This is a genomic window from Streptomyces sp. NPDC058877, assembly GCF_042742855.1.
In the GTDB taxonomy this organism is placed as follows: Bacteria; Actinomycetota; Actinomycetes; order Streptomycetales; family Streptomycetaceae; genus Streptomyces.
The window spans coordinates 1-56,879 of sequence record NZ_JBHYMF010000016.1 but is presented as its reverse complement, the minus strand read 5'-3'; the positions used below and the strand labels follow the sequence as shown (position 1 = coordinate 56,879).

Annotated in this window: 51 protein-coding genes (1 of these 51 running past the window's edge); 35 read left to right on the top strand and 16 right to left on the bottom strand. The window is 71.1% G+C overall.

Features of this window, described 5'->3' with window-relative positions; genetic code table 11:
- Positions 1-642: the 5' end (the start) of an AAA family ATPase gene (locus ACFW2Y_RS06390; protein ID WP_384874360.1), read on the bottom strand. The gene continues 1,833 nt to the left of window position 1, outside the view; only the first 642 of its 2,475 coding nucleotides appear in the window; the start codon lies at positions 640-642; the stop codon falls past the left edge of the window.
- A gap of 303 nt (positions 643-945) precedes the next feature.
- Here ACFW2Y_RS06390 and ACFW2Y_RS06385 point away from each other — a divergent pair, with 303 nt between their 5' ends.
- From ACFW2Y_RS06385 to ACFW2Y_RS06300, 18 genes are all read left to right on the top strand, one after another.
- A complete protein-coding gene (locus ACFW2Y_RS06385) occupies positions 946-1,374 on the top strand; it encodes a hypothetical protein (RefSeq protein ID WP_384874357.1) in 429 nt (142 codons plus the stop codon).
- 146 nt (positions 1,375-1,520) lie between these two features.
- Positions 1,521-2,051 carry a PadR family transcriptional regulator gene (locus ACFW2Y_RS06380; RefSeq protein WP_384874354.1) on the top strand — a complete coding sequence of 177 codons (531 nt, stop codon included), beginning with the start codon at positions 1,521-1,523 and terminating at the stop codon, positions 2,049-2,051.
- Positions 2,052-2,101: 50 nt separating this feature from the next.
- Positions 2,102-3,076, top strand: a complete 975-nt coding sequence (locus tag ACFW2Y_RS06375) for an ATP-binding cassette domain-containing protein (protein ID WP_384874351.1) — start codon at positions 2,102-2,104, stop codon at positions 3,074-3,076.
- 73 nt (positions 3,077-3,149) lie between these two features.
- Positions 3,150-3,881 (top strand): ABC transporter permease, encoded by a 732-nt coding sequence (locus tag ACFW2Y_RS06370; RefSeq protein WP_384874348.1) that lies wholly within the window; start codon positions 3,150-3,152, stop codon positions 3,879-3,881.
- Between the two features lie 57 nt (positions 3,882-3,938).
- Positions 3,939-4,751, top strand: coding sequence for a HEAT repeat domain-containing protein (locus tag ACFW2Y_RS06365; RefSeq protein ID WP_384874345.1), 813 nt, complete (start codon positions 3,939-3,941; stop codon positions 4,749-4,751).
- Between the two features lie 195 nt (positions 4,752-4,946).
- A complete protein-coding gene (locus tag ACFW2Y_RS06360; protein ID WP_258787084.1) occupies positions 4,947-5,117 on the top strand; it encodes a thiomuracin/GE37468 family thiazolyl RiPP peptide in 171 nt (56 codons plus the stop codon).
- A 460-nt stretch (positions 5,118-5,577) separates the two neighbouring features.
- A complete protein-coding gene (locus ACFW2Y_RS06355; RefSeq protein WP_384874342.1) occupies positions 5,578-6,537 on the top strand; it encodes a hypothetical protein in 960 nt (319 codons plus the stop codon).
- Positions 6,519-8,030, top strand: a complete 1,512-nt coding sequence (locus ACFW2Y_RS06350; RefSeq protein WP_384874339.1) for a hypothetical protein — start codon at positions 6,519-6,521, stop codon at positions 8,028-8,030. Before ACFW2Y_RS06355 ends, ACFW2Y_RS06350 begins: the two co-directional genes overlap by 19 nt.
- Positions 8,024-8,914, top strand: a complete 891-nt coding sequence (locus ACFW2Y_RS06345) for a lantibiotic dehydratase C-terminal domain-containing protein (RefSeq protein WP_384874336.1) — start codon at positions 8,024-8,026, stop codon at positions 8,912-8,914. Before ACFW2Y_RS06350 ends, ACFW2Y_RS06345 begins: the two co-directional genes overlap by 7 nt.
- Complete coding sequence (locus ACFW2Y_RS06340) at positions 8,911-9,993, top strand: lantibiotic dehydratase C-terminal domain-containing protein (RefSeq protein WP_384874333.1); 1,083 nt, start codon at positions 8,911-8,913, stop codon at positions 9,991-9,993. Before ACFW2Y_RS06345 ends, ACFW2Y_RS06340 begins: the two co-directional genes overlap by 4 nt.
- Positions 9,990-11,354 carry a SagB family peptide dehydrogenase gene (locus ACFW2Y_RS06335; RefSeq protein ID WP_384874330.1) on the top strand — a complete coding sequence of 455 codons (1,365 nt, stop codon included), beginning with the start codon at positions 9,990-9,992 and terminating at the stop codon, positions 11,352-11,354. Before ACFW2Y_RS06340 ends, ACFW2Y_RS06335 begins: the two co-directional genes overlap by 4 nt.
- Complete coding sequence (locus ACFW2Y_RS06330) at positions 11,351-12,997, top strand: hypothetical protein (RefSeq protein WP_384874327.1); 1,647 nt, start codon at positions 11,351-11,353, stop codon at positions 12,995-12,997. Before ACFW2Y_RS06335 ends, ACFW2Y_RS06330 begins: the two co-directional genes overlap by 4 nt.
- On the top strand, positions 12,997-14,889 hold the full coding sequence (locus ACFW2Y_RS06325; RefSeq protein WP_384874324.1) for a TOMM precursor leader peptide-binding protein: 1,893 nt from the start codon (positions 12,997-12,999) through the stop codon (positions 14,887-14,889). The genes ACFW2Y_RS06330 and ACFW2Y_RS06325 overlap by 1 nt, the downstream gene beginning before the upstream one ends.
- 119 nt (positions 14,890-15,008) lie before the next feature.
- Positions 15,009-16,037: a cytochrome P450 gene (locus ACFW2Y_RS06320; RefSeq protein WP_384874321.1), complete on the top strand. Its 1,029-nt coding sequence runs from the start codon at positions 15,009-15,011 to the stop codon at positions 16,035-16,037.
- Positions 16,027-17,919, top strand: coding sequence for a hypothetical protein (locus tag ACFW2Y_RS06315; RefSeq protein ID WP_384874318.1), 1,893 nt, complete (start codon positions 16,027-16,029; stop codon positions 17,917-17,919). Before ACFW2Y_RS06320 ends, ACFW2Y_RS06315 begins: the two co-directional genes overlap by 11 nt.
- A gap of 75 nt (positions 17,920-17,994) precedes the next feature.
- On the top strand, positions 17,995-18,780 hold the full coding sequence (locus ACFW2Y_RS06310) for a TetR/AcrR family transcriptional regulator (RefSeq protein ID WP_384874315.1): 786 nt from the start codon (positions 17,995-17,997) through the stop codon (positions 18,778-18,780).
- Positions 18,777-19,976 (top strand): amidohydrolase, encoded by a 1,200-nt coding sequence (locus ACFW2Y_RS06305; RefSeq protein WP_384874312.1) that lies wholly within the window; start codon positions 18,777-18,779, stop codon positions 19,974-19,976. Before ACFW2Y_RS06310 ends, ACFW2Y_RS06305 begins: the two co-directional genes overlap by 4 nt.
- Positions 19,977-20,467: 491 nt before the next feature.
- The gene (locus tag ACFW2Y_RS06300; protein ID WP_384874309.1) at positions 20,468-21,388 is read left to right on the top strand and encodes a hypothetical protein; all 921 of its coding nucleotides are present in this window, start codon (positions 20,468-20,470) and stop codon (positions 21,386-21,388) included.
- Positions 21,389-21,767: 379 nt separating this feature from the next.
- On the opposite strand, the gene ACFW2Y_RS06295 is transcribed toward ACFW2Y_RS06300, so the two are convergent.
- Entirely contained in the window at positions 21,768-22,235 is a 468-nt protein-coding gene (locus ACFW2Y_RS06295) for a MarR family winged helix-turn-helix transcriptional regulator (protein ID WP_384874306.1), read from the bottom strand.
- 120 nt (positions 22,236-22,355) lie between these two features.
- Here ACFW2Y_RS06295 and ACFW2Y_RS06290 point away from each other — a divergent pair, with 120 nt between their 5' ends.
- The 4 genes from ACFW2Y_RS06290 to ACFW2Y_RS06275 all read left to right on the top strand — a co-directional run bounded on the left by ACFW2Y_RS06290 (position 22,356) and on the right by ACFW2Y_RS06275 (position 26,412).
- Positions 22,356-23,402 (top strand): hypothetical protein, encoded by a 1,047-nt coding sequence (locus ACFW2Y_RS06290; RefSeq protein ID WP_384874304.1) that lies wholly within the window; start codon positions 22,356-22,358, stop codon positions 23,400-23,402.
- Positions 23,403-23,560: 158 nt separating this feature from the next.
- Entirely contained in the window at positions 23,561-25,021 is a 1,461-nt protein-coding gene (locus ACFW2Y_RS06285) for a DUF2252 domain-containing protein (RefSeq protein WP_384874301.1), read from the top strand.
- Positions 25,022-25,198: 177 nt separating this feature from the next.
- Positions 25,199-26,014, top strand: a complete 816-nt coding sequence (locus ACFW2Y_RS06280; RefSeq protein WP_384874379.1) for a hypothetical protein — start codon at positions 25,199-25,201, stop codon at positions 26,012-26,014.
- 53 nt (positions 26,015-26,067) lie between these two features.
- Complete coding sequence (locus tag ACFW2Y_RS06275; RefSeq protein WP_384874298.1) at positions 26,068-26,412, top strand: rhodanese-like domain-containing protein; 345 nt, start codon at positions 26,068-26,070, stop codon at positions 26,410-26,412.
- Positions 26,413-26,428: 16 nt separating this feature from the next.
- On the opposite strand, the gene ACFW2Y_RS06270 is transcribed toward ACFW2Y_RS06275, so the two are convergent.
- The 6 genes from ACFW2Y_RS06270 to paaA all read right to left on the bottom strand — a co-directional run bounded on the left by ACFW2Y_RS06270 (position 26,429) and on the right by paaA (position 31,331).
- Positions 26,429-27,562, bottom strand: a complete 1,134-nt coding sequence (locus ACFW2Y_RS06270) for an acyl-CoA dehydrogenase family protein (RefSeq protein ID WP_384874295.1) — start codon at positions 27,560-27,562, stop codon at positions 26,429-26,431.
- 157 nt (positions 27,563-27,719) lie between these two features.
- Positions 27,720-28,808 carry a 2Fe-2S iron-sulfur cluster-binding protein gene (locus tag ACFW2Y_RS06265; protein ID WP_384874293.1) on the bottom strand — a complete coding sequence of 363 codons (1,089 nt, stop codon included), beginning with the start codon at positions 28,806-28,808 and terminating at the stop codon, positions 27,720-27,722.
- On the bottom strand, positions 28,809-29,306 hold the full coding sequence (gene paaD, locus ACFW2Y_RS06260; protein WP_384874290.1) for a 1,2-phenylacetyl-CoA epoxidase subunit PaaD: 498 nt from the start codon (positions 29,304-29,306) through the stop codon (positions 28,809-28,811).
- Entirely contained in the window at positions 29,300-30,034 is a 735-nt protein-coding gene (gene paaC, locus ACFW2Y_RS06255) for a 1,2-phenylacetyl-CoA epoxidase subunit PaaC (RefSeq protein WP_384874287.1), read from the bottom strand. Before paaC ends, paaD begins: the two co-directional genes overlap by 7 nt.
- A complete protein-coding gene (gene paaB / locus ACFW2Y_RS06250; RefSeq protein ID WP_017240349.1) occupies positions 30,031-30,318 on the bottom strand; it encodes a 1,2-phenylacetyl-CoA epoxidase subunit PaaB in 288 nt (95 codons plus the stop codon). The genes paaC and paaB overlap by 4 nt, the downstream gene beginning before the upstream one ends.
- A complete protein-coding gene (gene paaA, locus ACFW2Y_RS06245; protein WP_384874284.1) occupies positions 30,315-31,331 on the bottom strand; it encodes a 1,2-phenylacetyl-CoA epoxidase subunit PaaA in 1,017 nt (338 codons plus the stop codon). Before paaA ends, paaB begins: the two co-directional genes overlap by 4 nt.
- Positions 31,332-31,443: 112 nt before the next feature.
- Between paaA and ACFW2Y_RS06240 the strand changes: the two genes are divergently transcribed.
- From ACFW2Y_RS06240 to ACFW2Y_RS06230, 3 genes are read left to right on the top strand one after another with little or no spacing between them, the layout of a single operon-like run.
- Positions 31,444-32,277, top strand: a complete 834-nt coding sequence (locus ACFW2Y_RS06240; RefSeq protein ID WP_384874282.1) for a DUF5819 family protein — start codon at positions 31,444-31,446, stop codon at positions 32,275-32,277.
- Positions 32,274-33,527, top strand: a complete 1,254-nt coding sequence (locus ACFW2Y_RS06235) for an HTTM domain-containing protein (RefSeq protein WP_384874279.1) — start codon at positions 32,274-32,276, stop codon at positions 33,525-33,527. The genes ACFW2Y_RS06240 and ACFW2Y_RS06235 overlap by 4 nt, the downstream gene beginning before the upstream one ends.
- Positions 33,524-34,186, top strand: coding sequence for a TrmH family RNA methyltransferase (locus tag ACFW2Y_RS06230; RefSeq protein ID WP_384874276.1), 663 nt, complete (start codon positions 33,524-33,526; stop codon positions 34,184-34,186). The genes ACFW2Y_RS06235 and ACFW2Y_RS06230 overlap by 4 nt, the downstream gene beginning before the upstream one ends.
- Positions 34,187-34,226: 40 nt before the next feature.
- Here the strand turns inward: ACFW2Y_RS06230 and paaN are convergent, their stop codons facing one another.
- Positions 34,227-35,924, bottom strand: a complete 1,698-nt coding sequence (paaN, locus tag ACFW2Y_RS06225) for a phenylacetic acid degradation protein PaaN (RefSeq protein WP_384874273.1) — start codon at positions 35,922-35,924, stop codon at positions 34,227-34,229.
- Positions 35,925-36,048: 124 nt separating this feature from the next.
- Between paaN and ACFW2Y_RS06220 the strand changes: the two genes are divergently transcribed.
- Positions 36,049-37,632 (top strand): 3-hydroxyacyl-CoA dehydrogenase, encoded by a 1,584-nt coding sequence (locus ACFW2Y_RS06220; RefSeq protein ID WP_384874271.1) that lies wholly within the window; start codon positions 36,049-36,051, stop codon positions 37,630-37,632.
- Entirely contained in the window at positions 37,632-38,225 is a 594-nt protein-coding gene (locus ACFW2Y_RS06215) for a TetR/AcrR family transcriptional regulator (protein WP_384874269.1), read from the top strand. The genes ACFW2Y_RS06220 and ACFW2Y_RS06215 overlap by 1 nt, the downstream gene beginning before the upstream one ends.
- Before the next feature lie 192 nt (positions 38,226-38,417).
- Here ACFW2Y_RS06215 and ACFW2Y_RS06210 read toward each other — a convergent pair whose 3' ends face one another.
- Positions 38,418-38,954 carry an Lrp/AsnC family transcriptional regulator gene (locus ACFW2Y_RS06210; protein WP_384874266.1) on the bottom strand — a complete coding sequence of 179 codons (537 nt, stop codon included), beginning with the start codon at positions 38,952-38,954 and terminating at the stop codon, positions 38,418-38,420.
- Between the two features lie 177 nt (positions 38,955-39,131).
- On the opposite strand from ACFW2Y_RS06210, the gene pdhA reads away from it, so the two are divergent.
- From pdhA to ACFW2Y_RS06175, 7 genes are all read left to right on the top strand, one after another.
- The gene (gene pdhA, locus ACFW2Y_RS06205; RefSeq protein ID WP_384874376.1) at positions 39,132-40,292 is read left to right on the top strand and encodes a pyruvate dehydrogenase (acetyl-transferring) E1 component subunit alpha; all 1,161 of its coding nucleotides are present in this window, start codon (positions 39,132-39,134) and stop codon (positions 40,290-40,292) included.
- A complete protein-coding gene (locus ACFW2Y_RS06200) occupies positions 40,292-41,338 on the top strand; it encodes an alpha-ketoacid dehydrogenase subunit beta (RefSeq protein WP_384874263.1) in 1,047 nt (348 codons plus the stop codon). The genes pdhA and ACFW2Y_RS06200 overlap by 1 nt, the downstream gene beginning before the upstream one ends.
- Complete coding sequence (locus ACFW2Y_RS06195) at positions 41,338-42,714, top strand: dihydrolipoamide acetyltransferase family protein (RefSeq protein ID WP_384874260.1); 1,377 nt, start codon at positions 41,338-41,340, stop codon at positions 42,712-42,714. Before ACFW2Y_RS06200 ends, ACFW2Y_RS06195 begins: the two co-directional genes overlap by 1 nt.
- A gap of 233 nt (positions 42,715-42,947) precedes the next feature.
- On the top strand, positions 42,948-43,802 hold the full coding sequence (locus tag ACFW2Y_RS06190) for an NTP transferase domain-containing protein (protein WP_384874257.1): 855 nt from the start codon (positions 42,948-42,950) through the stop codon (positions 43,800-43,802).
- Entirely contained in the window at positions 43,799-45,169 is a 1,371-nt protein-coding gene (locus tag ACFW2Y_RS06185) for a molybdopterin molybdotransferase MoeA (RefSeq protein ID WP_384874255.1), read from the top strand. The genes ACFW2Y_RS06190 and ACFW2Y_RS06185 overlap by 4 nt, the downstream gene beginning before the upstream one ends.
- A gap of 20 nt (positions 45,170-45,189) precedes the next feature.
- On the top strand, positions 45,190-46,251 hold the full coding sequence (locus tag ACFW2Y_RS06180) for a potassium channel family protein (protein WP_384874374.1): 1,062 nt from the start codon (positions 45,190-45,192) through the stop codon (positions 46,249-46,251).
- A gap of 47 nt (positions 46,252-46,298) precedes the next feature.
- Positions 46,299-47,285, top strand: a complete 987-nt coding sequence (locus ACFW2Y_RS06175; RefSeq protein WP_384874252.1) for an NAD(P)H-quinone oxidoreductase — start codon at positions 46,299-46,301, stop codon at positions 47,283-47,285.
- A 131-nt stretch (positions 47,286-47,416) separates the two neighbouring features.
- Here ACFW2Y_RS06175 and ACFW2Y_RS06170 read toward each other — a convergent pair whose 3' ends face one another.
- From ACFW2Y_RS06170 to ACFW2Y_RS06145, 6 genes are all read right to left on the bottom strand, one after another.
- A complete protein-coding gene (locus ACFW2Y_RS06170) occupies positions 47,417-47,962 on the bottom strand; it encodes a bacterial proteasome activator family protein (RefSeq protein WP_384874250.1) in 546 nt (181 codons plus the stop codon).
- Between the two features lie 97 nt (positions 47,963-48,059).
- Positions 48,060-50,924, bottom strand: a complete 2,865-nt coding sequence (locus tag ACFW2Y_RS06165) for an FtsX-like permease family protein (protein ID WP_384874248.1) — start codon at positions 50,922-50,924, stop codon at positions 48,060-48,062.
- Positions 50,921-51,655, bottom strand: a complete 735-nt coding sequence (locus ACFW2Y_RS06160; protein ID WP_384874245.1) for an ABC transporter ATP-binding protein — start codon at positions 51,653-51,655, stop codon at positions 50,921-50,923. The genes ACFW2Y_RS06165 and ACFW2Y_RS06160 overlap by 4 nt, the downstream gene beginning before the upstream one ends.
- 97 nt (positions 51,656-51,752) lie before the next feature.
- The gene (locus tag ACFW2Y_RS06155) at positions 51,753-52,382 is read right to left on the bottom strand and encodes a PadR family transcriptional regulator (protein ID WP_384874242.1); all 630 of its coding nucleotides are present in this window, start codon (positions 52,380-52,382) and stop codon (positions 51,753-51,755) included.
- 86 nt (positions 52,383-52,468) lie between these two features.
- A complete protein-coding gene (locus ACFW2Y_RS06150; protein ID WP_384874240.1) occupies positions 52,469-53,365 on the bottom strand; it encodes a hypothetical protein in 897 nt (298 codons plus the stop codon).
- Positions 53,366-53,475: 110 nt separating this feature from the next.
- Complete coding sequence (locus ACFW2Y_RS06145) at positions 53,476-55,101, bottom strand: protein kinase (protein ID WP_384874237.1); 1,626 nt, start codon at positions 55,099-55,101, stop codon at positions 53,476-53,478.
- A 263-nt stretch (positions 55,102-55,364) separates the two neighbouring features.
- Here ACFW2Y_RS06145 and ACFW2Y_RS06140 point away from each other — a divergent pair.
- Positions 55,365-56,879, top strand: a 1,515-nt coding sequence (locus tag ACFW2Y_RS06140) for a protein kinase (RefSeq protein ID WP_384874234.1), incomplete at its 3' end; no start/stop codon positions are given.

Sequence of the window (56,879 nt, the reverse complement as noted above, 5' to 3'; positions counted from 1 at the left end):
TGCGTACAGGCGATGAAAGGTTGTCCGCGACGGCAGTACCAGTGTCCCCGCACGGACCTCCGCCTCCAGACTCCGCTCGACCTGGCGGCGTACCGACTCCACTGCCGGCCGGTTTTCGGATGACTCGGCCATCACATGGCGCACAGTGTCCAGGAGCCTTGGATCCCACCGGGATCCGGGCTCCTCGCGACGTCCGGACCGGCCGTCCGCCAGCCCAGCCGGCCCCTCCGCCTCGTATCGTTGCCGTTTGCGCCGGACGGTACGGGCAGAGGTCCCTCGCATTCCGGCCCGCCGCAACTCCTCGGACTTGGCCTCCTCCCGCTCACCCAACGTGGTCGACGCCGGATCGAAGCCAGGACGTGGCCGTGTGCCCGGCGGAGCCCCAGGCGGCAGTCCGGTCAGCACCTCGACGATGTGCGGAACCCACCAGCTCGCCCGCCCGTCGGCGTTCCCCGCAGGCCGCGACGGGCCCGCGCCGGACGCGCGCGGCACCTGGTCCACAACCGAGAACCCCGGGTCGCGTACCAGCGGCACCACGTCCAGGCGCTCCTCGCCACCGACCGTGTCGGCCAGTGTCAGGCACCTCCCGTGCACGCCGGCCACCGTGTACGTCCGTCCATCGAATCGGATCCGGTCACCCACGCCCAACCGGTCCGGCCATGCCCCGTCCATACAACCTCGGTCCGGATACGGGGCCGATCCGAGCCGCACCGAGCAGCGCCCTGGTGCGTTCACACCGCACGCGAGCGATCCTCGGCACGGCTCGGACCGACCAACCGTGGTGTCCAGCGGACTAGATGCCGAGGCAGCCCGGATTGCTTCCTCCGCATCTAGTCCGCTGGACATTCTGACGGGAAGATCCTGCCCTGCCGCACCCGAATGGAACACCTCGGGATGATATTTCTATATCAAAGAGCGAGTGTGGCGGGTATGACGCCTCCAGACGTGGTCACGCAGAAAGTACGTCGCACCCTGCTGGTCGTCCTGCTTTCACACGACAGCAGGACGATTCTCCTGGAGCGCCAGCCAGGCCGGTCGGTGTGGTGGCCGCTGCGCGTCGACGTACCGCCACACCGTTCGTACGCGCGCACCGCGCATCGGTGGCAGAGGCGCCACGGGCGGCGCGCGGGAATGCGCCGGGGCTCCGTGACGGGCGTGCTCACCGTCCGAACTTCGACAGGGTGTTTCGAATACCGGTTGATCATCATCAAGCTGGCCCGTTCGGAGGCGGCGGAAGTCTTCTCGCCTTCCGCGCGGTGGTGGCCCATCGCGGACGTCGTCGCCGCAGACCTGTTCCCGCGGGAGCTCGGCATCCTGATGACCGGCTATGTCGAAGGGTGGATCCCGGACGGCTCCATCACGCTGGAGGCTTGAACCGTGATGGCTTCCAGCGCTGTTGATTGATTCCGCAGGCCACAAGGTGCGGGGCCGCCCGGCGGAACCTCCAGCAGGGCCACGTCGAGCTCCCCGCCTCTGTCCGCGCTTGACGGTGCTACTCAAACTTGTATAAAAATTGGAGCATGTCATCGACGAGAGTGCTGATCCTCGGCGCACTGCTCGCTGGGCCGCACCACGGCTATGAGGTCCGCAAGAAGCTCCAGCTCTGGGGCGTTGAGCACTGGGCCAATGTCGCCTTCGGTTCGATCTACCACGCTTTGACGAAGCTGTCCCAGGAGGGACTGGTCGAGGTCGTGGAAGGCGGCAAGGGCAGCAAGACCGTCTACGCGATCACGGACGAGGGGCAGGCTGAGTTTCGGCGGCAACTCGACGGCTACTGGCGGCAGATCATGCCGATCGTGGACCCGTTCCTGGTCGCGATCACCTTCATGGACCAGCTTCCCAAGGCCGAGCTGCTGGCCGCGATCCGGGAACGCCGGGAGATCCTGCAGGCAGGCTTCGCCATGGCCGAGCGGGCACTGGCCACCGAGCACCAGAAGGGTGCCCCCCGCCATATCGACGAGGCACTGCGCCTCACCTCGGCCCAGTTCCGCGCGCAGTTCGAGTGGCTGGAAGACGTGGCGGGCCGAGTAGAGCGGGACGAGATTCCCTAGCCGGTCCACCTTCGCGTGCCGGCCGACCTCACTCAGGAAGAGGCGAAACGTTGATCATTGAGGTGCAAGGCCTGAGGAAGACGTTCCGCACGCGGGCGCGTCCACAGCAGCCGCCGATGGTCGTCGAAGCCGTGAAAGGTCTCGACATCACGGTTGCGCGGGGCGAGATCTTCGGAGTCCTCGGGCCGAACGGCGCCGGGAAGACCACGACGATTCGCATGCTGGCCACACTGGTTCAGCCCGATGGCGGTTCCGGCAAGGTCGCCGGCCAGGACCTGTTCTCGACCCCTGAGAAAGTCCGTCCGTACATCGGCTACGTCAGCCAGGCGGGCGGCGTGGACGAGAACAACGGGGCGAGGGCCAACATCATGCTCGCAGCCCGGATCAACGGGCTGCCCACGACCGAAGCGGCGGCGCGCACCGGGGAGATGCTCGCGGCATTCGACCTGACCGCGATGGCGGACCGCCCGGTGCGGACTCTGTCCGGCGGCCAGAAGCGACGGGTGGCTCTGGCGATCGGGCTGGTCCACCAGCCGTCCCTGGTCTTCCTCGATGAGCCCACCACCGGACTCGACCCGCAGAACCGGGCCAACCTGTGGGACCAGATCCGGACGCTCCGGGACACGGGCACGAGCGTGCTGCTCAGTACGCACTACCTCGATGAAGCCGAGGCCCTGTGCGACCGACTCATGATCGTCGATCACGGTGAGGTCGTCGTAGAGGGCGCTCCCACTGCGTTGACCCGCGAGACGGCGGACGACGTCGTGACCCTCCGCTTCGCGGAGGAGCTCACCGCCGACGACAAGGTCAGCGGGATCGTCGACGCGCTGCCGTATGTACGCGAGACGCGGATCGACGGTTCGCTGCTGCGGATCTACCTCGATGACGGCGAGCAGGCCCTCCCGCACCTGCTGCGCGCCTTCGGCGACCACGAGGTGGCCGTCGGGGCGATCTCGCTGGACCGAGCCACCCTCGACGACGTCTTCCTCCGCAAGACAGGCCGTTCACTTCGAGACGCCGGCTGACGGGACAGTCGGCCCTGCGGAACTCCCGCCACAGCCTCACAGTCAGGAAGTACCCGTGTTAAAGCACACACTGATGTTCCTCGGCTATGAACTGGGGAAGTCGGCTCGCAATCCGGTGTGGCCACTCTTCGGCATCCTGCAGCCCGTCCTCTACCTGTTGCTCTTCGAGCCCTTGCTGGCCAACACCACGGTCGGCGATTCTCAGTCGCACACACTCCTGCAGTTCACTCCCGGCGTGATGGTCATGGTCGCTCTGTTCGGGTCTCTCTTCGTGGGATTCGGGATGATCGCCGAGATCCGCTCGGGGGTTCTGGAGCGGCTCGCCGCCAGTGCGGCGAACCGGTCGGCCATCGTGCTCGGCCGGGTTCTTCGGGATGTGGTCATCCTGGTCGTCCAGGCACTCCTGGTGGTGCTGGTCGCGGTGGCCATGGGAATGCGTCCCGACCCGGGTGGCCTGGTACTCATGCTGTTCCTCATGGCGGTCACCGGAGTGTTCGCCTCCGGTGTCTCGTACGGACTCGCCCTTGCGGTCCGCCAGGAGACCTCCATGTCGCAGATCCTCCAGTTCTTCTCGCTTCCGCTGATCCTGCTGACCGGAATCCTGCTTCCGATGTCGCTCGCTCCACACTGGATGCAGGTGGTCGCGAAGGTTAATCCGCTCTATTACACCGTCCAGGCCGGTCGTGCGTTGTTCAGCGGGGACTTCTCCGATCCTTCCGTTCCAGTGGCCTTCGCGTTGATCGCGGTACTGGCCGTCCTGACGCTGAATTGGTCGGTCCGGTCCATGAGGAAGATCGCCGGTTAGCGGCAGCGGGCCGAGCTCATCAGAAACGCAGCGATCACCAGAATAGGAATCCTTGGTATGTCGACTTCACCACCTCAGAACGGCACGATGTCCGCCGCCGAGCTGCTTGAGAAGCTGTCGGACCCGGACCGTAGCGTCCGCAACACTGCGGCCCTCGACATCGGGTCGCAGGCCGAGACGGAATGTGCCGATGCGCTCGTCGACGCTCTGTGGGCGGAACAGGACTTCTTCGTACGGGAGACCATGACCTGGGCGGTGACCCGGATGGAGGAGGCCACCCGGCCGGCGGTGCTCTCCGCGGTCGGGGCGGACCAGCCGCCGGAAGTACGGGTCCAGGCCCTGCACGTGGTCAGCAAGTTCGCCAACCCGGAGACGGTGGACGTCGTTCTGCCTCATGTCACGGACCCGGACGAAGCGGTGGCCCGCAAGGCCCGATGGGCATTGGGCCGTATCAAGGAGCCCCGGGCGGTACCGCATCTGATCGCCCTGCTGGGCGAGCAGGACACCGAGGAGCGCAACGCCCTGACCGACGACGTGGCAGCGTTCGGATCCGCCGCGGTGCCGGCCCTGGTCGCGGCGCTCGGGGCGGACGACCACGCGGTGCGGCAGCACGCGGCGGACATCCTGTGCTACATCGGGCACCCGGACGCGGAGGACGCGGCGGAGGCCTTGGGCGCGACGGTCGCGGACTCCGAGTCGCGGGTGGCCATGGCTGCGCTGATGGCCCTCGGTGAGCTGCGCGGAACTGCGGCCCGGCAGCAGATCGAGGCCGCGCGCGAGGCCGGGGATCCTCAGGTCAGGGGGGCCGCCGAGCGGCTGGCCGCACGCAAGCCGCGGCGTGCCTCCGTCCGGGCCCGTTCAGCCGGCTGAGCGGAAGCCTCGCGACGGCTGCGACACCGTCCCGGCATCGGTCCCGTGACCCGCCGTGATTTCTGGTCATCGGTTTTGAAAGCGTGACCTTGCCCCCGGGGCCAGCCATGATGAAGGCCGCTCCTCGAATTCCGAGTACGAATTCTGGTCCATCCGGAGCGATCCCGTATTCATCATCAGCGGAAGGAAGTCGCCATGAACAACGAGGACTACTTCGTCGACGTCAACGACCTTTCCATCGACGTGTTCGAGGTCGTCGAGCAGGGTGGCGCGGTGACCGCGCTGACCGCTGACCACGGCATGCCGGAGGTCGGTTCGTCGACCAACTGCTTCTGCTACATCTGCTGCTCCTGCAGCTCCAACTGACCTCAGGTCGGGTCCAGGGCGGAGGCGCTTCGGCAAATCCTCCCGACAACTGAATGAACACAGTCCCGCGGCGCCCAGGGTGTGCCGCGGGACTGTGGCGTGCTCTCGCACGCCTGGTTTCAGCCATCAGCTTGTTGGATTGCGTTCGACCTTGCGCTACGGATGGACGGCTACTAGGGTCGAAGACGGCTGTCAAATTGAGAATTTGACGTTCAATCACATGCCGCTCACGGGGGTGGGTGCGGAATTATGTCGCACGAGATTTGTCGGGAGAAGTGTCTGAGCTCGTGGCCGTTGGGGCCGAGAGCCTGGTGGGCTTCGATCTCCTGATTCGACGAATCTTTCTTTTTCGGTGGCGCGCTGTACGGCGCTCGAATTTTTTCGGCTGTGTCTTCACGCCAGCCGGTCAAACATGTTCCGAAATGCCTGATCCGCAGGCGAACCACGGGGGTTGTCACAGGTGAACCCTGTCCGGAATCTGCCGATCTCCTCAGGTCGGGCCGCGGTAGACGAGGTGCTCCTCGTCCGGGTGGCCGGTCTGAGCCGAGACGCGCTCAGAGGCTTTCACCACAGCGGCATCGACCAGGTGCTGGCCGAGGAGACCGAGGCCCTCCGGTTACTGGACGAGTCCGCCGAGCAGGCCGGCACGGCCCTGTTCCAGGACATCGGCGCGCACACCGGACACGAGCGGGCCGTGCTGGTCGCCGCACGCAGAGGAGTACACCATGGCGACCTGCCACGGCGGGTCGCACAGGAAGCCGTGCCGCTGATGTCCGAGCGAGCGACCGCCGCATTCGGCTCATGGACGGCTGCGCGGGACCGAGTGCACTCCCTGGGTGTGCAACTGGAAGCCGGGTGGGCTGCGGCCGAGGCGGACGACCTGCGTCACCTGCGCGGCCTCTGTCTCGACCGGCGGTTCCGGACCGGTCTTGAGGCCACCAGCCGGGAGTTGGCCGACATCGCACAGCGGTGGGCCATGGGGACGACAGGCGCACCGCAGCGCAAGAGACTCCTCCGGCTCGCCCGGATGGCGGCCCGCGCGGCCGCGAAGACCAGCCCGTTCAGCTCCTGGATGGTGACGATTCCGGCCCGCTGGGGCCGGGCCGGCGGCAAGGCGGCTCTGGAACGGCTGCTGATCGAGCTGGACGGCGCGGTGATCGACGCGTTGACCCAGGCCCTGCACGTCGCGCTGCCGGTGCCCGCCGAGCTCGAGGTACGGGTCAACCCGAGTCTGGTGCGGGTCGACGGCGGCTGGCTGTTCCTCAGGTCCGGACAACGGGAGCAGACGGTCCGGGTTACGGAGCATCCGGCGATCGACGCGGTGCTGCGCACCCTGCGTCCCGGGGAGACTGAGGCAGAGCTGGCCGCCCGGGTAGCTGGCGGAGCGGCTCTGGTGAGCAAGTGCCTGGTGCCGGACTGATCGAACACCAGCTGCCCGTTGCCGACCACCACCCCCGGCCCTGGGCAGCCTGGTCCGCGTTCGCCGACCGGCGCGGCGCTGCGGACCTGTCCGCCGAGCTGGCCGCGCTGGGCACCGCGCTGGACGACTCCGCCGCGACCGCGGAGGCCGCCGCCGAGCGGGTGGGGCGCCAACTCGGGATCGAGCTTCCCGCCGTCAAGGCGCACGAGATGTCCGTCGCCGCCGACTGGCCCTACGAACTCCCCGACCGTCCCGACGGCGCGGTGCTCGACGAACTCGACTGTGCCCGCAGGCTCCTGGCGCGGTACGACCACAAGCTGCCGGCGAAGGTGGCGGCCGGCGAGTACCTGGCCGAGCGGTTCGGTGCCGACTACGACGTGCCGCTGACCGTCGCCCTGGACAGCCTCGGCCGGGCGCGTCTCGACCCGGCCGGTGATCTCGGGCGCATCATCGGGCCGGCGGCGCCCCCGTGGGGAGCCGACCTGGCGACGTGCTCGGGCAGCATGGTGAGGGAACTCGGTCGTGCCCTGTCCGGTCTCACCGATGAGGTGCTCGGCCGGGCGGTGCACGGCCCACTCGCCGTGGCGGACCTGGACCGGCTGCTCGACGACTTCCCCTTCGCGCACCCGAACCGCTCGGCCACCTTCTACCTGCAACAGGCCACAGAAGCCGGAATCCACCGAGTGGTGAACGTGGTGCACGGCGGGCACGGCCGCGGCCGGGGGCGGCTCGCCGCACAGGCAGGGCTCGCGATCGCGGACCTGGTCCCCACCGTCGACGAGGACGTCGTCGAGGTCAGCGGGTTGCTGGGCTCGGCACTCAACGCGCGGACGGCCACGGCGCCGCGCGAACTGCAGTATCCCGGGACCACATCCGGCCGGCCGGACGGCGAGCGTCTGCCGATGTCGTCGGTGCGGGTCGTACCCGGGGCGGACGGCCTGCCCGCACTCCGGGACATGGACGGTCGGGGCGTGCGTCTGGTGCACCTCGGCATGGCCGCCGACCTCGCACTGCCGCCGTTCGTCCGGCTGCTGGAGCAGGTCTTCGGCAGCGCCTACCTGATCCACCCGAGCATCGCGGTGTTCACCCCCGCGGCACCCGGTCGGGCCGGTGCGGCGCGGTCGACCGCCACTCCGCGAGTGGTGCTCGGGGCCACTGCGCTGCAGCGGACCCGTCGGCTGCTGCGCCGGGAGGAGTTCCCGGGTGGGCGGGGGCCGCGTGAATCGCTGCGGGCCTGGCACCGGTGGCTCGCAGCGCACGGTCTGGGCAGCCGGTTCTACCTGCGGGCATGGAGTTCCGCCGATCACGGCGGGGGCCAGAGCAAGGCGCGCAAGCCGGTGTTCGTCGACGTCACCAGCCCGCTGCTGTTCGCGGATGCCGAGAAGATGCTCCGCCAGGCCGAGTACGCGATCGTCGAGGAATGCCTGCCCGACCCGCTGGCCGGATCGGGACACGTGGCCGAGTTCGCGGTCCAGGTGGGTGTGCGATGTTGACGACCTGGACTTCCTGGCACGTGCACCAGCACCAGGGTCAGGACCGGCTGTTGACCGAGTCGGTCACACCATTGATCAGAGCCTTGCGGGCCGAAGGACTCGTCGACCTGGCGTTCGTTCTGCGGTACTGGGACGGTGGCCCGCACGTGCGGCTGAGGCTCAGCGCCCCGTCGGACACGGCGCTGGCGGAACTGGATCACCGGGTACCGGCCGAGCTGGGGCGCTGGTGCCGCGAGCATCCGTCCGAGCGCAGCATGAGCGCCGAGGAGTACACGCTGCTACGCGGCCGGATCGGCGGATCGGATGCGGCGACCGAGCTGGTCCCGGACGGCACGGTCGTACCGGCCACCTACTCACCGGAGCACGAACGGTACGGCCACGGCGCCGCCTTGGCGGCATGCGAGGAGCACTTCGACGAGAGCACCCGGATCGCCCTGGACGTGCTCGCGGCAAACCCGTCAGTGGCGGCCCGGGACTCCCTGATCGTCCTGGTTCTGGCCGGCTTCTTCGCGGCGCGTGGGCCTACGACCAGTGCCGACTGGGCCCGACGCGTCCGGGTCGTCGGCCTTCCGCCCGGTACCCGGCTGGACCTGGGTCGGATCGCGCCGCTCCTGGAGCGTCCGCCCGCTGCGGCCCAGCGCCTCACCCGATCGTTGGAACGGCTTGAGGCCGAGCTCCGCGCCGCTGCGGACGACTATCGGCCGCCCGCCCTCGGGTTCGGCGGCGTGACGTTCGCGATCGCCGATGCCAGGGACCCGATCGCGACGCTGGACATCTGCATCCACCTCTTCGCCAACCGGATAGGAGTGACGTTGCCCACGGAGCTGATGCTGCGCGCAGCACTCGCACAGGCCCTTCTCGTCGAGACAGAGATAGACGCGTGACCGGCACACAGCAGCGGGTCGCGACCCGAGACGGCAGTCGTCTCGCGGACTGGCAGGGGATGTTCGCCTACCACGACGAGAGCAGGTGGAACACTCTGCTGCTCGGTCCGCTGTGGGAGTGCGCCGAGGCCGCGGAGCAGGCCGGCTGCCAGTTCCGACTGACCCGGGAGTGGCAGCGTGGACCGCATCTGCGCCTAGGGGTGCGCGGGCCCGTCGATGCCGCGGCCACGGTGCGGGAGCAGATCGACCGACGGCTGCACGAGCTGCTGCGCTCCACTCCGTCGACGCGGACCGTGACGCTCGCGGATGTCCGGGACCGGGCACAGCAGGCCGCCGACCGCGCCGGCGTCGAGCTGTGCGAGGACTGGCTGGCGGACAACTCCCTCACATGGACGGCCGGGCCTCCCGAAGGGACCTGGGGTACGGATCCCGAGGTACGGGCGTTGCTCGAGGAATTCCACTACGCGGCGAGCGTGCCGGCGCTGCGGCTGCTGCGCGCCGCTCCCGTAGATCGGCTCGGGTCCGCCCTCGCCGACCTGATGGCGGTTACGGCCCAGGAGTTCGGCCGGGGCGGGCTCGTCTCCGCCGCGCTGTCCTTCCGGTCGCACGCCGAGGCGTATCTGAACCTCGAGGCCGCGCCGGACGCGCGCGCGGCCTGGGACGCGGCCGCCCGCCGTTCGGCGCCGGCGCTGCGCCGCAGGCTGCTCGCGGTCGCAGCCGGCACGGACCGACCCGGCTACGTCCGGGACTGGCTGGAGGCGATCACTCCAGTGGTTCGGGCCGCCCGACAGGCGCAGTCCCGCGGCGAGTTCGCGCTGCCCGCGGTGGCCGACGGTTTCTCGGCCGAGCTGACCGGGCGCAGCGCGTTCCACCGCGACCTGGCCGGGTCAGCTCGGTGGGAGGAGGTGCGCTCCTCCGACTGGTTCCAGACCTACCGCTTCGCGATCAGCCTGCTCTATCTCCAGCTCTCCCGGATGGGCGTGGGACCGGTTGGCCGGTACCGACTGTGCCACCTGCTGGCCACGGCACTGACGGAGAGCGAAGACCCGACGACGACCACAGAGGGAGGCGACCGGTGACCCCGGCGCAGGACATTGCCGCACAGCGGACCGAACGGCTGAGGAAGGGCGTGTTCAGTGCCGAGCGCGGCGGGCGCACCCACCTCATGGCCTGGCCTCACCATGTCAGTCTCCCCTCCGGCGCGTCGACGGCGGATGTCGTCGCGCGGCTTGCCGGTACAGGGCAGCCCGCCGACGCGGAGGATCAGGTCACCGAGCTACTGCGGCAAGGCGGCTGGCTCGACGAGGAGTTCGCCGACGACCGCGGGGTCGCCTTCGTGGTAAGGCCGCTGAGGGCCCGCGGGCCGGCGCCCGCCGCCGAGGGGCGGCTCGACCTGTCCCGGTACGCGGTCATCCGGGCCGAGCACGGTGCGCTGATCTTGGAATCGCCCCTGGCCAGCGCGGAGATCACGCTCCATCGGAGGGAGCTGCTGACGGCCGCGCTCAACCCTGGGTCCGGCTCGGCACCGGCGCCGGGCGGGCTCACCGCTGCCCTCCGTGAGCAGCTCGCGCTCGCGGGCTTCCTGGCCGACCCGGAGGGTGAGCAGACCCAGGAGCTGCGCTACCGCCAGTGGTCGCCGCACGAGCTGCTCTTCCACGACCGCAGCCGCCTCGGATACCGCGGGTACGTCGGCGACGGGTTCGGCGGAACCTGGTGGGGCCGCGCGGCGGGCTTCGCGCCGGAGCCGGCCGCCCCGCCGCCCTACTCGGGGGATCGTGTCGGACTGGCTGTGCCGAACTTCGCGGACCGCCGGCTGAGTGAGGGCTCGTACTTCGAGGTGTCAGAGGGGCGTCGATCGGAGCGGGAACACGACGAGGAGTCCCCGATCTCGGTCGATCAGCTCGGTGAGCTGCTGTACCGCACCGCGAGGGTGCGGCGGGTGCGCGAGGAGGACGGGGTCGAGTTCGCCAGCTCCCCCCGGCCATCGGGCGGTGCGGTGTACGAGCTCGAGCTGTATCCGGTGGTCAACCGGTGCGCGGGGATGGACAGCGGCTTCTACCACTACGACGCGCACCGGCACGAGCTGGAACTCGTACGGCCCTTGGCACACCCCGCGGTGCGCCGGATGCTGCGCGTCGCCTCGCAGGGATCGACGACTGGTGACTTCCCGCAGGTGCTGTTGGTCGTGGCAGCCCGGGTCGGCCGGGTGATGTGGAAGTACGAGGGGATGGGTTACGCAGTGGTGTTGAAGAACACCGGGGTGCTCTACCACGCGCTCGCCGGGACGTGCAGCGCCATGGGACTGGCCGGTTGTCCCCTGGGCACGGACGATGCGGTGGCCTTCACCGAGGCGACGGACCGTGACCCGCTCGTCGAGGTCAGCGTCGGCCAGTTCATCGTGGGATCCAGCCTCCGTCGGCGTGGGGAGCAGGGCCGATGAGTGCTCTCCGGCGTTTGAACGCCTACACGATCGACTTCGAGGGCAAGACCCACGGGCTGTCCGAGTCCGGTCCGCTGGAACTGTCGACCGGCGTGTCAGGCTGGATCCGGCTGGTGTCCTCGTGGGTCGATCAGGGCCGGGACGTGGAGCAGGCGGCCGACGAACTCGGAGGCGCGGCTGCGGCGCAGGCGCGCCGGGTGCGGGACGCGATGGCGTCCGTCGGAATCCTGCGGCAGCCGGGCGTGCCCGGCGAGGTGGGGTTCGCGGGCGAGAGCGACGAACTGGAACGCGCGGTGGAGCGCAGCGGCTTGTCGCTGCCCGCCGTCGTCCTGGGAGCCGGCCCCCTGCGCGGTGACTGGTTCGAAGATGTCCGTGCCGCGGCAGGGACGGGCCGCGCGGGCGTCGTACTCTTCGCCGAGGGCGCCGCGGTGGTCGTCGGGCCGATGGACACCGAGCAGCTCGACGAGGTCGTGGCCGCCTTGCGCTGCGGCGACCTGACCGACGGACGGCCCCACCCCGCGGCGGTGCGGACCGCCGCGGCCCAGCTGGTCCGGCGGGTGGCACTCGGGTCCGCAGAGGTATGGAGCGGCCTGGCGGTCACTCGGGAGGAGACGACGTCCTGGCGGGCACTGCCGCACCCGTGGCGGCCCACGTCGGCGGGGCTGGTGGCCGAGCCGTTCGACGAGCGGGTGATGGCGGCGATCGACCCGGTCCACGGCGTCGTGCGCGAGATCGGTGAGGACGACCTGCCCCAGGTGCCCCGGCACCTCACCCGGGTCCGGGTCGCAGGCCGGGCCTCGATCCGCCCGCTGGACGCGGAGATCGTCGCGGACGGATCCGACTACGGGCAGGCCCGGCGACGGGCCGTGCTCGCAGCCCTCGCGTTGCACCTCGAGTCGACGCTCGATCCGCGCGCCGTGGTCGACGCGGCCGGGCGGCCCCTCCTCACCCCCACCACCGACGACCTGTCCGCGCTGCGCGCCACGACGGACCGGATCGCCGACAACCCGGCAGGCCATTTCCTGCCCGCTCGCCGCCTCGCGGACGACGGCCCGGCGCTGGTGTCGGTCGACCGGGCACGGCGCTGCGGCACCAGTACCGGGCCGTCGCTCGGCACCACTGCGGCCGAGGGACGGGAGGAGGCACTCACCGCAGCACTGCTCGGCCTCCTCGAGACATGGGCGGTGGACGCACCCGACCCGGTCGTACGCGTGGAGGACGGCGAGGGGTTGCCGGCCGAGGTACGCGAAGCCCTGGACCAACTGCTGGTGAGCGACCGCACGGCCTGGCTCGGTCTGCTGCCGGAGGAGACGGTCCCGACCGCGGTGGCGACCACCCGCCACGGCACCGTGTACGGCCGAGGCACCAGCCACGCCGCCGCAGCGGTTCGCGCGATGGAGCAGGCCGTGCTCACCGACCAAGTGCTGATGCACGGCCGTGCGGACCTCGCGCCGCGAGCCATGGGCCAGGCACTGCCACTGCCCGGCCGGGCGGTCGCCCTGCCCGCCGCGCCGCCGCTCACTCTCATGGACCTTCGTCACGCGGTGGCGCTGCGCGCCCCCGACGCGGTCGTGGTCGACCTCGACCACGACCCCGGTATCGCCCAGCTCGGAATCTCGGCAGTGAAGGTGGTAGTGGACTGATGACGGAGATGCTGACGAACACCGCCGACGACGCGGCGGTACAGCCCGGAGTGCTGTCCCGCAGCCTCTCCGACGCACTCGCGGACCTCGACGTCGAGGTACTGGCAAGCGACAGCTGGCAGCTCCCGGCGGACGGGCCGGCCGACCGCGCGTGGCTGAGCGTGCACTCAGAGGTCGGTCAGGTGGTCGTGGGGCCATTCACTCGCCCGGGTCTGCCGGGCTGCCCGCACTGCCTCGACCTGCGGCGGCAACGCGTCGACGCGGGCAAGGCGTGGCTCGCCCCGCTGCGCGAGCAGCACGCCACCCGGCTCGCACGGGATGTGCCGAGGCTGCTCGACGAGCTCGCCGCTCAGGTCGTGGCCGAAGCGGCTGCCGAGCTGGTGGAGGACGAGCTGGCCGACCCGAACGACCGGCGCCTGGTGACGGTGGTCGATCTGGCCACCCTGGCCACCACCCGCCACCGCTTCCTTCCCGACCCCTTCTGCCCGCACTGCGGAGTGCTGCCGGAGGACACGGCGGAGCTGGCACAGCGCGTCCTACGGCCCGCTCCCAAGATCACGCCGTTCGGGTCGCGGACCCGGGACGTGATGGCCGAGTTCGAGACCGTCCGCGAGCTTTACGTGGACCCGTTCAGCGGCCTGATCCGGCACACCAACCGCGGTGCGGAGGGCGGGCTCGTGATGGCCGGCGCGTCGATGCCGCTGCGGTTCGACAACCTGGCCGAGCCCGGGTACGGCCGCAGCCGCGACTACCGGACCAGCGAGCTGACCGCGATCCTCGAGGCGCTGGAGCGCTACGGCGGCGTGGCCCCGGGGGGTCTGCGGAGCTCCGTGCGCGGCACATGGCACGAACTCGCACCGCACGCCGTGCACCCTGACGTGTTCGGGCACCACTCGGACGAGAGCTACGACGATCCGACCTTCCGCTATCGCAGGTTTGATCCGGACCAACCGGTGTGGTGGGTGTGGGCGCACTCGTTCGCCTCCGGGAGCGCACGCCTGGTGCCGGAGGCCCTGGCGTACTACTACTGCCACCGACTGCGCGGCGACGATCCGGTCTCCTACTACGAGGTGTCCAACGGCTGTGCCCTCGGCTCCTCCTGGGAAGAGGCCACGCTGCACGGACTCATGGAGACGGTCGAGCGCGACGCCTTCCTGTGCACCTGGTACACCCGAACCACCCCGCCGACCATCGACCTGGATTCGTGCCACGACCCGGCCGTGCCGCTCCAGGCGGGCGCGATCAGGTCGAGCACCGGGTACCGCATCCATGCCTTCGACATCACCACGGACTACGGGATCCCGGCTGTCTGGGTGATGGCGGCGCACCCGGACCGGAAGGGCCCCGCCCTGTTGTGCACCGCGGGAGCCGGCCTGAACCCAGAGCGGGCGCTGCTGAACGCGCTGAACGAGCTGGGGCCGATCCTCAGCGACGTGATCCGGCGCTACCCGAACGAGGAGGACCGGGCCGCCGAGATGGTGCGTGATCCTTACCGGGTCGTCACCATGCCGGACCATTCGGCGCTCTACGCGCACCCCGACGCCGCACACCGGCTCGATTTCCTGTTCGGTGGGCCCACCATCGGTATCGACGAGGTCGGTGGGCCCGACCGGCTGCGGCCGGACCGCGACGACCTCGCGGTGGACCTGCGGGCCGCGGTCGAGCGGGTCGGCGAGGTGCTGGTGGTCGACCAGACCACCCCTGAACACAGGGCCGGCGGATTCAGCTGCGTCAAGGTCCTGGTCCCCGGTGCGGTGCCGATGACCTTCGGCTACCGCAACCGGCGGGTCGACGGGCTGCCCCGGCTGCTGAGCCTGCCGCGGCGACTCGGTCGACTTGGTGCCGACCTGACCCTGGACCAGCTGAACCCCGACCCCCACCCGTTCCCGTGAAGGCCGGGACCGCGGCTGGATTCCCGGCTCTCACCGAACTCGATGGCGCGGGGTGGACCAGGCTGACGCGCTGGCTCGCCGACGCGCGACGCCGCACGCCGGTCCTCGAACTCGAGGGAATGCACCATGTGTTCCGGGCGGAGGACGTGCGCACCGTGCTGGCGGACAGCGCGCTCTTCTCCTCGGACCGGACCCGGATGATGCCGCCCACGGCACAGCTCGGGCGCGGCAACCTGACCATGATGGACCCGCCGGACCACACCCGGATACGACGGATCGTCAACCAGGCCTTTACACCCGCCTCGGTCAGCGGCCTCGTCCCGGCAATCGACGAGATCGCCGACGAGCTCGTCGGCAGCCTGGTGCCGGACCGGTTCGATCTCGTCCACGACCTGGCCTACCCGCTGCCGATCCGGGTCATCTCCCGGTATTTGGGGCTGCCCGAGGAACAGATCGACCGCTTTCGTACCTGGTCCATCGGATTCAGCCGCGGCGACGCCGGGCAGATGGACGCGATGCACCGGTACCTGGCCGAGGTGGCGCGGCTGAAGCGAGCGCGGCCAGGGCGAGACCTGATGTCACGCCTGGCGACCGCAGAGGTGGACGGCGTGCCGGCGACGATCGATGAGATCGCCTCGCTCACCGGCCTGATCCTTCTGGCCGGGCACGTCACCACCACCTCGCTGATCGCGGCGGCGGTCCACCATCTGTGTGTCCAGCCTGTGTCGGACGCTCGGGTCCGTGAAAACGACCAGGTCGACGACCTGGTGCTGGAGGCCTTACGGGTCAGGCCAGCCTTCGCCCAGGTGACCCGGATCGCGGCCGAGGACGTCATGCTGTCCGGCACCACCGTGCCGGCCGGCGCTCTGGTCTCCGCATGGATCCTGTCCGCGAACCACGACCCGGAGCTGAACCCGGACCCGGAGCCGTTCCTCCTCGACCGGTCAGCCCGCCGCCACTTGTCCTTCGGCCACGGCGTGCACTACTGCCTCGGCGGTCCGCTGGCCCAGCTTGAGGCGACCGCCGCAGTTCGCGCGGTCATACGCCGATTCGCCCAGCTGACCATCCTGGCCCCGGTGGAGTTCCACCCGCTGCCCACCCTCGCCATCCGGCGGCTCGAGCTCCAAGGACGCACCTGTGCCACCTGATCCCTTCCCGAGACTGCTCGCAGGCGTGCACGCGATCGCGGCCCAGGAAAGCACGCTGCTGACCACCCGTACTGGCTACCACCGGAGCCCGGCCGAACTGTATCCGCTGATACACCGCCTCGCCCCACTGCTGGACGGCAGGACCGCGGAGTCCTCCCTGCTGGCCAGGGTGCCGGAGCCTCGGCGCCGCGCAGTCGGCCGATGTCTGGACTACCTGGAACACCATGGTGCGCTGCGACGTGAGGACCAGCCTCGGCCGGAAGGTCTTCCCGACCAGTTGCTCGCCGTCGCCGACCTCGCTGACGACGCGCCCTATGCGCGCTGCTCGGCACTGCTCGTCGCCGAGGCCTCGGTCCGCGCACCGGCAGACTGGCTGCCGGTGCTGGATACGCTCCTACGTCGGCTGTCGGTGCAGGCCGAGCTGTCCACGGCCCCGGGCGTTTTGGTCCGGATCGGTGAGACCGCGGTGGCGATACCACCCGACGACGGATGGCTGACGGAGCCGGTGGGTACGGTCGAGCGGGCCGTGATCGCCGCGGCGGTTGCGGCGGAGACTGTGGGCCGCTTCCTCGGCCGCCCCGCTCAGCCGCTACCGGGCGCTCGGGACCTGCCTGGCCTCGCCCGCAGCGGGCCCCGCACGAGCCCCGACGCACCGCTGCTGGACCAGTGGCCGACGCCTGAAGACCTGCGGGCACTCCTGCTCGACCCGTCCGCACTACTACCAGCCAGCGAACTCGCCTGCGAACGTCCTGCGGCGATCCGTCCGACCGAAGACGGTACAGGGCCGTGCCTCCCGGAATGGCTGCGCGCCGTTCTGCGGTGCCTGCACGTCCCTCTTCGCTGGGAGTCGGGAACCCTCGCACACTCCGGCGGCTGGGCGCACCGCGGGATCGCCTCGGCGCGGGGGTTCTACCCGATCGAGCTCTACCTCGTGACGGATACCGGAGCCTGGTACGTCGAGCCGGGGGAGCTGCGACTGCTCCCGGTGTCCCGTACCGGATCCAAGGGGGCAGGAACGGTGGGGACGGGCTCGCGGGTCACCTTGGTGCTGACGGCACGTGAGACCAAGGTCTCCTATCGCTATCACCGGTACGCGACCCGGCTGTGCCTCCAGGAAGCAGGGCTGGCCCTGGCGGCGATCGGTGACGCGGCCCGGACCGGGGGCATCGGCGTCGACGAGGTGGTCGAGCTGGGCACACGGGGCCGCGGCGGGCCGTGGGGCGAACTGCTCGACCTCGGAGCGGACGAGCGGCCGGTCGGCCGGGTCGTGCTCGACCCACCGCAGCATCTGGGCGATCTTTCAGCGCTTGACCGTCACCTGAAGCTAGTTCGGCGCCGACAGTCCGGACACCGGGTGTTCAACGCCCTGGGCGCGGACCGGGTCGGCCGACTCGGCTCGCTGCCAGCCGAGCTGACAGCGGCTGCGGACGACACCCTCACGTCGTACCTGGTCGTCCACCGGCCATGCCTCGACGACACGGGCAACCGTTGGGAACCTGGGTGCTATCGGGTCACCCAGCAGGGTCCTGTGACGGTCCGCGCGGGCTCGGCCCCCACCAGGCAGCTCCAGAGTGGTCAGGACGCGATGGGCTGGCTCGCCCCGGACTACGGTGCCGCCTCGGCGACCGTGATCGTCGCGGCTCCGGTCGGCGAGGTTACCGCCGACCTGCAGCGGCTGCACACGGCCACCGCCGCCGCCGCGCGGGTTGCGCACCGGGTGTTGCTCGGAGCGGCGGTGGCAGGGGCCGCAGGGCGCATCCACAACAGTTTGCGCGGTGACGTGGTCGCGGCAGTGACCGAAGACGCGCAGATCGCCTCGCTGTTCCAACTGATCGTCGGGTGTCCGGGCCCCGACGGCACGATCAGCGTCGATCTCGGATAGACGCGGACAGGCCGCATTCGCCGACACCAAGCGCACCACATACACGGGGAGTACACGATGTTGGGGGAACAGACGATGTCGATGACCATCCGCCAGAGCACGTTCCGGCCGCTCGGAAACACGGTGCCCGGTCCGTTCCGCGCCGGGCAGGGGGGCGGCGACCCCCACGGTCGCTCCGCCCGGGTTCTTGACGCCATGGTCGATCTCGTACTGAAGATCGGGTACCCGAAGGTCAGTGTCCAGGACGTCGCCGCGCATGCGGGGATCGGCAAGGGGACGGTGTACACGCACTGGAACAGCAAGGAAGACATCATCGACGACGTACTGGTCCGGGAGTTCGACCAGATCCACGACCAGTTCATCGCCCACCTGTCACGCGACCGTAGGCTCGCCAGCCTGCACGCGGCCGGCTGCGTGCTCTACCAGCGGGTCATGGCCAATCCGGTGCTGCGGGCCTACAACACCCGCGACGCTCGCGTCCTGGGCACCCACGTGGCTCCACTGGTGAATCCGGACGCCCTCGGGATATCGCTCGCGTCCGTCCTCGTACGGCAGGCGTACCTGGAGCTGCTGCGGACGAACGGCCTGATCCGGGAGGCCGTCTGCTCCGAGGAAGGCCGGCTGTCCATCGAAGCCGTCGTCAACGGCTTCGTCGCGCGACCGGGCGCCGCAGAGGATCCGAAGGAGTGCAAGGCGACCTCCCGCCTGCTAGCGACGGTACTGCGCCGGGCGTTCGAGCCCGTCGAGCGGCCGGCGCCGGAGAACCAGGACCGGATGGTCGCGGAACTGCTGAGGCGCCGCCCGTTGCGGTCCGGAACTTCGATGCGGCTGGCCGAGGCGCGCATAGCGGGCGAGCGATGACGGAGCTGCGGCTGCCCCACTGGGTCCCAGCCCTCTACGAGTCCCTGCACCGCACCCCCGAACTCGGGTTCCAGGAGCACCGCACGGCCGGAATCCTCGCCGATGTGCTCAGCCGGGAGGGCTTCGCGGTGACCCGGGGGATCGGAGGAACCGGCCTGGTGGCGGTGCTCGACCGCGGCCCCGGGCCCGTCGTCGCGGCGCGCGCGGAGCTGGACGCCTTGCCGCTCCAGGAGCACACCGAAGCCGCCTTCGCCAGCGAGGTGGAAGGGGTAATGCACGCGTGCGGGCACGACCTGCATCTGGCGGCGCTGGCCGGGGCGGCCGCACAGCTGGCGGCCCGCCCGGAATTGCCGGGCGGACGGATCGCCCTCGTGCTGCAACCCGCGGAGGAAACGGGAAGCGGTGCCGCCAGGATGGTCGAGGACGGCCTGGCCGAAGCCATCCCGTGTCCTGACGTCCTGCTCAGCCAACACGTCTCGGCCATGGCGCCGGTCGGAGTGCTCGCCTCCACCCCCGGAACGGCGCTCGCCGCCGCGGACACCCTTACCGTCACGGCACATGCTCCGGGCGGACACACCGGCTCCCCGGATTCTGGCCCTGACCTCGTGCTCTTCGCCGCGAATCTCACCCAGCGCCTGCACACCGTGGTGGGCCGTGACGTGCCGCCGTTCGAGCAGGCGGTGGTATCCGTGCCCGCGCTGGAGGCACCGTCCGCACCGGGCCTGCGCGCGCCCAGTGTTTCCGCCAGGGTGAACATCCGCACCTTCGCGGAACGCGTGCGGGAGCCGATTCTCGACCGCATCGAGTCGCTCGTACGGGCAGAGGCCGCCGCAGCCGGACTCATCTTCGGCGAGGACGTCCGACTGACCCATGACAGCCAGGTTCCTCGGGTGGAGAACACGCCGCGGGTCCGTGACCGCCTGGCCATGGTGCACGAAAGCCGACTGCCGGTGCGTCACCTCACGGTCCCGCCCGCCCTCGCATCGGACGACGTCAGTGTCCTCGTCCAGGCCTTCGGCAGTCCGGCCGTGTACTGGTTCGTCGGGTCCGGTGAACCCGGCGGTCGGCTCGGCCCGGTGGGTCCGGCGTGCCACACCGACGCGTACCTTCCTCACCGGGCGACCCTCGCCGTTGCGACTGCCGCGATGCGCGAGGCTCTGCTGGCCGGGCTGGCCGGTGACCTGGACGCCGACTGACCCGCACCATCCGCAAGCTGAGGAGCCGATGTGGGCGTCGCCTCCGTGAGCACCACCCCTCAAGATCGAGTGCACCCGCAGCCGCGCTTTCGCCGCCAGGGCTGAGGTCAGCCTCGCGGTCTTCGAGTCATCGACGGATCCTCTCTGCGAAACGTCACAGGGTTCCGTGGCAACCTGACGCCCTGAGGATGCCCCACGGGAGGGAGACAACGCGCTGGCCAATCACTACAAGATCTCTCGAGCGTTGGCCAGGCATGAACGCACACAGTCATGCGCACGATGCCTGGTACCCGGGATCAGGCGGTGTGCCGACGGCTCCGTCAGGTCGGCCCAGCCTGGTAGTGCACCCTCGCGCCTGGGCGCGGCTCTCGGACCGCTTGGCAGTCATGGTGTCCGGGCGAGAGCTCTCGGGCCTGGCTGCAGGGCCGGACGCCGCGATCCGACTCAACAGCACCCGTGGCTACCTCGCGGACAGTGACGAGAATCAGCGCATGGCCGACATGCTGCGACATCGTCCTTGGGACTTCGGAGCGGTCGGTGATCCGCTCGTTCTCGGTGCGGACGCGGTGCTGTCGCGTGCTGACGGTGGCGTCGAAATGTCCGGTGTCGAGTGCATCAAGGGCTTCCAGCGGTTGGTCGTCCTCGCGCATGTCATGAGAGAGGTCTCGGGAGCACATCTCGACCATGCGAATGTTCGGGTCGAGATCGTCGTGGGAGCTGACCGCGCACGCGTCAGGCGGCTGAGCGAGGAAGCCGGCGATTACGCCAACCCGACCCACCCTCAGGACCGTCTCTCCCGCTGCCCGCATCTGAAACGTATCGCAGCAGAATTTCGGACTGAGGGAGGGTTCTTCGACCACCGCCGGGGCGTTGTCGCCGGTCCGCACCCCTGCGGCTACTCCATGGCCGATGTGACCCGTGCCCTGGCATGCACGGCCTCGTCGCCATGGCCCACACTCACCCACCAGGTCAGCACCCTGGACGGTCTCCACGCGCTTTGGAGGGATGTGGATGGGTTGGATTATAGGAGCCTGATCCACGAAGGTGTCCATGCCTTCAGCGTGCAGCGAGCGGTGGAGGCGCGGGAGGCCGCCCTCAAAGTGGTCAAGCGCCTGTGCGGCGCCTCTCCGGCAGGCCATGAACATCTTCTGAAGTACGCTCCGGAGCTGATCACCTGGGCGGCCTGCCGTAAGCTGCCGCTTGACCATCTCCACCGCTCGGACCGGCGAGCCAGGGACTGGAGCCGCGAGGTGCACGGTCCGTTCCCCGACATGGTCGCGGAGGTCGCGCAGGACCTAGTGGAGCGGTATAGGCAGGTGCGTGGGGACAGCAAGGTGTTCGTCCACGAGGCCAAGCAGCTCGATGTGTGGCTAGACGTTCTAGATCCGTCGAGGACCCGCCGGCATCCCTGAACCCTCGGCCACCAGGGCGATGGGAAATCCGGAGGCACAGCGCGGGAAACGATCTTCGGTCCTCCCTGGTGCGCCGCTGACCAGCGCGTTTCGTCGGTGCCCCACCAAGGGACACCCGAGAGTGTCCTGGTAGCAACGACGAAACGGTCGGCATCGTGATCACGATGCCGACCGTTTCGCTTTTCCCTGCCGATCGCGTGGGGTGCTGCTTGCGCGCGTGACTGCCCGGCGGCTCCCCAGCCGCCTGGCATCGAGTCCCACGCCTTCGGTCGTGGGCCTTCGGCCGGCTCTCGGTCGTGTGGAGCGGTGGGGCCGGGGACGCCGCCCCTCCCCGGCCGCCCCGGCGCGTGGTGGAGCGGTTTGCCGGAGGCGGTGCGCGTCAGTCCGAGCGGGTGTCGGGGGACGGGGGCGTGGATGCGGTGTTGTAGCGCAGCAGATAGTCCGCGAAGCGGGCCAGGTCCTCGGGGGGCCAGTCCCCCAGGCGTTGCTGGAAGGCGACCTGACGGTTCGCCTGGGCCGTGGCGAGGACCGCGGAGCCGGCCTCGGTGGGATGGAGGACCTGTACCCGGTGGTCGTCCGGGGCCGCGCGCCGCTCGACGAAGCCCAGCTTCTCCAGGCCTGCGAGTTGGCGGCTGACCGTCGACTTGTCCAGCAAGTAGTGCGCCGCGAGGTCGGTGGCGCGACAGCCGCGTTCCTCCTCGATGTGAGCGAGGAGCGTGTACGAGACGAGCGGGAGCTCGGGGTGGACCCGGGCCGCCGCGGCGCGGGCGCGGCGTGCGAAGGCCGTCAGCTCGCGCTGGATGACGTCGATGGACGCCTCGCGGGCTGGCTGTGCGCCGCCGGTCATCCTTGCTCCCCGGTGTCGTTCGGGCGCCCGCCGTCGCGTGGTCGCCGGTGGCCTGCCGTGAGCTTTGAGTTGTATAGTACAACGGTTATTTAGTTGTAAAAGCCAACCATGGAGGTCTCGGTGTCAGCAGGACCGAACACCAGCGGTGCCCTGCGGCACGTCCTCGGACATCTGCTCACCCCCCTGCTGATGTGCATCGGCATGGGGCTTGCCTACCTCGGGGCCTTCCACGCCCCCGAGCCCCGTGGGCTACGGGTCGACGTCGTCGGCTCCGGCACCACCGTCCAGGTCCTCGCGCAGACCCTGCAGGACGAGGCCGACGGCGCCCTCGACGTCCGTACCGTCACCGACCGGGGCGCAGCCGTCTCCGCCCTGCGCGAGCAGCGCAGCTTCGGTGCCTACGTGCCGGGCGAACGGCCCGAGCTCCTCATCGCCTCGGCCTCCTCCGACACCAGCGCGATGGCCGTCGAGAAGGTGTTCACCGAGGTCGCCGCCGCCCGGGGCGCGCCGCTCGGGGTCACCGACCTCGCCCCCACGGCCTCCGGCGACCCCACCGGTCAGGGCGTCTTCTTCCTGCTCGTCGCCCTCAGCATCGGCGCGTACGCCTCCGTCGCCGTCATCGGCGGGGCCGGGGCCGTCCTGCCCATGCGGACCAGGGCCCTCCTCGCCGCCGGAACGTCGCTCGTCGTCAGCCTGATCGGCACCTTCTTCGCCGGCCCCGCCTTCCACCTGGTCGACAGGGGGCTCGGCGGGGTGTGGGCGATGTCCTGGCTGTACGCGGCGGGCATCCTCGCCATCGGCATCGGCCTGCACGCCTTCCTGCGCCGCTGGACCACGCTCGGTGTGATGGTGCTGTTCGTCATGCTCAACTTCACCAGCTCCGGCGGCATCTACCGACCCGAGCTCCAACCCGGCTTCTTCGGTGCGCTGCACGCCTTCTGGAACGGAGCGGGCTTCGTCGAGGGCGTGCGCAGCCACGTCTACTTCGACGGGCACCGGATCGCCCACCACGCCCTGGTCCTCGCCGTCTGGCTCCTCGCCGGGGCCGTGCTCGTCGTCGTCGCCGGGCTCTCGGAGAAGCGGGGCGGGGCCGTGGCGGACGCCCGGTCCGGCGACGGAGACCGGGTCGAGGCCGAGGAGGAGGCGGAAGAGGCCGTCGCGGTCTGAGGGCGTGCCGTACGCAGCCCGGGGAGTGCGGTCCTGGAGGTGTTCCCTGGTTGTCCACAGGCCCGGACGGCCGTTGTCCACAGGGGAAGACGGTCGATCGCATACGGGGGTACGGTCAGGGCCGAATGATGTTGGACATTGCATCGGGGGGCGTCCCAATGAACGGGATTCGGGCCGTCGTGCCAGCGCAGCGTGGTACGGACGAAGAGCAGGGCGGGGCGCGCGTCCCACAGGTGCCGGGGTTCGCGCGCCGTGCCGTCCCCGGTTCCGGGGACTCCCCCAAGGAGCGCGGGAAGCTGCTGCGCGAGCGGGTGCCCCGCTCCTCCCACGAGCTGTCGGTCATGGCCGCCGACCGCCCGGACGCCGTGCGCGCCGTCGAGGAATCGAGCCGGGGCCGGGTCCCGGAGCTCGCGCCGATCCGCGTCGGCAGGATGGCGGCCGGCCCCTTCGCCTTCCTGCGCGGCTCCGCCGGGCTGATGGCCCAGGATCTTGCCGGGACGCCCGTCACCGGGATCGCCGCCCAGATCTGCGGTGATGCGCACGCCGCCAACTTCGGCCTCTACGGGGACGCCCGAGGCCGGCTCGTCATCGACCTCAACGACTTCGACGAGACCGTCGTGGGCCCGTGGGAGTGGGACCTCAAGCGACTTGCGACCTCCCTCGTCCTCGCCGGGCGCGAAACGGGCGCCGGCGAGGACGTGTGTCGGGCCGCGGCCTTCGACGCCGCCGGCGCCTACCGGCACACCATGCGGCTGCTGGCCCGGCTGCCCGCCCTCGACGCCTGGAACGCGATCGCCGACGAGGAACTCGTCTCGCACGCCGACGCCCACGATCTGATCGGCACCCTGGAGCGGGTCTCCGCCAAGGCCCGCAAGAACACCAGTGCCCGGTTCGCCGCACGGTCGACCGAGGCGCTCACGGACGCCGAAGGCGGTGGCCGCAGGTTCGTCGACGCTCCTCCGGTCCTGCGGAGGGTCCCGGCTGCCGAGGCCGCCGCGGTCGCCGCCTCCCTCGGCGGATACCTGGAGACGGTGGCCGAGGACAGGCTGCCGCTCCTCGCCCGGTACGCCGTGCACGACGTGGCCTTCCGGGTGGTCGGCACCGGCAGCGTGGGTACCCGCTCGTACGTGGTGCTGCTCCTCGACCACCGGGGCGAGCCGCTGGTGCTCCAGGTGAAGGAGGCGCGGCCGTCCGTGCTGCTGCCCCATCTGCCGGCCGCGGGCTTCGCCGCGCCGGACGCCGGCCACGAGGGACGGCGCGTGGTGCTCGGACAGAAGCGGATGCAGGTCGTGAGCGACATACTGCTCGGCTGGACGACCGTCGAGGGGCGCCCGTTCCAAGTGCGTCAGTTCCGCAACCGCAAGGGCAGTGTCGATCCGGCCGCGCTCACCGCGGCCGAGCTCGACGACTACGGGCGCATGACCGGGGCCCTGCTCGCCCGCGCACATGCCCACAGCGCCGACCCTCGCTTGATATCCGGCTACTGCGGCAAGAACGAGGAGCTCGACGAGGCCATTGCCTCCTTCGCCGTCGCCTACGCGGACCGCACCACCGCCGACCATGCCGACCTGCTCTCGGCCGTCCGCAGCGGTCGCATGGCGGCCGAACTGGGCGTCTGACGTCGACGAGCGGGGAGGTGGGGACGGGGAGGGAGGAAGAGCCTCCCCGGAAGGCCCGTAGTCTGGGATGGGACGAGGTGGAACGAGGACTGGGCGGGCGTGGACGTGAGCGTGGACCAGGGTGTGGACGAAGGACCCGGCGACGAGCGGCCCAGGGGCGAGCAGCCCGCGGACGAGCTGCCCGGTGGGGTGCAGGCTTCGGACCGGCAGAGATCCGAGGAGCGGCCCGAGGCACGGCTTGAGCAGGCCGTGCGGGTGGCCGAGCAGGCGCTGATCGAGTTCGAGATCGCCGTGGAGACCTTCCGGGTCGAGGTGGAGAACTTCTCGCGGCTGCACCACCAGAAGCTCGGCCCGATGTACGCGCGGCTCGATGAGCTCGATGCACGGATCGCCGAGGCGCGTGCGGCGAGGACCGGAGACCCGGAGGACCTGCGGCGGGCTCAGGAGGCACGGGCGGCGGTCCTGCCCATGCCCGGCGTCGACGAGCTCTTCCACGAGTGGATCGACGGCGACGGTCTGTCCGCCGAGGCCGCTGCGATGCTCACGGACCGGCCCGTCCAGCCGCCGAAGCGGGTCCGCCCCAGCGAGGAGGCCCGCAAGCTCTATCGCGAGCTGGCCCGCAAGGCCCACCCCGACCTGGCCCGCGAGGAGGGCGAGCGGAGGCGGCGCGAGGAGTTCATCACGCGGGTGAACGCCGCGTATGCGCGTGGTGACGAAGCGCTGCTCCGCGAGCTCTCCGCGGAGTGGGAGGCCGGACCGGTGCCGGTTGCGGAGCGGCTCAGCGAGAGCGAGGAGCTCTACGCGCGCCTGGAGTGGCTGGCCGAGCGCAAGGACATGTTGTCGGCGCTGGCGCGGGAGCTGGAGGAGAGCGCGATCGGCGCGATGCTGCGGATGGCGCCGGAGGATCCGGACCAGCTCCTGGAGGAGATCGCCGAGCAGCTGCTCGCACAGGTCTCCCATCGGGAGGCCGAGCTCGCGGAGCTGGTGCAGTAGGTTTTCCGTGGCTCGAGTTCTTCGGGCGGTTTCGAAGAGAGAAGGCTTGTTCCATGAATTTCTCCCCCCTGCCCTCGGTGGACGTGGCTTCCGTGCCGGCCGATGCCCTGGTGCTGGACGTCAGGGAGGACGACGAGTGGGCAGCAGGTCACGTCGAAGGGGCGCTGCACGTCCCGATGAGTGATTTCGTGGGCCGCTTCGGCGAGGTGACGGAAGCCGTTGCCGAGCGCGGTCGCGCCTATGTGATGTGCCGGGTGGGCGGTCGTTCGGCGCAGGTCACGCAGTATCTGGTGCGACAGGGCTTCGACGCGGTGAACGTGGACGGCGGGATGCTCGCCTGGGACGGTGCCGGGCGTCCCATGGTGGCGGAGAGCGGCAGTCCGGCCTTCGTCCTCTGAGACCGCTTCGTCCGGGTCAGCCGAGGGGATGGCTGGCCAGCAGGTCTCCCAGGGCTTCCTCGTGGGCCGCGGCGGGGCCGAGGAACAGTTCCAGGTGCTTGGCCCAGGCGTGATAGCGGTGCAGCGGGTAGTCGGTATCGGCACCGAAGCCGCCGTGGAGGTGTTGGGCGGTCTGCACCACGCGGCGCATTCCCTCGGAGGCCCAGATCTTCGCGACGGCGATGTCCCCCGCGGCGGGGAGGCGCCCGCTGGCCTCATGGGTGATGCGCCAGGCGGCCTGCCACAAGGTGGCCTCCATGGCGCGCAGGTCGATATAGCGGTCGGCGGTCTGGACGGCCACGGCCTGGAAGGTGGCCACGGGGTGGCCGAACTGTTCGCGCTTTCCGGTGTACTGGCTCGTCATGGTGAGCACGGTCTCGCCGAGGCCGAGGGCGAGCGCGCAGGTCCCGGTGGTGAGGATGCCGTGCAGCCGTTCCCAGGCGCCATCAGCGTCGATGATCCGGGTGGCGTCGAGCCGTACGGCGTCGAGGTGCAGCTGGGCGAGGAGTTCGCCGCTGGTGGAGTACTGGTCGCTGAGCACCAGTCCGTCGTGGGTGCGGGGCACCAGGGCGAGGAGCGTGCGGCCGTCGCTGGTGCATGCCGGTACGGCGATGATGTCGGCGCCGTGAGCCCAGGGGACGGCGGTCTGGAGGCCGTCGAGGATCCAGTCGGCGCCTTCGCGGCGTGCTCGGACGGCACGGTCGGCGGACTCGTGACCGGTGCGTCCGTGGGCGGCGACGGTGAGGACGCGCTCGCCGCGGGTGACGCGGGGCAGCAGCTCGGCGGAGACCTGGGGAGGGGCGTACTGCTCGACGGTCAGGGCGACGGCACTGGTCTCCAGGAGCGGTATGCGGGCGAGGACCCGGGCCGACTCGCGGAGGACGAGGCAGAGGGCGATGGGGTCCAGGCCCGCGCCGCCGTGCTCGGGGGCCAGTGTGAGGCCGAGGAGGTCAGCGGCGGCGAGGCGGGACCAGAGCGGTCGGTCGAGGTCCTCGGCCACGGCACCGGGAGTGAGGGCGGGGCTGGGGACCGCGTCGGGCGTGACGTCCGAGAAGACCGCCTTGGCCGCCTCGACGGCCGCTTGCTGTTCTTCGGTGAAGGTGAAGTCCACGGCGCTACCTTCCCGTTGCTGACCCACATTCCTGACGGGTCGTCAACATAGAACAGGTTCCAGGGGAAGGGAATGGCGGCGCCGTCACTTCGTCGGGCTCCGCGCCGTCGATGCTTGAGGTGCTTCGACGGCCGTCAGGCATCGGGGCGCGTGAGGGTCAGCGGTCGAAGTCCAACTCCACCTCTGGCGTTGCCGGGTGGGACTGACACGCCAGGACGTATCCCGCGTCGGTCTCTTCCGGTTCCAGTGCGAAGTTCCGGTCCATCCGGACCTCCCCGTCAACGACGAAGGCACGGCAGGTACCGCAGACTCCGCCCTTGCAGGCGTACGGGGCGTCTGCCCGGGCGCGGAGGACGGTCTCGAGCAGTGTTTCGCCCTGTTCCACCGGCCAGGTGCCGGAGCGGCCGTGCAGAGTGGCCGTCAGCGTGGCGTGTGTCGGGCCGTCGGCCGCCGGCGTCGGGGCCGGGGCAGAACCGTCGTCGACGTGGAAGATCTCCTGGTGGATCCGAAGGCGGTCGACACCCAGGTCGCGCAGTGCCTGCTCGGCACTCTGGACCAGACCGAAGGGACCACAGAGGAACCAGCCGTCGATCGCCTCGACGGGCAGGAGGGCCGGCAGCAGGGCGGTGAGCCGCTCCTGGTCGAGGCGGCCCGAGGGCAGGCCCGCCTGCTGCTCCTCCCTGGACAGGGCCGTGACCAGCTGGAAGCGGTCCGGGTAGCGGTCCTTGAGGTCGGCGACCTCATCGAGGAACATCGTGGAGGCCGCGGTGCGGTCGCTCCTGATCAGGCAGAACCGGGCCTCCGGCTCGCGGGCGAGCAGAGTTGCCGCCATCGACAGGACCGGGGTGATGCCGCTGCCCCCGACGACGGCCGCGAACTGGCCGGCACGCGGGGCGAGGGTGAACCGGCCCATGGGTTCCATGACGTCGACCGAGTCCCCGACGGCCAGTTCCTTGAGGGCGTACGTCGAGAACGACCCGCCGTCGACCAGCCGGATGCCGACCCGCAGGACGGGGGGCTCGCCGGGAGGGGCCGCGGGGGCGCAGATCGAGTACGTGCGTCGGACCTCCGTGCCGTCCTCGGTGATGCGGCGCAGGGCGAGGTGCTGGCCGGGGAGGTGGCGGTACGCCTCGTGGAGTTCGGTCGGGACCGCGAAGGTGACGGCCACGGAGTCGTCCGTGAGTCGCTCGACCTCGCTCACCCGGAGCGGCTGGAAGCCGGTCCGTCCGGTGTCGGAGGGCAGCATCTACAACTCCTTGAAGTGGTCGAACGGTTCGCTGCAGGCGGTGCAGCGGCGCAGGGCCTTGCACGCGGTGGAGGAGAAGCGGCTCAGGAGCTCGGTGTCGGTGGATCCGCAGTGGGGGCAGCGGATCGCCAGGCTCAGCGGTACGGGACCGCCGGCCGGGCCCTGGGGGCGGGGCGGGGCGATGCCGAACTCGGTGAGCTTGCGCCGTCCCTCCTCGCTGATGTCGTCGGTGGACCAGGCCGGGGTGAGCACCGTGACGACGGAGACCTCCGGTACGCCGTGGTCGTGGAGGGCGTGCTCGATGTCTGAGGACATCGCCTCGATGGCGGGGCATCCCGTGTACGTGGGAGTGAGCGACACCTCGACCCGGCCGGGAGCGAGGACCCGGACGCCCCGCATGACGCCGAGCTCCTCCAGGGTGAGGACGGGCAGCTCCGGATCGGGAACTGAGCCGGCGATCCGGCTCAGTTCCTCCTCCAGGGCCGTCATGGTCACCATGACGCCCCCGGGTGGCTGCGGTGCAGGTGTTGCATCTCGGCCAGCATCCGCCCGAAGGCTTCGGTGTGCAGGCCTTGGCGGCCGGCTCCCGCGGCCCATGCACCGGTGCGCGGCCCGGAGGGCAGGGCGAGGCCGGCCCGGCCGAGGATGTCGGTGATCGAGTCGAGCCAGGCGCTCTCCAGGGACCGGAGGTCCAGGTCGAGGCCGTCGACGGGCTGGAACAGTTCCCCGGTGTAACGCCAGAGCGCCTCGCAGGCCCGCTGCATCCGGGCGTGGCTCTCCGCGGTGCCGTCGCCGAGGCGCAAGGTCCAGTGCTCGGCATGGTCCTGGTGGTAGGCGACTTCCTTGACGGCCTTGGCCGCGAGGCCTGTGAAGGGGCCTTCGGCGCTGGCCAGCTGCCCGTACAGGAGCCGCTGGTAGGTGGAGAAGTAGAGCTGTCGGGCGATGGTGTGGGCGAAGTCGCCGTTCGGTTGCTCGACCAACTGGACGTTCCGGAAGGAGCGCTCCTCGCGGAGGTAGGCCAGCTCGTCCTCGTCGCCGACGAGGGAGAGCAGGACCCGGGCCTGGCCGAGGAGGTCGAGGGCGATGTTGGCCAGGGCCACTTCCTCCTCCAGGACCGGGGCGGAGCCGGCCCACTCCCCCAGGCGGTGGGAGAGGACGAGGGCGTCGTCGCCGAGGGCGAGGGCCGCGGTGACGGGGGTGTCGGTGCTGTGGGCGGCGCCGGTCACAGGTGCTTCACCCCCTCCGGGATCTCGTAGAAGGTCGGGTGGCGGTAGGGCTTGTCCGCGGCAGGTTCGAAGAAGGGGTCCTTCTCGTCGGGGGAGGAGGCGGTGATGGCCGTCGACGGGACGACCCAGATCGACACTCCCTCGGACCTACGGGTGTACAGATCGCGGGCGTTCCGCAGTGCCATCTCCGCATCGGGTGCGTGGAGACTGCCCGCGTGGGTGTGGGACAGTCCGCGGCGGGAGCGCACGAACACCTCCCACAACGGCCAACCGTCGCTCGTCATGCCTGTGCCCCTCCGTGCTTGCCGGTGTGCTTCTCCGCGTAGGCCGCCGCGGCTTCCCTGACCCAGGCGCCGTCTTCGTGGGCCTGGCGCCGTTTGTTGAGCCGCTGGTCGTTGCAGGGGCCGTTCCCCTTGAGGACGTCCCAGAACTCGGCCCAGTCGATCGGGCCGAAGTCGTAGTGCCCGCGCTCCTCGTTCCACCGGATGTCGGGGTCGGGGAGGGTGAGGCCGAGGGCCTCGGCTTGGGGCACGGCGATGTCGACGAAGCGCTGGCGCAGTTCGTCGTTGGAGTGGCGCTTGATCTTCCAGGCCATTGACTGGGCGGAGTGCGCGGACTCGTCGTCCGGCGGACCGAACATCATCAGCGAGGGCCACCACCAGCGGTCCACCGCGTCCTGCGCCATGGCGTGCTGGGCTTCGGTGCCGCGGGAGAGGGCGAGCAGGGCCTCGTACCCCTGGCGCTGGTGGAAGGACTCCTCCTTGCAGACCCGGACCATCGCGCGGGCGTACGGGCCGTAGGAGCAGCGGCAGAGCGGCACCTGGTTGGTGATGGCGGCCCCGTCGACGAGCCAACCGATGGCACCGACGTCGGCCCAGGTCAGCGTGGGGTAGTTGAAGATCGATGAGTACTTCTGGCGGCCGGAGTGGAGCTTGTCGAGGAGCTCGTCGCGACTGGTGCCGAGGGTTTCCGCCGCGCTGTACAGGTACAGACCGTGGCCGGCCTCGTCCTGCACCTTGGCCATGAGGATGGCCTTGCGGCGCAGGGAAGGCGCGCGGGTGATCCAGTTCGCCTCGGGCTGCATCCCGATGATCTCGGAGTGGGCGTGCTGGGCGATTTGACGGACGAGTGAGGCCCGGTAGGCCTCGGGCATCCAGTCGCGCGGCTCGATCCGCTCGTCGGCGGCGACGGCGGCGTCGAACACGGCCTCGTGCGCGGCCTGCTCCGCCGCCATGGCCGCGTCCGACGCGCCGGGCACGCCCGTGGTCCCTGCCGTCCCTGCCGTCACTGCGGTCATCAGATCCCCTACCGACCGATCGTTCGGTTGAATGACTTCAATGGTGGGTCGACGGCCCGTATGGTGTCAACCCTGTGGATAACCGAGGCGGGCCGATCGGGATCGGGGCGGGATGGACGCGTACGTCGAGAAGGACGCGGTCGGGGTGAGCGACGACGGGCGGGGATCCACCGCTGACCCGCGGACCGCCCTTCCGGAGCCCGAGGAAGCCCGGGCCGCCGGTGCCGGGGACGGAGCCGGCCCCGCACCCGGGGGAACCGGTGGCGGCACCGGGATCATGGCGCTGTCGCTGCCCTACCAGGTCGTCGCCGCCGTGGCACTCGCCGTGGCCGGCGTGCTCGTCTGCGTCCACCTCTCGATGGTGTTCCTCCACGTGGCCCCGTCCAACACGCTGACCAAGCGGCACGGCGAGGCCGTCGGCGACTGGATCTATCCCGAGTTCGAGCAGAACTGGAAGCTCTTCGCGCCCAACCCGCTCCAGACGAACCTCTCCGTCGAGGTGCGTGCCGAGGTCATCACCGCTGGCGGAGGGCGCCGCACCACTGACTGGGTCGACCTCACCGCCCAGGACGTCGAGCAGATCCGCCACAATCCGATGCCCAGCCACGCCCAGCAGAACCAGCTTCGCCGGGCCGTGGACTTCTACCTCAACACGCACGACGACGACTTCCAACCCAGTGGTCTGCGCGGCACCCTCTCGGAGCAGTACATGCGCCGGATCGCGATGCTCCGGCTCGACGCCCTCGAAGGCACGGACGGGCACTCCCTCGGCGCCGCTGCGCAGCGCATCCAGCTCCGCACCGTCAGCCGGGCCGTCCCCGCCGCTCCGTGGAGCGACGAGAAATCGCAGAAGACCCCATCCCACCGGGACTTCCCGTGGTGGAAGGTCACCGAAGCCGACCGGCCCGCCGGGGCCGGCACGAGCCGCACGGAGACGGGCCGATGAGCAGCTCCCACGTCATGTCCGCAGCTCCCCGCGAGCCCCTCGACCGACGTCTCGCCCGTGCCGTCCAAGCCGTCACCAGCCGGCCGCTCGCCCCGTACCAGAGCGCGATCGTACGCATCGGCTTCTCCCTGACCTGGCTGCTGTTCCTGCTACGGGAGATTCCGCACCGGCACCTCCTCTACGGCCCCGAGGGACCCTGGTCCTGGGAGATGGCGCACCGGCTCATCGCCGACAACCGTGCCTTCACCGTCCTCCTGTGGTCGGACGGCCGGATCTGGTTCGAGATCGTCTACGGGCTCGCGGTGCTCTCCGCCGCCCTGCTTCTGGTGGGCTGGCGGACCCGGGCCGTGTCCGTGGTCTTCATGGTCGGCGTGCTCTCGCTGCAGAACCGCTCCGTCTTCGTGGGCGACGGCGGTGACAACGTGCTCCACCTCGTCGCGATCTACCTCGCCTTCACCCGCTGCGGACGGGTGTGGTCCCTCGATGCCCGACGAGCGGCCCGTGAGGCCCGTGAGGCCCGTGCCGGGGGGCCTCCGCGCCGTGATGTCGTCGGGCCCGTGCTGTGGGTGGTGCTCGGCGGCTTCGTCCTCACCGCCACCTGGTTCAGCGACGTCACCGGCGAGTGGTGGGTGCCGGTGCTGCTGTGGGTGCTGTGGCTCGGGCACGGCTTGTGGTGGCTGGTGTGCCGGCTTGTCCCCGGGGAACCGCGCACCCTGCTCGACGTCCTCGCCAACCTCGCGCACAACGCCACCCTCGTCGTCCTCATGGCGGAGGTCTGTCTGATCTACGCCACGGCGGGCTGGTACAAGATCCAGGGATCGCGCTGGCAGGACGGAACCGCCCTGTTCTACCCGCTGCACCTGAACTACTTCACGCCCTGGCCGGCCCTCTCCGAGGTGCTCGGCGCCAGCGGGATCATGGTGATGCTGCTGACCTACGGCACCGTGGTCGTCCAGGTCGCCTTCCCCTTCACGCTCTTCAACCGCAAGGTCAAGAACGTCCTGCTCGTCATGATGATGGCCGAGCACGCGGGGATCGCGGTGCTCCTCGGACTGCCGGTGTTCTCGCTCGCGATGATCTCCGCCGATGCCGTGTTCCTGCCGACGACGTTCCTGGTCGCGCTGGGCGCCTGGGTGACCAAGGGCAAGGACCGACTGCTGCGCCGGCCCTCCACCGGGTCCCCCGCCGAGCCGGTGCCCGAGCAGCGCCGTACGGGTGAGGAGCCCGCTCCCCGTACCCTCGTCGGGTGAGCACCACGGAAGAACAGTCCGAGCCGATCCAGTACGACGAAGGGTTCGGACCCGAGATCGGCGTCGGGCCGCACCCGGGGCCGTGGCCACGGGACGAGCGGTACGACCCCGAGCTGCTGGCCGGCGGCGACCGGCGCAACGTCGTGGACCGCTACCGCTACTGGAGGCACGAGGCGGTCGTGGCCGACCTCGACACCCGGCGCCATGACTTCCACGTGGCGGTGGAGAACTGGGGCCACGACTTCAACATCGGGTCGGTGGTGCGGACCGCCAATGCCTTCCTGGCGAAGGAGGTCCACATCGTGGGCCGACGCCGCTGGAACCGGCGGGGTGCCATGGTCACCGACCGCTACCAGCACGTCCGGCACCATCCGGACACCGCGTCGCTGACCTCGTGGGCGGCGGCCGAGGGCTTGCCCGTCATCGGCATCGACAACCTGCCGGGCGCCGTTCCGCTGGAGCGGACCGTGCTGCCCCGTCGCTGTGTGCTGCTCTTCGGGCAGGAAGGGCCGGGACTCACCGAGGAGGCCCGCGTCCACGCGGAGATGGTCTGCTCGATTGCCCAGTTCGGTTCGACCCGGTCGATCAATGCGGGCGCCGCGGCGGCGATCGCCATGCATGCATGGGTCCAGCGGTACGCGGAGATCGAGGCTCCGTGAAGGGGTGTGGAGGCCCCGAGGGACCTCCACACCTCGTGCATCAGGCCTGGCGGCGGACCTCCACCACCCGGAAGCGGTTGGAGACGAAGGCGCCGTCACACAGCGCCGCGTTCGCCGCGGGGTTGCCGCCGGAACCGTGGAAGTCGGAGAAGGCGGCCGTCTGGTTCACGTACACCCCGCCCGTGAGGTTCAGCGAGAGCTGGGCCGACTCCTCCAGGCAGACCTCCTCCACCGCGCGCTCGGTTTCGGCCGAGGTCGTGTAGGCGCCGACCGTCATCGCGCCCTTCTCCCGGACCGTGCGGCGCAGCAGCTCCAGGGCGTCCGCGGTGGAGTCCACCGAGACGGCGAAGGAGACCGGGCCGAAGCACTCGGAGAAGTACGCGGACTGTGCGTCCGGCTTGGAGCCGTCCAGCTTCACGATCACCGGAGTGCGGACCACGGCGTCCGGGTACTCGGGGTTGACCACCTCGCGGGAGGCGAGGGCGACCTCGCCGAGCTCGGCGGCGGCTTCGAGACGCGCCTTCACGTCCGGGTTGACCAGGGCACCGAGCAGGCCGTTGGCCCGGGCGTCGTCACCGAGCAGACCGTCGACCGCCGCCGCGATGTCGGCGACGACCTCGTCGTACGACTTGGGGCCCTGGTCGGTCTCGATGCCGTCGCGCGGGATCAGCAGGTTCTGCGGGGTGGTGCACATCTGACCGCTGTAGAGGGACAGCGAGAAGGCCAGGTTGGCGAGCATGCCCTTGTAGTCGTCGGTGGAGTCGACCACGACCGTGTTGACGCCGGCCTTCTCGGTGTAGACCTGGGCCTGTCGGGCGTTGGCCTCCAGCCAGTCGCCGAACGCGGTGGAGCCGGTGTAGTCGATGATCCGGATCTCGGGGCGCACGGCCAGGGTCTTGGCGATGCCCTCTCCGGGGCGCTCGACGGCGAGCGCGACCAGGTTCGGGTCGAAGCCGGTCTCGGTGAGCACCTCACGGGCGATCTTCACCGTGAGCGCGAGCGGCAGCACGGCGCGCGGATGCGGCTTGACCAGGACCGGGTTGCCGGTGGCGAGGGAGGCGAACAGGCCCGGGTAGCCGTTCCACGTGGGGAAGGTGTTGCAGCCGATGACCAGGGCGATGCCACGGCCGACCGGGGTGAACTCCTTGCTCAGCTCCAGCGGGTCGCGCTTGCCCTGGGGCTTGGACCAGCCGGCCCGCCCCGCGGGGGTGCGGGTCTGCTCCTCGTACGCGTACGCCACGGCCTCCAGGCCGCGGTCCTGGGCGTGTGGGCCGCCGGCCTGGAACGCCATCATGAACGCCTGGCCGCTGGTGTGCATGACGGCGTGGGCGAACTCGTGGGTGCGGGCGGAGATCCGGGCGATGATCTCCAGGCAGACCAGGGCGCGGGTCTCCGCGCCGGCGTCCCTCCAGGCGCCCGTGCCGGCGCGCATCGCGGGGAGCAGCACGTCGAAGTCGGCGTGCGGGTACTCGACGCCGAGCGCCGGGCCGTAGGGCGAAGTTTCTCCGCCGGTCCAGCCGTCGGTGCCGGGCTGGTCGAGGTCGAAGCGGGTGTTCAGCACGGACTGGTGAGCGGCGAGCCCCGCCGCCGCGTCGAGCGAGCCGTCCGTGCCGTATGCCTTGGGGTGCTCGGGGTGCGGCGACCAGTAGGCGCGGGTGCGAATGGTTTCGAGCGCCTGGTCGAGCGTGGACCGGTGCTTCTCGGCCAGACGGTCGGTGGTCAGCTGAGCGGTGGCCATGGGTGGACCAACTCCTCGTCGAGCTGGGCAGGGAGACGCGTACGGAGTTAGAGTAACCGAACGATCGGTCGGGACAAGGGGGTCCGTCGATCCTGTGGAAAACCCATCGGGGAGGATCACTGCCATGAGCGCCAACGTGACCGTCAGGGGGAACGACGACGTGACCGCGAGTGAGACCGCCGCCGGTGGCCGGGACGGCGCAGCCGCCGTGGCACGGGACCGCGTCGTCGCCGTCGTCGGCACCGGCACGATGGGCCAGGGCATCGCCCAGGTCGCACTGGTCGCCGGGCACCCCGTCCACCTCTACGACAGTGCCCCCGGCCGGGCCGCCGAGGCCGTCGTCGCCCTCACCGCCCGCCTGGACCGGCTGGTGGAGAAGGGCCGTCTCGACGCCACGGCCCGGGAGGCGGCCGTCGGGCGGCTGCACGCGGCCGAAGAGCCCGCCGAGTTCGCGGACGCCGCCCTCGTGATCGAGGCGATCGTCGAGGACCTCTCGGTCAAGCAGCGGCTCTTCGCCGACCTGGAGAAGATCGTCGGCGACGACACCGTCCTCGCCACCAACACCTCCTCCCTCTCCGTCACCGCCATCGCGGGAGGACTGCGCCTGCCCGGCCGCTTCGTCGGACTGCACTTCTTCAACCCGGCGCCGCTGCTCCCCCTCGTCGAGGTCGTCAGCGGCTTCGCCACCGAACCGGACACCGCCGTGCGCGCCTACGAGACGGTCAAGGGCTGGGGCAAGACGCCGGTGCGCTGCGCCGACACCCCCGGCTTCATCGTGAACCGGGTCGCCCGCCCCTTCTACGCCGAGGCGCTGCGGGTGTTCGAGGAGGGCGCGGCGGATCCCGCCACCATCGATGCCGCGCTGCGCGAGTGCGGCGGCTTCCGGATGGGGCCGTTCGAGCTGACCGACCTCATCGGCCAGGACGTGAACGAGGCCGTCACCCGGTCGGTCTGGGAGTCCTTCTACCAGGACCCCAAGTTCACCCCCTCGCTCGCCCAGCGCCGGCTCGTCGAGTCGGGACGGCTCGGCCGCAAGTCGGGACACGGGTGGTTCTCGTACGCGGAGGGTGCGGAGCGCCCCGAACCGCACACCGCCCCGCCGGCGGAGGCGCCCGGGTGGATCACGGTGCGCGGCGACCTGGGACCCGCCGAACCGCTGGTCGGGCTCTTCGAGGAGGCGGGGGTCGAGGTCCGGCGCCAGCCCGGTTCCGGGCACGTCCTGCTCCCCGGCGGGGCCCGGCTCGGCCTCGCGGACGGGGAGACCTGCTTCGAGTACCCGTACGAGGAGATCATCAGCTTCGACCTCGCCCTGGACTACGCGCGCGCGAGCCGGATCGTCCTGTCGGCCGGCGAGCGCACCTCGACCGGGTCCCTCGCCGAGGCGGTGGGCCTCTTCCAGGCGCTCGGCAAGCAGGTGTCCGTGATCGGTGACGTGCCCGGCATGATCGTCGCCCGTACCGTCGCGATGCTGGCCGACGTCGCGGCGGACGCGGTCGACCGCGGGGTCGCGACCGCCGAGGACGTCGACACGGCGATGAGGCTCGGGGTCAACTATCCGGCCGGCCCGCTGGAGTGGGCCGGGAGGATCGGGCACGCGCGCGTGCGGGACCTGCTCCTGGAAATGCACGAGAGCTACCCGACGGGGCGGTACGCACCCAGCCTGGCCACCGCCCGCCGGGGCCATGCCGAGGAAGGGCAGGACTCCTGATGACCACGGCGAAGCGCGACACCTACACCCCCGAGACGCTGCTCTCGGTCGCGGTGCGGGTCTTCAACGAGCGCGGTTACGACGGCACGTCCATGGAGCACCTGTCCAAGGCCGCCGGGATCTCGAAGTCCTCGATCTACCACCATGTGTCCGGCAAGGAGGAGCTGCTGCAGCGGGCGGTCAGCCGGGCGCTGGACGGGCTCTTCGCGGTGCTCGACGAGCCGGGGGCGGGGCGCGGCCGGGCCGTCGCCCGGGTCGAGTACGTCACGCGCCGCACCGTCGAGGTGCTGATCGCCGAGCTTCCGTACGTGACGCTGTTGCTGCGGGTGCGTGGCAACACGGCCACCGAGCGGTGGGCGATGGAGCGGCGCCGCGAGTTCGACCACAAGGTGGCCGAGCTGCTGAAGGCCGCTGCCGCCGAGGGCGACCTCCGGGCCGACGTGGACATCCGACTCGCCACCCGGCTCCTCTTCGGAATGATCAACTCGCTGGTGGAGTGGTACCGGCCGCACCCGGACGGTGCGGCGGAGCGCGAGCAGCTCGCCGAGACCGTCGTCCACCTGGCCTTCGACGGGCTGCGAACGCCACGCTGAACCGCGCATGGGGTGGTGCGCCCGGGCCCGGCCGTCCGTGCGCCGCGGCACTTCGCCGCGGGGTCCGGACCGGCCGTCGAAACCGTGCGGGGACGGCCCGTCCGGCCTCCTGATCCGCTCGTCCGCCCGGGACTCGCCCCGGGCGGACCGCTGCCCCGCCTCCCCGTGTCCCCCGTACGGCCCAGCGGGGGTTCAGCAGGTCGGGGCCCGGTGGTCCGGGTCCAGGTCCGTCTCCTCGAAGACCAGCAGGGTCCGGGTGGAGAGCACTTCCGGGATCGACTGGAGCTTGGTCAGCACCAGCTCGCGCAGCGTTCGGTTGTCGGGCGTGTGGACCAGCAACAGGACGTCGAAGTCGCCGCTGACCAAGGCGATGTGCGCGGCTCCCGGCAGGGCCTGGAGCTGTTCCCGCACCGTCCGCCAGGAATTCTGGACGATCTTGAGCGTGATGTAGGCGGAGGCACCGTGCCCCGCCCGCTCGTGGTTCACGCGGGCGCTGAAACCACGGATCACCCCGTCGTCGATCAACCGGTTGATCCGGGCGTACGCATTGGCCCGGGAGACGTGCACCCGCTCGGCGACGGAGCGGATCGAGGCGCGTCCGTCCGCCTGCAGGATCCGCAGGATGTCGCGGTCGATGGCGTCCAGGGGACGCGCCGGGGGAGCGGGGAGACCCGCCGTGGGACCCGGGGCGACGACCTGCCAGTCATCGGCCATTTGTTCATCCGCCATGTGCCCCCGCCTCTCTCCGGTGGACGACCTGTCCTCATCCCAAGCCCTGGAGAACCGTTTGTCCACAGGCTGAAGGTGCCTGTAGCCAAAATGCCTCCACGACCGAACAATCGGTAGGTGAGGCGCGCCACACTCGCGCCACCCGCCTTCGGGTCTTATGCCCGCTCCCATGAGGAGGTGGACTCGTTGCAACAGCGCAGTTCGACAGTCCAAGAGCCGCCCGGTGCCGTTTCCGCCCACCGGCACACCCCGTCGCCGGCCTGGCAGCCGCGCACCGACCCCGCGCCGCTGCTGCCCGAGGCCGAGCCGCTGCGCGTGCTCGGCACGGACGCGGTGGCCGACGCCGATCCCGCGCTGCTGCTCCGGCTCTACGCGGAGCTGATCCGCGGCCGGCGGTACAACACCCAGGCGACCGCCCTCACCAAGCAGGGCCGGCTCGCCGTGTACCCGTCCACCACCGGCCAGGAGGCGTGCGAGATCGCCGCCGCCCTCGCCCTGGAGGAGCGCGACTGGCTCTTCCCCTCGTACCGCGACACCCTCGCGGCCGTCGCCCGGGGCCTCGACCCCGTCCAGGCGCTGACCCTGCTGCGCGGTGACTGGCACACCGGCTACGACCCGCACGAGCATCGCATCGCACCGCTCTGCACGCCGCTCGCCACCCAGCTGCCGCACGCCGTGGGGCTCGCCCACGCCGCCCGCCTGAAGGGCGATGACGTGGTCGCCCTCGCCATGGTCGGCGACGGCGGCACCAGCGAGGGCGACTTCCACGAGGCGTTGAACTTCGCGGCGGTCTGGCAGGCCCCCGTGGTCTTCCTCGTCCAGAACAACGGCTTCGCGATCTCCGTGCCGCTCGCCAAGCAGACCGCGGCTCCTTCCCTGGCGCACAAGGCGGTCGGATACGGAATGCCGGGCCGGCTCGTCGACGGCAATGACGCGGTCGCCGTCCACCAGGTGCTGACCGAGGCCGTGGCCCGTGCGCGCCGCGGCGGCGGACCGACCCTCGTGGAGGCGGTCACCTACCGGATCGACGCCCACACCAACGCCGACGACGCCACGCGCTACCGCACGGCCGACGAGGTCGAGGCATGGCGGGCGCACGACCCGATCCTGCTCATGGAAAGGGAACTGACGGAGCGTGGCCTCCTCGACGAGGACGGCAGGCGCGCGGCGGCCGAAGCCGCCGAGACCATGGCCGCGGACCTGCGCGAACGGATGAACGCCGACCCGGTGCTCGACCCGATGGACCTCTTCTCCCACGTGTACGCGGAGCAGACCACGCAGTTGCGCGAACAGGCGGCGCAGTTGCGCGCCGAGCTCGAAGCCGAGGGTGAGGCGTGATGACGACCGCGACGACCGGCCCCGCCGCGGCCAAGACCGGCGGGACCGCCGGGAAGCCGAAGCCGGCCACGATGGCACAGGCGCTCCAGCGCGCGATGCGCGACGCGATGGCCGAGGACCCCACCGTCCACGTGATGGGCGAGGACGTCGGCACCCTCGGCGGCGTCTTCCGGGTCACCGACGGACTCGCCAAGGAGTTCGGCGAGGACCGCTGCACGGACACCCCGCTGGCCGAGGCGGGCATCCTCGGCGCGGCCGTCGGCATGGCCATGTACGGCCTGCGACCGGTCGTCGAGATGCAGTTCGACGCCTTCGCGTACCCCGCGTTCGAGCAGCTGATCTCCCATGTGGCCCGGATGCGCAACCGCACCCGCGGCGCGATGCCGATGCCGATCGTCATCCGTGTCCCGTACGGCGGCGGGATCGGAGGGGTCGAGCACCACAGCGACTCCTCCGAGGCCTACTACACGGCCACCCCGGGGCTGCACGTCGTCACCCCGGCCACGGTGGAGGACGCCTACGGGCTGCTGCGGGCGGCCATCGCCTCCGACGACCCGGTGGTCTTCCTGGAGCCCAAGCGGCTCTACTGGTCCAAGTCCGACTGGTCCCCCGAGGCACCCGCGCCCGTCGAGCCGATCGGCAAGGCCGTCGTGCGGCGTCGCGGCACCGGCGCCACCCTGATCACCTACGGCCCCTCCGTGCCGGTCTGTCTGGAGGCCGCGGAGGCCGCCCAGGCCGAGGGCTGGGACCTGGAGGTCATCGACCTGCGCTCGCTCGTGCCGTTCGACGACGAGACCGTCTGCGCCTCGGTGCGGCGCACCGGCCGCGCGGTCGTCGTCCACGAGTCCACCGGCTTCGGCGGCCCCGGAGCGGAGATCGCCGCGCGGGTGACCGAGCGCTGCTTCCACCACCTGGAGGCACCGGTGCTGCGGGTGGCGGGCTTCGACATCCCGTATCCCCCGCCGATGCTGGAGCGGCACCACCTGCCGGGCGTCGACCGGGTCCTGGACGCGGTGGCACGACTGCAGTGGGAGGCGGGGAGTTGATGGCGCAGGTGCTGGAGTTCAAGCTGCCCGACCTCGGTGAGGGGCTCACCGAGGCGGAGATCGTGCGCTGGCTGGTCTCCGTCGGTGACGTCGTCGCCGTCGACCAGCCGGTCGTCGAGGTCGAGACGGCCAAGGCGATGGTCGAGGTGCCCTGCCCGTACGGGGGCGTCGTCACCGCCCGGTACGGCGAGGAGGGCACCGAACTGCCCGTCGGCGCCCCGCTGCTGACGGTCGCCGTGGGCGGTACCGGAGCACCGGAGGAGCGCGCGGAGGCGGCTCCGGAGGCCGCTCCGACGGCGGACGGCTCCCGAGCCGATGCAGCCGTCTCCTCGGAGTACTCGGGCAATGTGCTCGTCGGCTACGGCACGGCCGGTCCCGCCGCTCGACGCCGTCGGGTGCGGCCCGCGAACACGGCGGCCCCGACCCCCACGGCGGCCCCGACTCCCGCAGCGGCCCCGGTTGCGGTGGCGGCGCCGGCCCCCGTGGTGCACGAGGGGCCCGTGCCGGTCATCTCGCCGCTGGTGCGGAAGCTGGCCAGGGACCGGGGGATCGACCTGCGGGAGGTGCGCGGTTCCGGCCCGGAGGGCCTGATCCTGCGGGCCGATGTGGAGCTCGCCCTCGCGACCCGCGAGCGGGCGACCGCCTCCCCGGTACCGGTGCCCGCTACCGTGGCTCCCGTCACGACGGAGGGCGAGCGGGTTCCGTTGCGCGGGGTACGCGGCGCGGTGGCGGACAAGTTGTCCCGCAGCCGCACGGAGATCCCCGACGCGACCTGCTGGGTCGACGCCGACGCGACCGAGTTGATGGCGGCACGGGCGGCGATGAACGCGGCGGGCGGGGCGAAGATCTCGCTCCTCGCGCTTCTCGCGCGCATCTGCGTCCATGCCCTGGCCCGGTTCCCCGAGCTCAACTCCACGGTGGACACGGCCGCCCGGGAGATCGTCCGGCTGCCGTCCGTGCACCTGGGCTTCGCCGCCCAGACGCCACGCGGGCTGGTCGTTCCCGTGGTGAAGGACGCGGGGACCCGGACCGCCGAGTCGCTGACCGAGGAGTTCGCCCGGCTGACGGAGGCGGCCCGGCAGGGCGCGATCACCCCGGCCGACCTGACCGGCGGCACGTTCACCCTGAACAACTACGGCGTGTTCGGGGTCGACGGGTCCACACCGATCATCAACCACCCCGAAGCAGCCATGCTCGGCGTCGGACGGATCATTCCCAAGCCCTGGGTGCACCGGGGCGAGCTGGCCGTCCGTCAGGTGGTGCAGCTCTCGCTCACCTTCGACCACCGCGTCTGCGACGGCGGTACGGCGGGCGGCTTCCTGCGGTACGTGGCGGACTGCGTCGAGCAGCCTGCTGTGCTGCTCCGCACGGTCTGACGTGTTGGGCCCACGCGGACGTCCGGCACCGGACGTCCGCGCGGCGCGGTCGTGCTGGACGAGCGGGGCGGTCGTGCTGGACGTCCGCGCGGGGCGGACGTGCCGGACGAGCGGCCTTGCGGGATCCACGGGCCGGTGAAAACCCTCCGGAGGACACGTGTGGTTCGCCACGCTCGTCTCAGTAGGGGAGACGGGCACCTCGCGGGTGAGATCCGGCGGACCATACTGCTCGGGTGACCACCGCATACGACGCCGTTGTGCTCGCCGGGGGCGCCGCCCGGCGCCTCGGGGGCTTCGACAAGCCGGCCGTGCGGATCGGCGGGAGGACCCTCCTCGACCGGGTGCTCTCGGCCTGCCCCGGAGCAGGTCGGACCGTGGCCGTCGGGGTTCCCCGCCCCACCGTCCGACCCGTCCGCTGGACCAGGGAGAACCCGCCCGGCGGAGGGCCGCTGGCCGCCCTCGACGCGGGCGTACGGGAAACCGGAGCCGAGGTCCTGCTCGTCCTCTCCGCTGACCTGCCCTTCCTGGACGGGACCACCGTCCACCGGCTCCTCGATGCGCTTGCCGGCACCTCCGGGGCCGAGGCCGCGCTCCTCGTCGATGCCGATGGGCGGGACCAGCCGCTGGTCGGCGTCTACCGTCGCTCCCCGCTCCTCCGCGAACTCGCCGCCGCCACCGAACGTCGGGGCACACTCGACGGAGGGCCGCTGCGCCTGCTCACCGAGGGGCTCCGTCTCACCCGTGTTGCCGCGGGCCCCCTGGCCTCCTTCGACTGCGACACCTGGGGGGACGTTGCCACGGCCCGCACCCACATCAGGGAGCATGGGACCGTGCTGGATGAATGGATCACCGCAGTCAAGGACGAACTGGGCATCGAATTGGACGTCGACACCGACGTGCTGCTCGACCTCGCCCGTGATGCCGCCCATGGGGTGGCCCGCCCCGCCGCGCCCCTGACCACCTTCCTGGTCGGCTATGCGGCGGCGCGCGCGGACGCCGGGGGCGGGCCGGAGGCCGTGGCCGAGGCCGCCCGCAAGGCCGCGGCGCTCGCCCAGCGCTGGGCCGCCGAGCAGGACGAGGCCGGATGAGTCCGAAGGAACCCCTTTCCGTGGTCCAGAGAACCACCACAGGTGCCGAGGGCGCACTTCCGCACCGGGCCACCGCCTGGCCCGAGGCACGGGCCGCAGCCGTCCGTGCCGGAACCGCTGCACGGGTCGAGCGGGAGGCACACCGCCTCCCCCTGGGCCGGTCACTCGGTCAGGTGCTGGCCGAGCCGCTCCTCGCCCTCACCGACCTGCCCTCCTTCGACACCTCGGCCATGGACGGCTGGGCGGTCACGGGCCCGGGGCAGGGGCCCTGGACCGTGCGCGTGGAGACCCCCCTCCTCGCCGGCCGTGTGCCGGCTGCCGCACCCGCCGACGGCGAGGCCGTTCGGATCGCCACCGGTGCCCCCGTGCCGCCCGGGACCACCGCCGTCATCCGCACCGAACACTCCCGGTCGGAGCGGACCCGGAACGCCGGTGCCACGCCCGGGACCGGCCTGTTGCTGTACGCCCTGCGCGAGGTCGTCCCCGGGCAGGACATCCGCCCCCGGGGCCAGGAGTGCCGTTCCGGCGACGTGCTGCTGGCTGCGGGCAGCCTCGTGACGCCAGCCGTATTGGGCCTGGCCGCCGCCGCCGGGTACGACGAGCTCCCCGTGTCGCCACGGCCCCGTGTGGAGGTCCTCGTCCTCGGAGACGAACTGCTCACGGCGGGTCTTCCCCACGACGGGCTCATCCGGGACGCCCTCGGACCGATGCTCGGCCCCTGGCTGACGGCGCTCGGTGCCGAGGTGCTCGCCACCCGACGGATCGGTGACGACCCCGAAGAGCTCCACGCGGCCGTGACGGGATCTGCCGCCGATCTGGTCCTCACCACCGGGGGCACCGCCGCCGGCCCCGTCGACCACCTCCACCGGGTGCTCGACACGGCGGGCGCCACGCTCCTGGTCGACGGCGTGAAGGTTCGCCCCGGCCATCCGATGCTCCTGGCGGCCCTCGACGGCCGCCGTCATCTGGTCGGTCTCCCCGGCAACCCGCTCGCCGCCGTGTCCGGTCTGCTCACGCTCGCCGAGCCGTTCCTCGCCGCCCTCACCGGGGTCCCCCCGACCGGCCCTCCCGCTGCGGGGGACCCTCCGACCACGGCCGTGCCGTCCGGCGGGCGTGCATCCCTTCAAGACGAGGTGCACGGGCACCCCCATGACACGAGGCTCGTCCCGGTCGTCCGCCGGGGCGGAGAGCAGGCCGTACCGCTGCGCTACAACGGGCCCGCCATGCTCCGGGGCATCGCCGTCGCGGACGGCATGGCCGTGGTGCCGCCCGGCGGGGCGAGGGCGGGACAGGTGCTGGACGTCCTCGACCTCCCCTGGACACCCATGTCGGGCGCCGTACCGGCTCAAGGAGCGTGTTTCACGTGAAACTGCCCAGTCGCGACGTCATGGCCCGCCATGCGGACGAGCGGGTTTCGGGTCCCCGGGTCCAGCTGCCCCGCCGGGTCGTGGAGAAGCCGCTGCGACAGGTCGGCAAGCGACTGCTCATGGCGCTCGGCGTGCTGGTCGTGACGGTGTTCATCGTCTACCTCGACCGTGACGGCTACCACGACAACGCCAACGAGACCGTCGGTTTCCTCGACTGCGTCTACTACGCGACCGTGACGCTCTCCACCACCGGGTACGGCGACATCGTCCCGTACAGCGATTCCGCGCGGCTTGCCAACGTCCTGCTGGTCACGCCCCTGCGCGTGCTGTTCCTGATCATCCTGGTCGGCACCACCCTTGAGGTCCTCACCGAGCGGACCCGCGAGGAGTTCCGACTGAACCGCTGGAGGTCCACCTTGCGCGACCACACCGTCATCGTCGGCTTCGGAACGAAGGGGCGGTCCGCGATCCAGACGCTCTGCGCGACCGGGCTCCGCAAGGACCAGATCGTCATCGTCGACCCCTCCAGCAAGGTGATCGAGACGGCGAACGCGGACGGATTCGTCGGCGTCATCGGCGACGCCACCCGCAGCGACGTGCTGCTCCGCGCCGAGGTCCAGCGGGCCCGGCAGATCGTCATCGCCACCCAGCGCGACGACACGGCGGTCCTGGTCACTTTGACGGCTCGTCAACTCAACCGGGGCGCGAAGATCGTCGCTGCGGTCCGCGAGGAGGAGAACGCGCCGCTGCTCCGCCAGTCCGGCGCGGACGCGGTCATCACCAGTGCGAGCGCTGCCGGGCGCCTGCTCGGACTCTCCGTGCTGAGCCCCAGCGCCGGCACGGTGATGGAGGACCTCATCCAGCAGGGTTCCGGCCTCGACCTGGTGGAGCGTCCGGTGACCAAGAGCGAGGCCGGGAAGAGCGTGCGGGAGACCGAGGACCTGGTGGTGAGCGTGCTCCGGGGCCACCGGCTGATCGGCTACGACGACCCCGTGGCCAGCCCCTTGGAGATCACCGACCGGGTGATCACGATCGTGCGCGCAGCGCCGGTGACTCCGCTTTCCACCCCGCCGGAGGACTGAGCGCTCGTACCGGGCGAGGACCTTGTGGCGGGAGTAGCCTCGCCGCTATGCATGCGATCACGATTCCGGAACCCGGCGGCCCCGAGGCCCTCGTCTGGGCCGAGGTGCCCGATCCCGTCCCCGGCGAGGGCGAAGTCCTCGTCGAGGTGACGGCGAGCGCCGTCAACCGTGCCGATCTGCTCCAGCGCCAGGGCTTCTACGACCCGCCCCCGGGAAGCTCCCCGTACCCCGGTCTGGAGTGCGCGGGGCGGATCGCCGCACTCGGCCCGGGAGTGTCCGGCTGGTCCGTCGGCGACGAGGTGTGCGCACTGCTCGTCGGCGGCGGCTACGCCGAGAAGGTCGTGGTCCCGGCGGGCCAATTGCTGCCGGTGCCGGAGGGCGTCGAGTTGTCCACTGCCGCCGCGCTCCCTGAGGTCGCGTGCACGGTCTGGTCGAACATCTTCATGATCGCCCATCTGAGGCCGGGCGAGACCCTGCTGGTGCACGGTGGCGCGAGCGGGATCGGCACGATGGCGATCCAGCTGGCGAAGGCGGTCGGTGCGCGGGTCGCGGTCACCGCCGGTGGACCCGAGAAGCTGGCGCGCTGCGCCGAGTTGGGCGCGGACGTCCTGATCGACTACCGCGAGCAGGACTTCGTGGAGGAGTTGGCGAAGGCGACGGACGGTGCGGGCGCGGACGTCATCCTGGACATCATGGGCGCGAAGTACCTGGAGCGGAACGTGAAGGCGCTGGCCGTGAACGGTCGGCTGGTCATCATCGGCCTCCAGGGCGGGGTGAAGGGCGAGTTGAACCTCGGGGCGCTGCTCGCCAAGCGCGCCGCCGTCATGGCGACCACGCTGCGTTCCCGTCCGGTGCACGAGAAGGCGGCGATCGTCGCCGCCGTCCGGGAGCACGTCTGGCCCCTGATCGGCGCGGGTACGGTCCGTCCGGTCGTCGACCGCACGGTTCCGATGCAGGACGCGGCGGAGGGGCACCGGGCGCTGGAGGCCGGTACCCACGTGGGCAAGGTGCTGCTGCTCGCCCCGGGCGCCTGATCCCGTAGGCGGCTGCCGGGTGGGCGGACCACCCCTCGACGGTCGGTGCCTGCCGTGGCACGTCCCGCGGGCGGCCTGCGTACGGAGGAGGGCCGGCACACCCGGTGCGCCGGCCCTCCTCCGCGTGCGACCTACAGATACGGGCCCGAGCGCCCCGCATGTCCGTGGCCCTGCTCGTCGTCATCGTCGTGGGACGCGCCCGGGGGCAGTGCGCGGCGCATCTGCTCCAACTGGGCCCTGGCCGCCATCTGCTGGGCGAACAGCGCCGTCTGGATGCCGTGGAACAGCCCTTCGAGCCAACCCACCAGTTGGGCCTGCGCGATGCGCAGCTCCGCCTCGGAGGGGATCGCCTCGTCGGTGAACGGCAGGGAGAGGCGTTCCAGTTCCTCGACCAGTTCGGGCGCCAGCCCGTCCTCCAACTCCTTGACGGAGCTGGCGTGGATGTCCTTGAGCCTGACGCGGCTGGCCTCGTCGAGAGGTGCCGCGCGCACTTCCTCCAAGAGCTGCTTGATCATGCTGCCGATCCGCATGACCTTCGCAGGCTGCTCGACCATTTCCGTCACCGGGACCTCGCGGGTTTCGTCGTCGCCCTGAGCGCCGCCGAGCGCCATCCCGTCCTGTCCCACGACGAGGATCGGGGGGCTCTCCTGCGACCTGTCATTCCTCGGCATCTCCATGCCGCCATTCTCTCGTACGCATGCCTCACCACACGGTGTGCCCCTGTACGGGGGTGATCCACCCTCGTACAGGGGCACGGGACGGGAGCGGGAACCGTCAGGTGGCCGCGCGCCGGGCGACCGCGCCGCGCGAGCGGGTCACCAGGGCGGCGAGCAGCGCGGCGCCGAGCGGGACGGCGACGAGCAGGCCGGCCAGCGTTTCCCAGGGGATGACGATCGGCAGCTCGGGCGGAGCGGTTTCTCCGGTCCAGCCCTGGGCCAGGTTCTGTTCGAAGAAGCGGACCTGCTCGCGCTCCTCGGTGAGGCGGAGGCCCACGGCGGGCAGCAGTCCGGCGGCCGAGCCGAGGAGCACGCCCATGGCGGCGACGACTCCGCACTGGAATCCGCTGAGGGTGCGACGGACCTTGGGCGGTGCGCCGACGGCGGCGAGCGTCTTCAGGTCGGCTTCTGCATCGGCCTGGGCGAGACCGGTGGCGATGCCCGCGGCGCCGATGGTGACGAGACCGGCGAAGACGGCCAGCGAGAGCAGGACGATGCCGTCCTTCTGGACGAAGCCCTCCTCCAGGTGGAGCTGGACTTCGCTGCCGAGCTTCGCGAGCTCGGCGTCGAGCTTCTGGCGCTGTTCGCTGTCGGGGAGCCGGTCAGTGCTGACGTAGAGGCCGAGCGGGACGGTGGAGAGCCCTGCGGCCTTGGCGGTGGCCGGGGTCATCAGGGCCTGGAGGCCGTATGCGTTCTTCTCACCGGGCACCCGGTAGGCGGGCAGGGAGGTGATCTTGCCGGGGGCCGGGCGGTTCTCCGAGGAGGCCTGGTCGGCTGCGGCGATGTCGGTGATCTGCTTGATGCCGATGGTGCCGTCCTCGGCGACCTGGGTCCGGTTGAAACTGACGACCTTGCCTTCGGTCAGTGCCCGGACGGTTGCGGGGTCGTCGACGCCGAGGACGGTCAGTACGGTGGCGTCACCGATGAGAAGCCCGCCCTCGGAGACGTACATCCCGCCGTTGCCGTTCTCCGCACAGCGCCAGTCCTCGGTGAGGACCTTCCGCCGCTGCTCGGGCGTGTACTTCTCCGAAGGATCGCTGCCGTCGGGGAGCGCCGCGTACAGCGGGCACTCGTTCGCCGGGGGAACGACCACCTCGTAGCGACCGCAGCCCGCCTCCGCGCTCCAGGGGGCACAGCCGGGCTTGCCGACGGAGACGCGCTCCACGTCGGCGCGCAGGTCGACGGGGAAGGCGCGCTGGACGGCCTCCCGGACGGCGGGGGCGTCCCGCCCGCCCTCCTCGGGGACGAAGGCGGAGGCGACGCCGTACGGCAGCTTGGCCTCGTACTCGGCCTCGCTCTGGGCCTCGCGGCTGGCCATGTAGGTGGAGACGGCGACCGTGCCCGCGACGGCTGCGAGGACGGCGGCGACCGCGGGTGCCGTACGGCCCCGGTTGCGGACGGCGTCCCGCAGCGCGAGGCGGGGGGAGAGCGGCAACCAGCGGCCGGTTCGCCCGAAGAGGCCCACCAGGGCCGGGGTCATGGCGACGACGCCCAGTTCGGCGATGGCGGAACCACCGGCCACGATGACGAACTGCTCGCTGACGAGCGAGCCGAAGAGGGCGATGGAGCCGCCGAGCAGAAGGGCGGCCAGTCCGATCAGCGGGAGCACCCGGCTGCTGCGGCGGACTCCGCGCCGGCCGGTGAGCGAGGCGAGTACGGTCTGTCGTGCGGCGGTGAAGGCCGGAACGACGGCCGAGAGCAGACCGGTCAGGACCGCGAGCAGGGCAATGCCGAGGAGTTCGGCCGGTCGGACCTCGAAGGCCCCGAACCGCTGCCCCATGGTCTCTTCGAGGACCGGTTGCAGGGCCAGCGTCAGGACCACGGCGAGAACGGTTCCGGTGACGGCTGCGGTGATGCCGATGACCAGGCCGCCGCTCAGCACGATGGCCCGGATGTGGCTGCGGGCACCGCCGTTGGCACCGACCAGACCGAGCTGGCGGCGCGAGCGGCGGGCGCCGACCGCGAAGGCGGGACCGGCGAGGAGACAGATCTCCAGCATCGCCAGACCGACGACCGTGCTGATGGCGGCGAGCTCGGCGGCGGCAGCGGCCGGGCTGGCTTCGAAGCCGCCCCAGCCCTCCTTCTGGAAGAGCGGCACCTCTGACTTGGCGGGCGGGTTCAACAGCACGGCACGCGAAGTGACCACCACGCCCTTGGCGTTGATCTCCTTGACGGCGTTCCACGTGAAACCACCGGACGCGCGCACCAGGTACGAGAGGGAGGTTTCGGGGGTGGTCAGACCGGCCCGTACGACGGCCTTGCCGTACGGCGAGAGGAAGGCCCCCGGCAGTGCGTTGACCTGGTCGGTGCCGAGCGAGTCGGGAAGTTCGTAAGCGCCGACGATCCGGTACGGGCGGTCGAAGTTGCGCGCGGAAAGGGTCGAGCCGACCGACAGACCGCTGGTCTCCAGGAAGTGCGAGGTCGCCATGACCTCGTCGTCCTTCTCCGGGAAGTGTCCCTCCAGGAGCGTCATGATGCCGCGCGCAACCGGGTCGGAGGCCTTGAGCTCGCGCACTTCGGTCAGGAGCAGGCCGTGGGACGTCGTCAGCTTGGCCGCCCCGCTCTCGTCCGTGAGGACGGTGGATCCTGCGGGGAAGGTCCGGGAGACGTCCGTGTTGCCGCTCGGCCACGGCTCGTTCTCGTAGTCCTCGACCGGTGTCCGCAGGTCCCCTGACGGGTCCTGGAAGATCGGGACACCACCGAACTGGGCGTCCCTGAAACGCGCGTCGGCCGCGCCCATCATCCGCTCCGCCCTTTCGGTGGAGGAGAGTTGGGAACTGCGGTAGGTCAGGTCGAGGGCGCTGACGCCCAGGATGGGCAGCGCGATCATCGCGAGGACGAGGGCGCTGCGCCCCTTGGAGCGCCAGGCGTCGCGGCGGGCTATTCGGATCGCGGCCCGCCAGGAGTGGAACCAGGTCTTCACGCCTCTGCCACCCGGCCCGACAGAAGGGAATCGGCTTCGCTCCGCACGGTCTGGTCGACGATGGCGCCGTCCCGCAGGAACACCACCCGGTCGGCCCAGGCGGCGAACCGCGGTTCGTGGGTGACGAGGACGCCGGCGGCGCCCGCATCGCAGCGCGTGCGGAGCAGCGCGAGCACGGACTCGCCGGTCTCGGAGTCGAGGGCGCCGGTGGGCTCGTCGGCGAGGACGAGCCGACGGTCGCCGACGAGGGCGCGGGCGATGGCGATCCGCTGCTGCTGGCCGCCGGACATCTCGTCGGGGAAGCGGTCGGCGAGGTGGCCGAGTGCCATCTCCTCCAGGGCGGCGAGGGCCTCGACGCGCGCCTTGCGTGCGGAGGTCCCGTCCAACTCGCGGGGGAGGGCGACGTTCTCGGCGGCGGTCAGGGCCGGGATGAGGTTGTAGTCCTGGAAGACGTAACCGATGCTGCGGCGGCGCAGGGCGGCGAGCTCCTTGACGCTCGCAGCGGTGATGTCGGTGTCCTCGACGATCACCCGGCCCGAGGTGGGGGTGTCGAGGCCGCCCGCGATGGTGAGCAGGGTGGACTTGCCGGAGCCCGACGGGCCCATGACGGCGACGAGTTCCCCGGGGTGGACGGCGAGGTCGATTCCGCGCAGGGCGTGCACTTCGGTGGCGCCGGTGCCGTGGACGCGGGTCAGGTTCTGGAGTTGCAGCACGGGCTGCGGTGTGGGCATGGAGAGGTCCCCCAGTTGGTCGTACGCGGTGGTGGGCCGGGTACGGGTGTGTGCGGTGGAAGGTGGTCGGTGGCGGGGCGGGTGCGTGAGGGGTCGGTCAGCCCGCTCCGGAGGCACCGGCGGTCGACGGGCGAGGAGCGGCCGGGGCGGCCGGTGTCGCTGGGGGCTTCTCCCGGGACGCCGTCGTCGACAGACGGATCAGCCGGGCCTCGCAGTGGTCCAACCAGCGCGCCTCCGCCTCGGTTTGGAAGATCAACTGTTCCAGGACGAGCAGCCAGGCCACGTCGTCCCGCTCCCGCGTTTCGCCGTTCTCGACGGCGGCGAGGGCCTGGGCCTTGAGACGGGTGTAGTCCTGCATGGCCTTCACGGTGTGCCGGCGCTGGGACTGGATGACGGCGCGGATGTCCACGCCGGGTGCACCCACGGCCATGGCGAGTTTGATGGCCAGTTCGTCACGGGCGGGACTGGTGCGGTCCACCGGCTCCTCGAACCAGGTCCTGAGTTCGGTGCGACCGTTGTCGGTGATCGTGTAGAGCGTGTGTCCGGCCTCGTCCTCACCGTCCTGGGTGACCATGCCGTCGCGTTCGAGCCGGTTGAGCGTCGTGTAGACTTGGCCGACGTTGAGCGGCCAGGTGGAGCCGGTGCGCGACTCGAACTCCGTGCGGAGCTGGGAGCCGTAGCGGGGGCCGCGTTCGAGGAGGGCGAGGAGCCCGTGGCGGATCGACATACTCAGTATGTATACCGAGTATGTAGCCGGGTGCAACCGCCCTGAGGGGGAAGCGGGAGGTCCCCCGCGCGGGGGACCCCGACGGCTCAGCGGCGGCGCATCCGGAGCCCGAGAAAACCGATGCCGAGCCCCATCAAGGTCATCCCCACCCCCAGGGTGAGGAAGGGAACTTGCTGGTCAGCAGGGGGAAGGGCGGCCTCGGGCGACAGTCGCGGCGCGGCGGCGGGCAGACTGGCGGGCACGGTTCCGTGCTGCGGCGGCTCCTCCTCGCGCACCGGCTCGTCCGCCGCCCCGGAGCCGTCCTGCTCCTGCGCGCTTGTTGCGGTTTCGGTACGAGAAGGGCTCGACGAGGACCCGCTCGACGCGGCGGGGTCGGAGGACGCGGCGGTCTCGGAGCGTCCGGGACGGGGCCGCCCCTCGCCGGCCGGTCGCCCCGCGAGGGAGGCGGAGCTTCGGGGAGCGGGGGCGTCGGAGGGACCCGTGGGCGGCACGACCGACGCGGAGGCACCGGTACCGGAGGTCACCGGCACGAGGGGGCCGGGGGCGGGGAGGGTTTCCCCCGTGCTCTCCCCGGTGGCCTGTCCGGAGCCCCCGTCGGCGTCCTTTGGAGCGGCGGGCGGGGAGGACGGCACCGGTGCGGCCGACGGGTGCGCGGCGGAGGGCAGGGGCACTGCCGGGCCCTTGGCGGGGAGCGAGGGCGTCGGAGCCGTACGGCCCGCCGAGACCGGGGGCTTCACGCCGCCCGCCGCACCGCCCTCCGGCTTCCGCGCCTCCGGCTTCCGCAGGTCCGGCTTCCGCACGTCCGGCCCGGCCGTCGTGCGCCCTGCCGGCCACCGGGTGTCCGCACCGGTCGCCGGGGAAGTGCCGGGGGCCTCCGCCGCGTACCCGGAGGGTGCGGCGTGCAGGGCGCAGAAGCAGGTGAACGCGCAGGTGAGAGCGGTGCCGAGGGCCCGCGCCCGTCCCTTGCGGAGTGCTGGAGTCACCGAGTGACCCCCCTCCCGTACCGAGCCGCCGAGGTGTTCAACCCAGCGTCACATGGCCGAACCGTTCCGGCATCCGGGACGGGGCAGGGGGTGGAGGCGGGTGCGACGCCCTACTCCGGCGGGTAGCCCGTCGACACCTTCAGGGTGAATTCGGCATCGGCATCGGTGATGTCCTGGCCTGCCGGCGGGTACTGCTCCAGGACCGTGCCCTCGCCGTACGTGGACTCGTCCACCGTGGTCTCGTTCATGATCTTCCAGCCGGCCGCCTGGACGCAGTCCTTCACCGACTGGATGTTCTTGTAGGTCAGGTCCGGGGTCTCGAACTTGTCGGGGTCGTCGTTGGACTCCGTGGGCTCCGTGCACTTCTTCGTGTCGATGGTCTTGGTCAGGTCGGGGCCCTTGTAGCCGGGCACCGCCGACTCGTCCTGCTGCACGTCCGTCCCGGTGTCACCCGCCTGAGCGCCCGGATCCTCGCCGTTCAGGTCGAGCGCGAGGACCAGGCCGCCGATCGCGAGCACCGCGACGGCGATGGCGCCGACGAGAAGCGGCACGTTCCGGCGGGACCCCCCGGCGGCGACGGGCCGGGGCGCCTGCTGCGGCGGGTAGGGCGAGGGGGCCGGGGTCTGATAGACCGGCGCGGGACCCTGGGGGTAGCCGTAGGGAGTGCTGGGCATCGGCCCGGACGCGGGGGGCGTCGGATTGTACGGGCCGGGCTGTGGGGTCGGCGGCAGATACGGCTGCTGCACGCCGTGCGGGGTCGGCGGCGGGGTCTGGCCGACGGGCGGGAAGACCGCGGAACCGACGCCCGAGCCGCTGCTCACCGGACCGCCCGCCACGATCACCGGCGCACCGGTCTGACCCGCCGCCAGGACGCGCAGGCACTCGTCCCGCATCGCCGCGGCGTTGGGGAACCGCTCGTTCGGGTTCTTCCGCAGCGCGCGGGCGACCAGGGCGTCCATCGCGGGGGTCACCGCGCGGTTGACGGAGGAGGGGGCGACCGGCTCCTCCTGTACGTGCGCGTAGGCGATGGCGAGCGGTGAGTCGGCGTCGAACGGCAGACGGCCCGTCAGCAACTGGAAGAGCATGATGCCGACCGAATAAAGGTCGGAGCGGGCGTCCACCGGACGGCCGAGGGCCTGCTCGGGGGAGAGGTACTGCGGGGTGCCGACGACCATGCCGGTCTGCGTCATCGACGTCACGCCGGACTGCATGGCCCGCGCGATGCCGAAGTCCATGACCTTGACCGTGCCGCGCTTGGTCGTCATCACGTTGCCCGGCTTGATGTCACGGTGGACCAGGCCCATCTCGTGACTGACCTCCAGCGCCGCCAGCACGTCGGCCGTCACCTTCAGGGCCTTGTCGGCCGGCATCGCGCCGTACTGCCGGATGTCGGCGGCGAGGACCGAGCCGAGCGGCTGCCCCTCCACGTACTCCATGACGATGTACGGCATGACAGCGCCGTCGAGCATGTCCTCGCCGGTGTCGAAGACCGACACGATGTTGCTGTGCGACAGCTTGGCCACGGCCTGTGCCTCGCGTCGGAAGCGCTCGCGGAAGGACTGCTCCCGGCCGAGCTCCGTGTGCAGCGTCTTGATGGCGACCTGACGGTCGAGCGCGGTGTCGTAGGCCAGGTACACCGACGCCATGCCGCCCTCGCCGAGGAGGTCACGCAGCTGGTACCGGCCGCCCGCGACCGACCCGCCCGCATAGCGGCCCTGTGCGCCGTCCTGGCTCATCTGTGCTTCCCCCTAGGCGCGCGCGGCGGCGTCGATCCGGATTTCCCGGCCAAGTCTGCCCGAGGGCAGTGACACGTCAAGCCGGGTGCCCTTTCCGTGACCCTCTGCACAGGAAGCGTTTCCACGTGCTTCGGAGGGGCCCGTCGAATTTGCACAGGCGTACGTCGAGGGGATTGGATGGCCGACCCATCTCGGACCGTGGCGTCGCACGGAGCCTGTAGCGTGACGACTGGACACGGCACGACAGACGACGGCGAGGACTGATGGCACCCGAATCCGAAGCAGACGGCGGCGTGCCGGACCCGTCGGCGGAGTCCGGGGGCATCGGCGGGGTCGTCGGCGACGGCCGCTACCGACTGACGCACCGTCTGGGCCGCGGCGGCATGGCAGAGGTCTTCGCCGCCGAGGACGTGCGGCTCGGCCGCACCGTGGCCGTCAAGCTGCTGCGCGCCGACCTCGCCGAGGACCCGGTGTCCAAGGCCCGCTTCACCCGCGAGGCACAGTCCGTCGCCGGCCTCAACCACCACGCCATCGTCGCGGTGTACGACTCCGGCGAGGACCTGGTGGGCGGTCGGCCCGTGCCGTACATCGTGATGGAGCTCGTCGAGGGCCGCACCATCCGTGACCTGCTGCTCAGCGCCGAAGCGCCCGGTCCCGAGCAGGCGCTCATCATCGTCTCCGGGGTCCTGGAGGCGCTGGCCTACTCGCATCAGCACGGCATCGTGCACCGCGACATCAAGCCGGCGAACGTGATCATCACCCACACCGGTGCCGTGAAGGTCATGGACTTCGGCATCGCGCGTGCCCTGCACGGCGCCCAGTCGACCATGACGCAGACCGGCATGGTCATGGGCACCCCGCAGTACCTCTCCCCCGAGCAGGCCCTCGGCAAGGCGGTCGACCACCGCTCCGACCTGTATGCGACGGGGTGCCTGCTCTACGAACTGCTCGCACTGCGGCCCCCGTTCACCGGCGAGACCCCGCTGTCCGTCGTCTACCAGCACGTGCAGGACGCACCGGTCCCGCCGTCCGAGGTGGCGCAGGGCGTGCCGCCGGAGCTCGACGGCCTGGCGATGCGCTCGCTCGCGAAGGACCCGGACGACCGGTTCCAGAGCGCCGAGGAGATGCGTGGGCTCGTCCAGTACGGCCTGCAGATGCTCCAGCAGCAGGGCGGCCACACCGGCCTGTGGAACACCGGGCCGGTCGGGATGTACGAGGGCGGGCACACCCCGAGCGGCGGCATGGCCACGACGGCCGCGATGGGCCACCCGATGCACGGGGAGACCGCGCAGGGCGCGATCCTCCCGCCGATGAACCCGGACGACGGCGGCGTGGGGTACGGAGGCGTCGGGTACGGCGGCGGCACGGGCGGCACCGGCTACGTCCAGGACGGCTACGGAGGGCAGAACGGCGGCCGGGGCAAGCTGTGGCTGCTGGTCGCCCTCGCGCTGGTCGCGGTCGTCGCCGGCGTCGCGTACGCCGTCAACAAGGGGAGCGCACCGGACGGCGAGGTGAAGAACCCGGCCGTCACCGACTCGCCGTCGACTGCCTCGCAGGAGCCCACCCCCTCGGAGGAGCCCAGCGGGGAGCCGACCGAGGAGCCGGGCACGTCCACCGGTGGGGGTGCGACACAGCAGCCGTGGAACCCGCCGACGACCTGGGCGCCGCCGACCGAGCCCACCGGCGAGCCGACGGAGACGGCGACCGTGCAGCCGACCGAGCCCACCGGCGAGCCCACGGGCGAGCCGACGGAGACGGCGACCCCGAGGCCGTCACAG

Excerpts from the sequence above, each read along its gene's own strand:
- ACFW2Y_RS06380 (WP_384874354.1), top strand. The coding sequence starts at position 1,521 with ATGTCATCGACGAGAGTGCTGATCCTCGGCGCACTGCTCGCTGGGCCG.
- ACFW2Y_RS06370 (WP_384874348.1), top strand. The coding sequence starts at position 3,150 with ATGTTCCTCGGCTATGAACTGGGGAAGTCGGCTCGCAATCCGGTGTGG.
- ACFW2Y_RS06365 (WP_384874345.1), top strand. The coding sequence starts at position 3,939 with ATGTCGACTTCACCACCTCAGAACGGCACGATGTCCGCCGCCGAGCTG.
- ACFW2Y_RS06360 (WP_258787084.1), top strand. The coding sequence starts at position 4,947 with ATGAACAACGAGGACTACTTCGTCGACGTCAACGACCTTTCCATCGAC.
- ACFW2Y_RS06345 (WP_384874336.1), top strand. The coding sequence starts at position 8,024 with ATGTTGACGACCTGGACTTCCTGGCACGTGCACCAGCACCAGGGTCAG.
- ACFW2Y_RS06330 (WP_384874327.1), top strand. The coding sequence starts at position 11,351 with ATGAGTGCTCTCCGGCGTTTGAACGCCTACACGATCGACTTCGAGGGC.
- ACFW2Y_RS06325 (WP_384874324.1), top strand. The coding sequence starts at position 12,997 with ATGACGGAGATGCTGACGAACACCGCCGACGACGCGGCGGTACAGCCC.
- ACFW2Y_RS06320 (WP_384874321.1), top strand. The coding sequence starts at position 15,009 with ATGCACCATGTGTTCCGGGCGGAGGACGTGCGCACCGTGCTGGCGGAC.
- ACFW2Y_RS06310 (WP_384874315.1), top strand. The coding sequence starts at position 17,995 with ATGTCGATGACCATCCGCCAGAGCACGTTCCGGCCGCTCGGAAACACG.
- ACFW2Y_RS06305 (WP_384874312.1), top strand. The coding sequence starts at position 18,777 with ATGACGGAGCTGCGGCTGCCCCACTGGGTCCCAGCCCTCTACGAGTCC.
- ACFW2Y_RS06300 (WP_384874309.1), top strand. The coding sequence starts at position 20,468 with ATGGCCGACATGCTGCGACATCGTCCTTGGGACTTCGGAGCGGTCGGT.
- ACFW2Y_RS06295 (WP_384874306.1), bottom strand. The coding sequence starts at position 22,235 with ATGACCGGCGGCGCACAGCCAGCCCGCGAGGCGTCCATCGACGTCATC.
- ACFW2Y_RS06285 (WP_384874301.1), top strand. The coding sequence starts at position 23,561 with ATGAACGGGATTCGGGCCGTCGTGCCAGCGCAGCGTGGTACGGACGAA.
- ACFW2Y_RS06275 (WP_384874298.1), top strand. The coding sequence starts at position 26,068 with ATGAATTTCTCCCCCCTGCCCTCGGTGGACGTGGCTTCCGTGCCGGCC.
- ACFW2Y_RS06265 (WP_384874293.1), bottom strand. The coding sequence starts at position 28,808 with ATGCTGCCCTCCGACACCGGACGGACCGGCTTCCAGCCGCTCCGGGTG.
- paaD (WP_384874290.1), bottom strand. The coding sequence starts at position 29,306 with ATGGTGACCATGACGGCCCTGGAGGAGGAACTGAGCCGGATCGCCGGC.
- paaB (WP_017240349.1), bottom strand. The coding sequence starts at position 30,318 with ATGACGAGCGACGGTTGGCCGTTGTGGGAGGTGTTCGTGCGCTCCCGC.
- paaA (WP_384874284.1), bottom strand. The coding sequence starts at position 31,331 with ATGACCGCAGTGACGGCAGGGACGGCAGGGACCACGGGCGTGCCCGGC.
- ACFW2Y_RS06240 (WP_384874282.1), top strand. The coding sequence starts at position 31,444 with ATGGACGCGTACGTCGAGAAGGACGCGGTCGGGGTGAGCGACGACGGG.
- ACFW2Y_RS06235 (WP_384874279.1), top strand. The coding sequence starts at position 32,274 with ATGAGCAGCTCCCACGTCATGTCCGCAGCTCCCCGCGAGCCCCTCGAC.
- paaN (WP_384874273.1), bottom strand. The coding sequence starts at position 35,924 with ATGGCCACCGCTCAGCTGACCACCGACCGTCTGGCCGAGAAGCACCGG.
- ACFW2Y_RS06220 (WP_384874271.1), top strand. The coding sequence starts at position 36,049 with ATGAGCGCCAACGTGACCGTCAGGGGGAACGACGACGTGACCGCGAGT.
- ACFW2Y_RS06215 (WP_384874269.1), top strand. The coding sequence starts at position 37,632 with ATGACCACGGCGAAGCGCGACACCTACACCCCCGAGACGCTGCTCTCG.
- ACFW2Y_RS06210 (WP_384874266.1), bottom strand. The coding sequence starts at position 38,954 with ATGGCGGATGAACAAATGGCCGATGACTGGCAGGTCGTCGCCCCGGGT.
- ACFW2Y_RS06200 (WP_384874263.1), top strand. The coding sequence starts at position 40,292 with ATGACGACCGCGACGACCGGCCCCGCCGCGGCCAAGACCGGCGGGACC.
- ACFW2Y_RS06195 (WP_384874260.1), top strand. The coding sequence starts at position 41,338 with ATGGCGCAGGTGCTGGAGTTCAAGCTGCCCGACCTCGGTGAGGGGCTC.
- ACFW2Y_RS06185 (WP_384874255.1), top strand. The coding sequence starts at position 43,799 with ATGAGTCCGAAGGAACCCCTTTCCGTGGTCCAGAGAACCACCACAGGT.
- ACFW2Y_RS06180 (WP_384874374.1), top strand. The coding sequence starts at position 45,190 with ATGGCCCGCCATGCGGACGAGCGGGTTTCGGGTCCCCGGGTCCAGCTG.
- ACFW2Y_RS06175 (WP_384874252.1), top strand. The coding sequence starts at position 46,299 with ATGCATGCGATCACGATTCCGGAACCCGGCGGCCCCGAGGCCCTCGTC.
- ACFW2Y_RS06170 (WP_384874250.1), bottom strand. The coding sequence starts at position 47,962 with ATGGAGATGCCGAGGAATGACAGGTCGCAGGAGAGCCCCCCGATCCTC.
- ACFW2Y_RS06160 (WP_384874245.1), bottom strand. The coding sequence starts at position 51,655 with ATGCCCACACCGCAGCCCGTGCTGCAACTCCAGAACCTGACCCGCGTC.
- ACFW2Y_RS06155 (WP_384874242.1), bottom strand. The coding sequence starts at position 52,382 with ATGTCGATCCGCCACGGGCTCCTCGCCCTCCTCGAACGCGGCCCCCGC.
- ACFW2Y_RS06145 (WP_384874237.1), bottom strand. The coding sequence starts at position 55,101 with ATGAGCCAGGACGGCGCACAGGGCCGCTATGCGGGCGGGTCGGTCGCG.